The sequence below is a fragment of the Mycobacterium sp. genome (assembly GCF_049608025.1).
Classification (GTDB): domain Bacteria; phylum Actinomycetota; class Actinomycetes; order Mycobacteriales; family Mycobacteriaceae; genus Mycobacterium.
Genome location: NZ_JBMYXC010000029.1, coordinates 1 through 43,254 on the forward strand (window position 1 = coordinate 1; position 43,254 = coordinate 43,254).

A 43,254-nucleotide genomic window follows, 5' to 3' on the forward strand; every position below is an offset into this window, starting at 1 on the left:
CGTTCGCGGCCGTCGTACAACTCTTCGGCGCCAGCCTGCTGCTACCCGTGATGGTGGTCTGCGGCTTCCTGCTGGGCGGGGCCGGTCAGGTGGTGAAGCTGTGCGCCGACACCGCGATGCAGGTTGATGTCGAGGACGCGCTGCGTGGGCACGTATTCACGGTTCAGGATTCACTGTTCTGGATAACCTTCGTCGCCGCGATCGCCGGCGCCGCCGCGGTCATTCCGCCAGACGGCCATGCCCCGGCGCTCGCCGTCACAGGCTCCGGCCTCTACCTGCTGGGCTTGGCGGTTCACACAACGCTGGGGCGGCGATGAGTGTCCGCGCGGAGAGCAGATGGCACCGCGCCCGATCATCCGGATAAGGTGACCGGCATGGCTGCAGCAGCCCCGATAGTCACCGACCTGCGTGCCGAAAGCGACGACCTCGACGCGCTGGTCTGCGACCTGGAGCCCGCGCGCTGGGCGACCGAGACGCCCGCGCCGGGCTGGACGATCGCCCACCAGATCGCGCACCTGCTCTGGACCGATCGGGTCGCACTCACCGCCATCACCGATCAGCCTGGTTTCACCGAGATTCTCGGCCGCGCGGCCGAGAATCCCTCCGGTTTCGTCGACGCCGGCGCCGAGGAACTCGTCGGGCTCAGTCCCGCGGACCTGCTGGCCGACTGGCGCACCACCCGTGCGGTGTTGCACGAGGAGTTGCTGACCGTCGCCGACGGCCGCAAGCTGCCGTGGTTCGGGCCGCCGATGAGCGCGGCATCGATGGCCACCGCGCGGCTGATGGAGACGTGGGCGCACGGCCTGGATGTGGCCGATGCCCTCGGGGTGACGCGGGCCCCGACCGCGAGGCTGCGCTCGATCGCCCACATCGGCGTCCGCACCCGTGACTTCGCCTACGCGGTGAACGGGCTGACACCGCCGTCGGAACCGTTCCACGTGAAACTAACCGCGCCCGACGGGTCCGAGTGGACGTGGGGGCCCGAGGATGCCGCCCAGCAGGTCAGCGGCCCGGCCGAGCACTTCTGCATGCTCGTCACGCAGCGCCGTCCACGCTCGGAGTTGGCTGTTGTCGCGGTCGGCGAGGACGCCAACCGCTGGCTGGGTATCGCGCAGGCGTTCGCCGGGCAGCCGGGCGCCGGGCGTGACTGATACAGCTGTACGTCTATAGCTTTACGTCCAGCACTTCGGTAGCTCTCGGCGGCAGCGACCGCGCTCAAAATGCCACAGTTTGCGGCGCGTCAGCGTGCAAACACGCGCGCTCGGCGGGCCAGGCGCTCGGGCTAGATGGGGCCGGCGCTGTCGGCCCTGCCGTCGCCGTCGCTGTCGCCGAGTCGCACATCCCAGCGCCCGTCACCGTCAGTGTCCACCCATGCCACCCCGGTGCCGAAAGCCCGGTCCGCGAGCCCATCGCGGTCGATATCGGCAAGCCGCTCGGCGGGCTCGCCATCGCCGTCGAGGTCGACCGCGACCGCGGGCCCCACGGTCCGCTCGATTCCATCAAGCCCGAACCAGCGCATGCCGCCGCCCCGGTCCGCACTCACAGCCCAGGTCCCGGTTCCGTCGTCGGTGAAGTAGGTCTCCGGCCGGCCGTCCTCGTCCAGGTCGAGGACCGCGTGATCGGCTACCCCGTCGTCGTCGAGGTCGGCGAGCACGTCGTCGATCAGGCCGTCGCCGTCGACGTCGAGACCGATCGCCTCCAGCTGCCCGTCACCGTCCAGATCGCTGTCCGCATTGGCCGTCCACATGGTCGCCGAGCCGTCGGGGTCACCGATGCAGTACTCCATACCTGATCAGACGCGCGGTGGTGCGTTCTCGTTCCACCACTTGAGCAACTCCTGCACGGCATCCTCGTGGCTGAGCGGGCCACGATCCAGCCGGAGCTCCTTGAGGTGCGCCCAGGCACGGCCGACCTGCGGACCCGCCGGGATGTCCAAGATGCGCATGATCTCGTTACCGTCCAGGTCGGGGCGGACCCGGGCCAGATCCTCCTTGGCCGCGAGCGCGTCGATGCGGTGCTCCAAGTCGTCGTAGTTCGCCTGCAGCCGGGCCGCGCGGCGCTTGTTCCGGGTGGTGCAGTCGGCGCGCACCAACTTGTGCAGACGGCCCAGCAGCGGGCCGGCATCGGTGACGTAGCGCCGCACCGCCGAGTCGGTCCAACGGCCGTCTCCGTAACCGTGGAATCGCAGATGCAAGTAGACCAGCTGCGAGACATCGTCGACCATCTGCTTGGAATATCTCAGGGCACGCATCCGCTGGCGGGCCATCTTCGCGCCGACCACCTCGTGGTGATGAAAGCTGACCCCCCCGTCAGGTTCGTGCCTGCGCGTCGCCGGCTTGCCGATGTCGTGCAGCAATGCCGCCCACCGCAGCACCAGGTCCGGCGCACTGGCAACCTCCTCGAGCTCGATAGCCTGCTTGAGCACCTTCAGCGAATGCTGGTAGACGTCCTTGTGCTGGTGATGTTCGTCGATCGCCATCCGCATCGCCCCCACCTCGGGCAGCACCACCTCACCCAGACCCGCCTGAACCATGAGGTCGACGCCGGCGACGGGGTGGGCGCCCAGCAGGAGCTTGTCCAGTTCGGTTGCCACGCGTTCGGCGGTAATCCTGCCCAGCTGCGGCGCCATCTCCTCGAGTGCGCGGCGCACGCGCGGCGCCAGGGTGAAGCCGAGTTGAGAGACGAATCTGGCTGCGCGCAACATTCGCAGCGGATCGTCGCCGAAAGACACTTCCGGAGCCGCCGGCGTATCCAGCAGGCCGGCATCCAGGGCGCCCAACCCACCCAGCGGATCGAGGAACTCCGCAGGTCCTGCCGGGGAAATCCGAACCGCCATGGCGTTGACGGTGAAATCCCGTCGCACCAGATCCTCAACCAGTTCGGTGCCGAATCGGACGTCGGGATTTCGCGACACCTGGTCATAGGAATCGGCGCGGAAGGTGGTCAGCTCCAACCGTTCTGCACCCTTACCAACGCCGATCGTGCCGAACTCGATGCCGGTGTCCCACAGGGTGTCCGCCCAGCCGCGCAACAGCCGCTGCATCTGCTCGGGGCGGGCGTCCGTGGTGAAATCGAGATCGGAGCCCAGCCGGCCGAGCAGGGCGTCCCGGACGCTTCCCCCCACCAGATACAGCTGGTGTCCGTCCTCCGCGAAGAGCCCGCCGAGTGCCCGAAGTACCTCGCCGTGCCGCTCCAGCGACACTTGCGCGCCGGCCAACAGTTCGGAAACGTCGGCGCTGGGGGCGCTGTCTTGGCGGGGGTCGGACACGTCCGATGAGCATAGTGGTCACAGCCGTGTCACCGACCGGCGAGTGCGGCGAGGGCCGCTGTTCATCCCAACTACTATCGCTTGAGTGTCGGACGGCGAGCAGCCCAAACCCCGACGGCGCCGTGGTCGGCGCCGCGGCCGACGCGCGGTCGGTCCGCCTGAGGCGGCAGCCGACCAGACCGGCGGGCACCGCCGACACACGCCGTCCGGCCTGGAGAGTGCCCAGTCGACTCCGGCGCCCAAACCGCAGAAAGCGCGTCGCCGACGGCCCCCCGCCCGGCTTCGCACCGTGCATGAGACCTCCGCGGGAGGCCTGGTCATCGACGGTATCGACGGGCCCAAGGAAAGCCAGGTCGCGGCGCTGATCGGCCGTATCGACCGCCGGGGACGCATGTTGTGGTCGCTGCCGAAGGGCCATATCGAGGTGGGTGAGACCGCAGATCAGACCGCGATCCGCGAAGTCGCCGAGGAGACCGGCATCCAGGGCAGCGTGCTGGCAGCGTTGGGCAGCATCGACTATTGGTTCGTCACCGAGAGCCGGCGCGTGCACAAGACCGTGCACCATTACTTGATGCGGTTTCTGGGCGGTGAGCTCTCCGACGAGGACGTCGAGGTCACGGAGGTGGCCTGGGTACCGCTGGGCGAACTGCCGTCGCGGCTCGCCTACGCCGATGAACGGCGTCTCGCGCAGGTTGCCGACGAGTTGATCGACAAGCTGCAGTCCGACGGGCCCGGCGCCTTGCCGCCGCTGCCCCGCACAGCCCCCCGGCGGCGGGGACAGACACACTCGCACACCCGCAAGAAAAGGCCTGACACCACCGCTCAACCACAGCCCGGCCAGCGGACGAACGGTTGCGGACCGGGCCCGTGAGCGGGCCGCCCGTACGGCTGCTGGCCACCGTCACCACGTTGCTATTGGCGCTGCTGCCGCTGGCCGGTTCCGGGGTGGCAGAAGGTCGGCCGGGGATCACCCCTTTCCTGCATGTTCAGATCGACAGCGTCACCCCCGACGTCATCACCACGACCAGCGAGCCCGTGGTCACCGTTTCCGGCAAGATCAGCAACGTCGGCGATCGCGTGGTCCGCGACGTGGTGGTGCGGTTGGAGCGCGCCGCCGCAGTCTCGTCCTCGAGCGCGCTTCGCACTGACCTGGCCGGCGACGTCGCTCAGTACACGCCGGTGGCCGACTTCATTACGGTAGCCCCCGAAATTGCCCGCGGACAGGACATTCCATTCCGTCTGGCCTATCCGCTGCGCTCCGCGGACCGTCCCTCACTGGACATCGAGAGTCCCGGCGTCTACCCCGTCATGGTCAATGTGAACGGCACCCCCGACTACGGGGCACCTGCCCGGCTCGACGACTCGCGGTTCCTGCTGCCGGTGCTCGGGGTGCCCCCCGATGAGGCACCTGACGCCGGCGAAGCCAATGCGCTGAGCTCCGTCGTGCCGCCGAACATCACTCGACCGGTCGGGTTGACGATGTTCTGGCCATTGGCCGACCGACCACGACTGGCCGCCGGCGCCCCGGGGGGCACGACCCCTGTTCGGCTGATCGACGACGACCTCGCGACGTCGCTGGCCACCGGAGGACGCCTCGACATCATGCTGACCGCAGTCGACTTCGCGACCAGCCCGGAGGTCAATCCCGGCGGTGAGATCACACCTGCGCTATGTCTGGCCGTCGACCCCGACCTACTCGTCACGGTCAACGCGATGACCGGCGGCTACGTCGTCAACGACGCCGCCGACGCGGGCCCGGGTACCCCCACGCACCCAGGTACCGGGCAGCAGGCCGCCGTCGACTGGCTCAACAGGCTCAAGCTGCTCGCCCAACGGATGTGTGTGGCACCGACGACCTACGCCCAGGCCGACCTCGACGCCCTGCACCGGGTCGCCGACCCCGGACTGTCGGCCGCGGCCACCACCGGGGCCGCCAACATCGTCGACCGGATCCTGGGCATCAACTCGACCCGCGGCGCCAGCCTGGTCGGCGACGGACCGCTGACCGGACCTGCGGTGCAGTTACTGTCCCAACAGGGTCCCACCGTGGCGATCGGCGCTGCCCAGCTGTCCGGTTCCGGCGTCTCGGACGGCGGCGCACCCGAGACCGCCGACACCAGCCCCGTGCGCTACACACCCACTGTGGTCGCGGCCCCTTTCGACCCCGCGGTCGGGGCGGCGCTGGCCGGTATGGGCGCCGCCCCCGAATCACCTTCCTATCTCGACCCGTCCCTGGACATCGCACTGAAACAGGACACCGCGGTGGCTCGGCGCCAGGATGGGCTCGCCTCGATGCTGTGGCGCAGCCTCCAGCCCGACACCGTGCCGCGAACCCAGATCCTGATGCCTCCCCTGCTGTGGAATCTGTCAGCCCTGGACGCGCAGTCCGTTCTGACCGCGGTGGCTACCAGCATCCGGGCCGGACTGACGGTTCCACGTCCGCTGGCCGCGCTGATCGAGGAGGCCAACGCGGTGACCGAATCCACTGCACTGCCGTCTGGGCCGCTGGGCAACCCCCGGGGGCGGTTCGACGACGAGGTGGTCTCGGGCATAGCCGCGGTCAACGGCCGGCTCGGGGGCCTGACGGCGGCACTGACCACCGACGAACGCACCGGGCAGACCGGCGGCCAGTACACGGCACCGCTGCGCGAGGATCTACTTCGCGCACTGAGCCTTTCGGTGCCGCCCAACGCCCGCAACGGGTTGGCCCAGCAACGGCTCACCACGGTGGCACGCACCGTGGAGGACTTGTTCACGGCCGTCGCCATCGTCAACCCGGGCGGCTCATACACCTTGGCGACCGAACGCAGCCCGCTACCGCTGGCACTTCGCAACGACCTGCCGGTGCCGATCCGGGTAAGGCTGGACATCGACGCTCCCCCCGGTATGACGGTGACCGACATGGGTGAGATCGTGCTACCGCCTGGCTTCCTGCCGCTGAAGGTACCGATCGAGGTGCACTTCACCCAGCGGGTGGCAGTGGACGTCACGCTGCGCACCGCCGAGGGCCTGCCGCTGGGTGAGCCGGTTCGGTTGTCGGTGCACTCCAACGCCTACGGCAAGCTGCTCTTCTTCATCACGTTATCCGCCGGCGCAGTCCTGTTCCTGCTGGCGGGCCGGCGGCTGTGGCACCGGTTCCGCGGCCAGCCCGACCGGGCCGATCTCGACCGCCCCGACCCGATCGAGGTGGCGCTGGCATACCGCGATGACGAGGCCGGCCAAGACGCTCCCCGGCGGCGCCCGTGAGTAATCCCGACCGCGCCGAATTGTCGGACTCGGCGGTGGTATCGCGGTCGTGGGGAATGGCCGCGGCCACGCTTGTCAGCAGGCTCACCGGTTTCGCCCGGATCGTGCTCCTCGCGGCGATCCTCGGTGCCGCTCTGTCCAGCGCGTTCACCGTGGCCAACCAATTGCCCAACCTCATCGCCGCGCTGGTCCTCGAGGCGACGTTCACCGCGATCTTCGTGCCGGTCCTCGCGCGCGCCGAGCGTGACGACTCCGACGGCGGCGCCGCATTCGTCCGGCGCCTGCTCACCCTGGCCACCGCGCTGCTGCTGCTGGTAACCCTGGCCTCGACACTGGCGGCGCCGCTGCTGGTCGACCTGATGCTGGGTTCGGAACCGCTGGTGAACCGTTCGCTGACCACAGCGTTCGCCTACCTACTGCTTCCGCAGATCATCTTCTACGGACTGTCTTCGGTTTTCATGGCGATCCTGAACACCCGCAACATCTTCGGGCCCCCGGCGTGGGCGCCGGTGGTCAACAATGTCATCGCGATCCTCACCCTGGGGCTGTATGTCCTTGTGCCTGGTGAACTTTCGATCGATCCCGTCGAGATGGGCAACGCGAAGCTGCTGGTGCTCGGCATCGGCACGACCCTGGGTGTAGTGGCCCAGGCCGCAGTGTTGTTCGTCGCTATCCGTGCCCAGCGGATCAGCCTGCGCCCGCTGTGGGGTATCGACGCTCGCCTCAAGAGGTTCGGGATGATGGCACTGGCAATGGTGCTCTACGTCCTCATCAGCCAGATCGGGTTGATTGTCGGTAACCAGATCGCCAGTGCCGCAGCCGCATCCGGTCCCGCCATCTACAACTACACCTGGTTGGTGCTGCAGCTGCCGTTCGGCATCATCGGCGTCACCGTGCTGACGGTCGTGATGCCCCGCCTGTCGCGCAATGCCGCCGCCGACGACGGCCCCGCGGTGCTGGCCGACCTGTCCCTGGCGACCCGGCTGACCATGGTCACGCTGATCCCGATCGTGGCGATGATGACCATCGGTGGCCCGGCGATCGGCAGCGCGCTGTTCGCCTACGGCAACTTCGGCGACGTCGACGCCGGCTATCTCGGCATGGCGATCACCCTGTCGGCGTTCACTCTGATCCCCTATGCGCTGGTTCTGCTGCAGCTGCGGGTGTTCTACGCGCGCCAGGAGCCCTGGACGCCGATCGCGCTGATCGTCGTGATCACGGCGGTGAAGATCGCCGCCTCGCTGGCCGCGCCGCACCTCACCGACGACCCCGATCTCGTGGCCGGATACCTGGGCCTGGCCAACGGGCTGGGGTTCTTGGCCGGCGCAACCCTGGGCTACTTCCTACTGCGCGCCCGCCTCGACCCGCCGGACGGGCGGCTGATCGGCTTTGACGTGGTCCGCACCATCCTGGTGACCATCGCCGCATCGATGGTTGCGGGCCTGACCGCCCACCTCGTCGACACGCTCCTCGGGCTCGAGGATCTGACCAGCAAGTGGGGTGGCGCCGGTTCGCTGCTGAGGCTGACGGTGCTCGGCATCATCATGGCCCCGATCATCGTCGCGGTGTTGCTGGGAGCCAGGGTGCCCGACGCGCACGCAGCACTCGCCGCGGTCCGCCGGCGCTTCCTGTCTCGCCCGGCGGCAGCCGCGACACCGGCACCGCGGCCTCCCGTACGGCCACGCGGCGACAGCAACCTCCCGTACGCTGATCAACGGAATCTGTCCTCGTCTCGCCGGCTTCCGCATTCGACGACGGCGCAGCGGGGACCTTCGGCTGAGGTTGCCGACGACTCGAGGCGGAAAGGATCTGCGGTGAGCGACAAACCCGCCGGTGGCTTCCCCCCGGGCTCAGACAACGCCGGGCCTCCCCAGCCGACCCGCGTCAACCGCCCGTCAGCTGACGACTTTCAGCCCGACGTGCCAGACACTTTCGGGGCGCACGCGAAGCCGGCCTACCCCGGCACTCCGAGTCCGCCGTCGCACGCCGCGGCCCCACCGGCACGTCCGCCCGCCGATTTCGGCAGTAACCCGACCCGCGAAGACCCGACCCGCGAAGACCCGACCCGCGAGGACCCGACCCGCGAACCGCCGGCTTTCGATGCACCCCGGCAACCGCCGATCGAGGGGGCGCTCCCGGCCGAATCCGTCAAGTTGATCCCCGGGGCGATGATCGCCAACAGGCGCTACCGGCTCCTGGTTTTCCACGGCGGTCCCAACCACCTCCAGTTCTGGCAGGCACTCGACACTGCGCTCGACCGCCAGGTGGCGCTGACGTTCGTCAGCCCCGACGGCTCGCTGCCCGAGCGATACGTACAGGAGATCCTGACCCGCACCCAGCGGCTGAGCAGCCTCGACGTGCCCGGCGTGGCGCGCGTGCTCGACGTCGCCAGCACCGGATCCGGCGGCCTGGTGGTCTCCGAGTGGATCCGGGGCGGCTCGCTGGCCGAGGTCGCCGACACCACACCGTCCCCGATCGGCGGCGCCCGGGCAATCCAGTCGCTGGCGGCGGCCGCCGATGCCGCACACCGCAACGGTGTGACCCTATCCGTGGACCATCCCAGTCGGATCCGTGTCAGCATCGAGGGCGACGTGGCACTGGCGTTCCCGGCCACGATGCCCGACGCCACGCCCGAGGAGGACATTCGCGGTATCGGGGCGGCACTGTATGCGCTGCTGATCGATCGATGGCCGCTGCCCGAATCCGGTGAACGCAGTGGACTCGCGCCCGCCGAACTGGATGCGGCCGGGCAGCCCATCGAACCTCGCGCTTTCGATCGCGATATCCCGTTCCAGATCTCCGCCGCCGCATCGCACGCCGTCCAGGAGGGCGGCGGGATTCGCAGCGCACCCACCCTGCTGAACCTGCTGCAGCAGGCCACGGCGATCGCCGACCGCACAGATCATCTCGCGCCGGTAGAGGTCGCCGCACCCGACACCGGCACCGGCTCCGGCACCGGGGGCTGGCTCCGTACCGCATCCGACCCCGACGCCGAGCAACGCCGGCGCAAATTCCTGATGATCGGACTCGCGGTGGCTGCCGTGGTCGTCGTCGTGGCATTGGTTCTGCTGACGAGCGTGCTCGGCCGGATCTTCGGCGATGTCGGCGACGGTCTCGGTGGCGACGAACTCGGCCTGAATGCACCCTCTTCGTCAGAAAGCGCGGCTCCCATTCGCGACGGTTCGGTCATCGAACCCGTTCGCGCAACAGTATTCTCGCCCGGGGGCGAGGCCGACGCACCCGCGCTGGCCGGGCTCGCGATCGACGGCGACCCGACGACGGTCTGGCCCACCGACACCTACACCGACGCGAAACCCTTCCCTGCCTTCAAGAACGGGGTCGGCCTGATGCTGCAGCTGCCGAAACCCGCCGTTCTCGGCTCGGTCACGATCAACGTCAACAGCACCGGTACCGCCGTGCAGATTCGGTCCTCGCCGACATCGACGCCGTCGGCCTTGGATGACACGACTGCCCTCACCAAGCCCACGCCGCTGAAGACGGGCTCCACCATCATCGAGGTGGACGACGCGTCGCCGACATCGAACGTACTGGTGTGGATTTCCACCCTCGGATCGGTAGACGGTGAGAGCCGAGCCGACATCTCGGAGATCACCCTCAAAGCGGCGTCCTGACCTACCGCTGGCCGTACATCCTTGTGCGGCGCAGGTCGGAAGGGCCCGAGAAAATTGGTGTCCCAGGCCACCCCCGGCGCCGATTAGTGTTCGCCTGTGGGGATATTCGGGGGACCGCGGGAGCACACCGGGCGGCTACGCACCGATGCCGAGTTGCTCACCGCGCACATCAGCGGTGACCGGTATGCATTCGAGGAGCTGTTCTACCGCCACCATCGTCAGCTCTACCGGCTGGCCCTACTCACCAGCCGGGACCCCGACGACGCGGCCGATGCGCTGCAGGACGCGCTGTTGGCCGCGCACCGTGCCGCTCGCACATTTCGCAACGACTCCGCAGTCAGCAGTTGGCTATACCGCATCGTCGTCAATGCGTGCCTGGACCGGTTGCGCCGCAACAAATCCCATACCTACGAAGAGTTGGACGAACAGATGTGCCGGGCCGTCGATCCGACCCGGCGGGCGGACACCGCGATGGTGGTGCAGCGCGCCCTGATGCGCCTTCCCGTCGAGCAGCGCGCCGCGGTCGTGGCCGTCGACATGCAGGGGTATTCGGTAGCCGAGACCGCCCGCATCCTCGGGGTGGCGGAGGGCACGGTGAAAAGCAGGTGCTCGCGCGCCCGCAGCAAGCTCGCGACATCGCTGGCCTGCATCGCCGCTGGTGCCACCACCACCGAGTAAGCCCCGTCGGATAACCTCGAAACCATCTTCAGGGGCGACGACCGGGGGGCAGCGATGGGCGACGGCGCAGGCCCCCCGCCTGACTCGAGTCCCGATCCCGCTCCCATTGACCTCACCCCCGAACTGCTCGCCGACCTGCAGGCCGGGCTGCTCGATGACGCCACCGCCGCCCGGGTCCGAAGCCGTGCCCGCTCCGATCCCGAGGCAGCACGCACGCTGGCACTACTCCATTCGGTACGGCGCGAACTGGCCCAGCTGGGCCGGGGTGAGGGTGCTGATCAGGCTGCGCCTGACGTGCCGGCCAACGTCACCGCCAGGGTGAGCGCCGCGTTGCGCACCGCTCCGGATCCCGGTTCGCCGTCGGCCGGCGGCGGCCACACCGTGTCGCGGCCGCGGCTGACGCGGGCGCAGCGGGCGGGCCTGGTCATCGGAAGCTGCGCGGTGGCGACGGCGGTCGTCCTCGGTGCGCTCGTCCTGACCCACGATCCCGGGCCGGCGTTTCCGGCGGGTCCCACCGCAGCCCAGATCACCGTGAACAGGACCGCATCCTCTGATGTTCCTGCGTCTGATTTTCCGTTGTCTGATGCAGAGCTCCGCGCGGCGCTCTCTGAGCAGCAAGATCTGGGTCCCCTCGCCGACCCTCAGCGGCGCGCCTCCTGCCTGGCCGGTCTCGGCTACTCCCCCACCCTGCAGGTGCTCGGTGGCCACGCCCTCGAGATATCCGGCCAGCCGGGCGTGCTGCTGCTCGTTCCCTTCGGCACGCCGGAGCAGATCGGCGCGGTGGTGGTCAAGCCAAGCTGCAACGCCGCGGACACTGGTCTACTCGCCGAAACGGTGCTGACCGCGCCCTGAACTAGCCAGCAGCGCCCGGCGACGCGCCGGAGGTATCGACGGGAACACCTCGGCTTACTCTGTTGTTCAGGAAACTGCGGTTGTTCCAACTCTGGCCGCGCGCAGAAAGGCTCCCATGACATCACCCATCGTCCATGACGTCATCGTCGTCGGATCCGGCCCAGCCGGCTACACAGCGGCTATATACGCCGCCCGCGCCCAGCTCAAACCGTTGGTGTTCGAAGGCACCCAGTTCGGCGGCGCACTCATGACCACGACCGAGGTGGAGAACTATCCAGGCTTCCGCGAAGGCATCACCGGCCCCGAGTTGATGGATGAGATGCGCGAGCAGGCGCTGCGCTTCGGCGCCGACCTCCGCATGGAGGACGTCGACGCCGTCGACCTGGCCGGGCCGGTCAAGACCGTCACCGTCGGCGATGAGACACACCGGGCCCGCGCCGTGATTCTGGCCATGGGTGCCGCCGCCCGGCACCTGGGTGTGCCCGGGGAGGCCGCCCTGCTCGGCATGGGCGTCAGCACCTGCGCCACCTGTGACGGCTTCTTCTTCCGGGACCAGGACATCGCCGTGGTCGGTGGCGGCGACTCGGCCATGGAGGAGGCCACCTTCTTGACCCGGTTCGCCCGCAGTGTCACGCTGATCCACCGTCGCGACGAGTTCCGCGCGTCCAAGATCATGCTCGAGCGGGCCCAGACCAATGAGAAGATCCGGTTCCTGACCAACACCGACGTCACCGGCATCGACGGCGACCCCAAGGTGACCGGTATCCAGCTGCGAAACTCTGCGACCGGCGCGGAATCCACGCTGGCCGTGACGGGTGTCTTCGTCGCTATCGGCCATGACCCCCGCTCCGAGCTGGTGCGCGACCAGGTGGAGCTCGACGCCGCAGGTTACGTGAAAGTGCAGGGCCGCAGCACTTTCACCTCGATCGAGGGCGTGTTCGCCGCAGGCGATCTCGTCGACCACACCTACCGGCAGGCCATCACCGCTGCTGGAAGTGGTTGTGCCGCATCGATCGACGCGGAGCGCTGGCTCGCCGAAACCTCTCACTCTTCAACCGACGACAACGATCTGATAGGAGCACAGCAATGAGCAAGCCGGATGCCGGATCGACGGTAGCGGTCACCGATGATTCGTTCGCCGGGGATGTGCTGGCGAGCAGCACACCGGTGTTGGTGGACTTCTGGGCAACGTGGTGCGGCCCATGCAAAATGGTCGCCCCGGTGCTTGAAGAGATCGCTGCGGAAAAGGCCGGCGCATTGACCGTCGCCAAGATTGACGTCGATGCGAACCCGGCGACCGCCCGCGACTTTCAGGTGGTGTCGATCCCGACAATGATCCTGTTCAAGGATGGTGCGCCGGTCAAGCGAATCGTGGGCGCCAAGGGCAAGGCCGCGCTGCTGCGCGAACTCAGCGACCTGGTCTAGCGCTGCGCTGAAACGGCATTTCACGGTCCGGCGCCGCATTTCAACGCCCTAACGACTGGCTGGAGTTTTCCCGAATCGCGAGTTCGTCTGAGACAATGCTGGCTATGTCGAGTCTGCGCCGCGGTGATCGCGGGTGTGCGGTCGCCGAGGTCCGGGCTGCCCTATCCGCCTTGGGCTTGATCGACAATCCCGACGAGGACCTGACCACCGGTAAGCAGATTGCGGCGGACATGTTCGACGGCGAACTCGACCATGCAGTCCGGGCGTTCCAGCAGCACCGCGGCCTGCTGGTGGACGGCATCGTCGGCGAAGCGACCTACCGCGCCCTCCGGGAAGCCTCCTACCGACTCGGCGCACGCACCCTCAATCATCAGTTCGGGGCGCCGATGTACGGCGACGACGTGGCCACCCTTCAAGCCCGCCTTCAGGATCTGGGTTTCTATACCAACTTGGTCGACGGATACTTCGGTCTGCTGACCCACAATGCGCTGATGTCCTACCAACGGGAATACGGGCTGTATCCCGACGGCATCTGCGGACCGGATACGTTGCGCTCCTTGTATTTTCTTGGCTCCCGGGTGACCGGCGGATCTCCACACGCCATCCATGAGGAAGAGCTTGTCCGCAATTCCGGACCCCGCTTGTCGGGCAAGCGGATCATTATCGATCCGGGCCGCGGCGACTGCGATCGCGGTCTGATCATGGACGGTCCGACCGGTCCCCTCAGCGAAGCAGACGTCCTGTGGGACTTGGCACGTCGCCTCGAGGCCCGCATGACCGCGATCGGGATGGAGACGTTTCTCTCCCGCCCGACCAACCGCGCACCGACCGATGCCGAACGCGCCGCCACTGCCAATTCCGTTGGGGCCGACCTGATGATCAGCCTGCGCTGCGCAACGCAGGCCACCCCGTCCGCCAACGGCGTCGCCTCGTTCCATTTTGGGAATTCACACGGTTCGGTATCCACCATCGGACGCAACCTGGCCGACTTCATTCAGCGAGAAGTGGTGGCGCGTACAGGATTACAGGACAGCCGCGTACACGGCCGGACTTGGGATCTACTCAGACTCACCCGGATGCCCACCGTTCAGGTCGATATCGGCTACATCACCAATGCCGGAGACCGGGAAATGTTGGTCTCGCCGGAATCTCGCGATTCCATCGCCGAGGGCATGCTCGCCGCCATCAAGCGGCTCTATCTCCTGGGCAAGAACGACCGCCCCACCGGTACGTTCACCTTCGCCGAGTTGCTCGCCCACGAGCACTCCGTGGAACAGGCCCGCCGGGCCTAGCGCCCTAGGGGTTCGCCCCCGCCCCGACGGGCTGTTGAAGTTGGGCACTTTGGAGCAATCGCTCCAGCGCGGCCTCGACGTCAGCCTTCCATCCAAGCCCCTGCTCGAGTTCCAGCCGCAGCCGCGGAAAGTAGGTGTGCGGCGACACCACAACGAACCCGACGTCCAGAAGCAGGTCGGTGGCGAGCACGCAGCGCCCGACGGAGCAGTCACCGAGTGCCGCCATCACCGGCGCCGCGTCGGCGGGCACCCGGGCCGGATCGGACAGTTCGGCCACCTCAGGTGATCGGCCGAATGCTTCCAGCGCGCGAACACCGCGGCGGACCAAGTCGCCGACAACCGCGGCGATCAACATCCCGGGCAGCTCCGCACTCCCTGCGCCCGGCTCGACCCCGAGGGTGGTGAGCAAAACGGCATCGGGACTGACCGGCCCGGTCGGGAAACGTCCGGCCCGGGGCACCACGCGGGGCGGCGCGTAGAACGCGTACCCGAGACAGGGTTCGTCGGTCGGCTCCAGCCCTGGGTCACTGCCCTCGGTCCGGTCGCGGCACTCCTCCACCGCCAACTGTCCGCACGATCCCCACTGGAGCATGACCATCGACAGCCACGCTTCCTTCTCGAACTCCGGATCCGATAGGTGGTCGTCGGTACCTACCGTCGGCGGATCGACCTCCCAGTACACGCAACGCCGCGCATGCTTGGGAAGCTGCTCGAATGCTTCGAGCCGGAGGGGCGTGATTCGCGTGGCCACTACACTCCCGAGTTCCTACGCCGCACAAGAACGCACGGCAGCCCTACCAGAATAGAAGGAGCGGGCCGGACCGGCGGTGCTTCGTCCGCACGAGACCCCCTCGCCGCGGTCCGGTGACGAATTCGACTGGGCCACAACGAGTCTCCCCAGAAGGTCCGGCTGAGCAGTGAATTCGAGGCCGCCAGTGTCACAGTGACGTAATTCGTCGGTAGGACCGGTCACGGCGACGACGTGTTCATGAGCTCCACAATCCGCTGCAAATCGTCCACCGAGCCGAACTCCACAACGATCTTGCCTTTCCGCTTGCCCAGGCTGACGGTGACCCGGGTATCGAAGGCCGTGGACAACTGCTCGGCGACATCTTGCAGCCCGGGCATCCGGATCGGCTTGCGGCGGGGCGCAGTGGGCGGAGCGCCTCCCTCGCGATTGGCCAGAGTCACGGCCTCCTCCGTCGCGCGCACCGACAGGCCCTCGGCGACTATCCGCGCCGCGAGTTCCTCCTGGAGTTCGGCACCGCCCTCGAGCGCCAGCAGCGCCCGCGCGTGACCCGCCGACAGCACTCCGGCCGCGACCCGCCGCTGCACAGCGATAGGAAGCCGGAGCAAGCGGATCATGTTGGTGATCAGTGGCCGCGAGCGGCCGATACGGGTTGCGAGTTCCTCGTGGGTGACGTCGAACTCCTCGAGCAGCTGTTGATAAGCCGCCGCCTCTTCCAACGGGTTCAGTTGGGCGCGGTGGATGTTCTCCAAGAGCGCATCGCGCAACATGCTGTCGTCGGCGGTTTCCCGAACGATCGCGGGGATCGTTGCGACCCCGGCCTGCTGCGCGGCGCGCAGCCGCCGCTCCCCCATGACGAGTTGGTAGCGCGGGGAGTCTCCCCCCTCATCTCCGGGCGCCACTCGCACCACGATCGGCTGCATCAATCCGAACTCGCGGATGGAGTGCACGAGCTCGGCGAGTGCCTCTTCGTCAAACACCTGGCGCGGCTGCCGCGGATTCGGATCGATCTTCGACGGTGCGATCTCCTGGTACACCGCACCGACGGAACTCGCCTCCGGTGCCGCCGTCGCCGGACCTCCCAGGACCACATCGGCGGCCGCTGCGCCCATCCGAGGACCCAGGGTGGCTGGCGCGTCCGGGCCGGCGGGGCCCGTCGGAATCAGCGAGGCCAGACCGCGGCCCAGTCCGCTGCGCTTACGTGCCGCGTTGTTCATCGGTTCCCTCTTCTCTTCGCGCAGATGCGCATCGCGGATGGACTTGTCCCGTGCGGAGTCGTCCGGCACCTGCTGGTCCCGTATGCGCTCATCGGGATTGTCCCGGCACGCCTCGCTGCGCCAGTTCCCGGCTCGCATCCAAATAGCTCATCGCGCCGCGCGAGCCGGGGTCGTAGTCGATGATCGTCATCCCGTAGCCCGGAGCTTCGGAGACTTTGACGCTGCGCGGGATGACGGTTCGCAGCACTTTGTCCCCGAAATGTGCACGCACGTCCGTCGCTACTTGATCAGCCAGCTTCGTCCTCCCGTCGTACATCGTCAGAACCACGGTCGTCACATCGAGCTTGGGATTGAGATGGGCCTTGACCATTTCGATGTTGCGCAACAGCTGCCCCACCCCCTCGAGGGCGTAGTACTCGCACTGGATCGGGATGAGAACCTCGGGCGCAGCGACCAATGCGTTGATCGTCAGCAGTCCCAGAGACGGCGGGCAGTCGATGAAGACGTAGTCGAAGTCGTGGTTCTTGAGCTCGGCGAGCGCGGCCCGCAACCTTCCCTCGCGGGCTACCATGCTGACCAATTCGATCTCGGCTCCGGCAAGGTCGATGGTGGCCGGGATGCAGAAGAGGCGGTCGCTGTGCGGGCTCCGCTGCAGCGCGCTCTCGACGGACATCTCCCCGATCAGGACCTCGTAGGAAGAGGGCGTGCCCGGCCGATGCTCGATTCCCAGGGCGGTACTGGCGTTGCCCTGGGGGTCGAGATCGATCACCAGCGTGGGCGAACCTTGTAACGCCAGGGCCGCCGCGATGTTGACCGCGGTCGTGGTTTTCCCTACGCCGCCCTTCTGATTGGCGATGGTGAAAACCCGTTGATGCGCCGGCCTGGGGAGCTGTCGTTGTGTCGCCGCCTGCATCAGCCGCGCCGCGCGCTCGGCCTCGGCCCCGATCGGCGTATCGGCCTCCCACGTTTCACGTGAAACATCGGAGGCAACCGCCTGGGGTTCCCGGCCCTGGGGAACGGACATCATCTGCGCTTCCCTCCCTGGGATCGCTTCCCCCGCCGAAGCTGCTGGGACCCCTGACACCCTACGACCACCGTCACTGGCGGATCCACGAAACGGGCGCCACATTTCATCACCTTCACCTCGGTCAGGCCGAGCCTTGTCATAGCGCGGCGATGCTCGCGGATCTCGTCCTCGGCGCGCTCTCCCTTGATGGCCAGCATCCGGCCACCCGGCCCCAGCAACGGGGCGCTCCACTTCGTCAGCTTGTCCAACGAGGCCACTGCCCGAGACACCACCGCATCCGCCTCCCCCACTTCGTCGCGTACGGTTCGATCCTCGGCCCGGCCCCGGACAACCCTGCAGTCGATACCCAGTTCGTCGATCACCTCGCGAAGGAAGTCGCTGCGGCGAAGCAGCGGTTCGATGAGCGTCACGCGAACGTCCGGTCGAGCCAACGCCAACGGTATCCCCGGCAACCCGGCTCCACTGCCAATGTCGGCGATATGCTCCTCGGGGTTAAGCAACTCCGACACGGCCGCGCTATTCAGCACGTGTCGGTCCCATACCCGCTCCACTTCACGCGGGCCGAGCAGCCCGCGCTCGACGCCAGCTCCCGCCAGGATTCCTGCATACCGGTGCGCACTCTCCACCGCGCCGCCGAACACCGCAGCGGCTGCGGGCGGCGGTGGCGGTACCTCCGTGTGTTTCACGTGAAACATCCTCCGAATGTCCGCGACCGAAGCCCGCTACTCCCCCGAACTACATCGTTGTAACTCTTGGTCAGTCGGCGAGAACGACGACCCGGCGCGACGGCTCCACGCCCTCGCTCTCGCTGTGCACGCCCTGCACGCCAGCCACCGCGTCATGGACGATCTTGCGCTCGAAGGGCGTCATCGGCGACAGCTCCTCGCGCACACCGGTCTCGAGGACCCGCTGCGCGACCTCATCCCCCAGTGCCGACAGGTCGTCCCGCCGGCGCCGGCGCCACTGCGCGATGTCGAGCATGAGGCGGCTTCGCTCGCCTGTCTTTTGGTGAACTGCTAACCGGGTCAACTCCTGGAGCGCGTCGAGCACCTCTCCCTTGCGGCCGACCAACTTCGTGAGGTCTCCGCCGCCATCGATGCTCACGATGGCGCGGTCCCCCTCCACATCCAGATCGATGTCGCCGTCGAAGTCCAAGAGATCCAACAGCTCTTCGAGATAGTCGCCGGCGATCTCCCCTTCGGCGACCAACCTGTCTTCACCATCCCGACCGCCCGCGGCAGCCTCCGCGGCCGCGGCCGGACCGTCCCCGGCACCCCGGGTCTCCGGGGCATCCGCGGCGGCAGCCGGGGCGTCCGCGGCATCGTGGGCCGCGTTCTCCGTCCCGTCCACATCCTCGCTGCGCTCCGCGGTGTCGGCGGTGGCAGTTTCTGCGTTGGTCATATAGACCCCTCTCCCTCGTTCGCGGTCACCCGCTCGTCAACGTTTCCGCTTCTTCGGCCGGGCGCCGGGTTTGGGCGTGCGGTTCGCCGCCCCGTTGCGCGCCGCAGGTTTGGTGCCGCCCCGGCCACCTTTGGACGACCCCGATCCTCGGGCGGTTCCGCCCTGCCCACCTTTGGACGACCCCGACCCTTTGGCGGTTCCGCCCTGCCCACCTTTGGACGACCCCGACCCTTTGGCGGGTCCACCCTGGCTACCTCTGGACGACCCCGGCCCTTTGGCGGCGTCGTTTTTGGGTTCGGCGGGTTCAGCGGGTTCGTCGGTCTCGGCGGTCTCGGCGGTCTCGGCGCCATCCGGCGCCGAGATGACTTCCTGGGCGGTGCCTGCCGCGTCGGCACCCGCCTTCTTCTTCCGTTTCGGTTTGGCGCCGGGGGCCGGCGCATTGGCGGCGCGGCGCTCCAGGGCTTCGAGCTTCTTCTGCTCTTCTTCGTGTTCGATCTTGCCGAACACGTAGTGCTGCTGACCGAAGGTCCAGATGTTGTTCGCCAGCCAGTACATGATGATCGCCAGCGGCAGGAACGGCCCACCAACCACCACGCCGAGCGGAAACACGTAGAGCGCGAGCTTGTTCATCATCGCGGTCTGCGGACTGGCCGCCGCCTCGGGGCTCTGCCTCGCCACCGACGCCCGGCTGTTGAAGTACGTCGCGATACCGGCGGCAATCATGATCGGCACGCTGACCGCGATCAGCGCGGGCCTGCTGAACTCGCCGAACTGCGTGAACGCCTCCAGTCCGCTTTTCTGCGTCATGAACGCACCCAGCGGCGCGCCGAAGAAGTTCGCGTCGAGGAAGTTTCCTACGTCGGTGGCACTGAACACGTAATTGCCGAGCCGCCGATTCTCTTCGACCGACAAGTTGAGGTGCCCGATCCCGAACCCGCCCGTTCGGTTGAAGGATCGCAAGACGTGAAACAGGCCGATGAACACCGGGATCTGCGCCAGCATCGGGAGGCACCCCAACACCGGATTGAAGCCGTGTTCGCGCTGCAGCTTCTGCATCTCGAGCGCCATGCGCTGACGGTCCTTGCCGTACTTCTTCTGCAGCGCCTTGATCTGGGGCTGCAGTTCCTGCATCTGGCGGGTCGTGCGGATCTGCCGGACGAACGGCTTGTAGAGGATCGCGCGCAGTGTGAAGACCAGGAACACCACCGACAGCGCCCAGGCGAAGAAGTTGGCCGGGCCGAGCAGGAAGGCAAAGGCCTTGTACCAGATCCACATGATCGCCGACACCGGGTAGTAGATGATGTCGAGGCTCATCCAATTAAACACGCGTCTGACTCTCCCCTTGCTGCACCGTACTGATCCCGTCTTCGGTGACGCCGCGGGCACATTCGGCGGCTTCGCTTCGGCACTCTCCGCGGGCTGTTTCTCGGTCCGGTATCGGATCCCACCCTCCGTGATGCCACGGTCCGCATTTCAGCAGACGCACCGCGGCGAGCCACCCGCCCCGGATCGCACCGAACTCGGTGAGAGCGTCGATTGCGTACTGGCTGCAGGTGGGCGTGAACCGACAGGTCGGTGGCCGCAACGGAGAAATCGCGTGGCGGTAGAGCTGAATCATGAAGACCGCTGCCCGCGCGACGGACGACCGTGCGGTCACCTAGATACTCCGGAGCGCAACTCGATGCGCTGGAGCGCGGTCCTCAGTTCTTGCTCCAACCGCGTCGACGGCGCGTGCCGGCTACTGGGCAGCGCGCGGATCACCACCCGGTCCGCGGGGCCGAGATCCTCGAGAATGGTTCGCGCAGCGTGCCGCAGTCGGCGGGACACCTGGTGCCGTTGGACTGCGTTACCGACCGCTTTGGACACGACCAGACCTATTCGCGGGCCGGATCGGCCGGCCCTGTCAGACCGGGTGTACACAACGATGTTCGGCTGCGCGGCCCGCGTCCCTTGACTAACCGTGACAGCGAACTCGGTGGAGCTCGTCATCCGGTACTGCGCCGGAAGCACCTCGTCAGACCTTGCGCCGCATCACGCAGTCAGTGAGCGACGGCCCTTGCGGCGCCGATCCGACACGATGGCCCGCCCGGCGCGCGTACGCATCCGCAGCCGGAACCCGTGCACCCTCGCGCGACGACGATTATTGGGCTGAAACGTCCGCTTGCCCTTGGCCACGGCTGTCACTCCTTGTTGCGTCTAGCCTTCTGCGATCAAGCAGCCATGAACCCTCATGGCTGGCGTGCCGCAGTCGGCCGTTGGTAAGTCGTCCGTCTCGCATTACTAACCGGCGCGTTACCCGGCAGGTCCGGGTCGCAGCCGTATCGCCACGTGCGGGCGACTGTTCGAGGGTACTGACGGGAATTACCTAGGTCAAACCTGTCTCCGTGGCTGCGCACAAGCACTCTGGGCCCGGTGGCGACATCTCATCAACCACAACCGTCACCTTCAACTGGGACTATAGGGCGGGCCTCAGATTAAGGGCTGACCAATGTTGCCGAACTGTTGGCAGTGGGAAAGAAAACTGTTAGCTTCTGGCAGTGCTAATTCCACGTCGGGACGGCACAAGACAACAGAGCGAGGATTCCCATTCCGTCGCGAGCCCACGGAATGAACCCATACCGTGACGCGCTCCGGCCAGCGGCATCCCCGTCAGTAAACAACCAGGCGACGACCGACCCTTCTCCACAACCTGTGGATAACTTTGTGGACAGTTCGTTCCCGGTACTTTGGCCGTCTCTGGGCCGGCCGCTAGGGGGTGCGTCTCGTTGACAGCTAACCCCGATCCCCCGTTCGTCGCCATATGGAACAGTGTCGTCACCGAACTCAACGGCGATGCGGGCGCTGGCGAGGGCTCGTCATTGACTCCCCAGCAACGGGCCTGGCTCAAACTGGTGCGTCCCCTGGTCATCACCGAGGGTTTCGCTCTGCTGTCGGTGCCTACCCCGTTCGTCCAGAATGAAATCGAACGCCACCTTCGCGAACCGATCATCACCGCGTTGAGCAAGCAGCTTGGCCAGCGTGTTGAGCTAGGTGTCCGCATCGCAGATCCAGAGGACGACGCCCCGGTCGGCGGCGACACCGAGCATCACGAGTTTCGCGAGCCTGCCCCCTCCCCCGACATCGAGGACCAGGACGAGGACGAAGATGCGGCGGCCCTCGCCAGCGCCGAAGAGAGCTGGCCGGCCTATTTCAACCGCCGGCCCAACGGCTCTTCAGCAGACGACGACAACTCGATCAATCTGAACCGTCGCTATACCTTCGACACCTTCGTGATCGGTTCCTCCAACCGGTTCGCCCACGCGGCATCTCTTGCTATCGCCGAAGCTCCCGCCCGCGCCTACAACCCCCTGTTCATCTGGGGAGAATCCGGGCTGGGCAAAACCCACCTGCTCCACGCGGCCGGCAACTACGCCCAACGACTGTTTCCCGGCATGCGGGTCAAGTATGTGTCCACCGAGGAATTCACCAACGACTTCATCAACTCCCTCCGCGACGATCGCCGGGCATCCTTCAAACGCACTTATCGAGACATCGACGTCCTACTCGTCGATGACATTCAGTTCATCGAGGGCAAGGACGGCATCCAAGAGGAGTTCTTCCACACCTTCAACACCCTGCACAACGCCAACAAGCAGATCGTGATCTCCTCCGATCGTCCCCCCAAGCAACTCGCCACTCTCGAGGACCGGTTAAGAACCAGGTTCGAGTGGGGACTGATCACCGACGTACAACCGCCGGAACTGGAAACCCGAATTGCGATCCTGCGCAAAAAAGCTCAGATGGATCGGTTGGAAGTACCCGACGACGTACTCGAGCTCATCGCCAGCCGGATCGAACGCAACATCCGCGAACTGGAGGGCGCCCTCATCCGCGTCACGGCATTTGCCTCGCTGAACAAGACCATCATCGACAAATCCCTCGCCGAGATCGTGCTCCGTGATCTGATCTCGGACTCCTCCACCATGCAGATCAGTATCGCGTCGATCATGGCAGCCACCGCGGAATACTTCGAGACGAGCGTCGAGGAACTCCGCGGACCCGGCAAGACCCGCGCTCTAGCGCAATCGCGGCAAATCGCAATGTATCTTTGCCGTGAACTGACCGACCTTTCGCTCCCCAAGATCGGACAGGCGTTCGGACGCGATCACACAACGGTGATGTACGCGGAGAAGAAGATTCGCGCCGAGATGGCCCAGCGCCGTGAGATCTTCGATCACGTCAAAGAGCTCACCACCCGGATCCGGCAGCGCGCCAAGCGCTGACATATCCACCTACTCCCCCGCGATCTCCGGCCTCCCCCGAAGGTCTCCGGCACGATGCTGTCTGAATCCGCCGTTGCCGCGGACCCAATCTCAAAAAACTTTCGCCCCTGCCGTCCCAATTGTCACAGCCCCGACATGTGGACCGCCGTGTGGACAAGCTGGGATCAATCCCCCCTTCGCCCCCGATTTAGTCCACACCTGCGCCGGTATCCCCAACCACGCCGCAGTCGCCCGCCGGCTATCCACAATGCGCCAACACCCCACCATCGCCGCTGTCCAGCACAGCAACATACCTATCCACAGTCTCCACAGGTCCTATTACTACTGCTGTTACAAATCTATGAATTTCTTCTAGAAGAAGAGCGTTGGGGAAACCCGGAACTGTCATGTTCGGGCCGCCCCTTTACCCGGTGATGTCAGCCCAGCCGATTAGCTTTCAAGTTGGGGCCAGAGGCTCTACGGTGGTTCATCGGCAGCCGTTTCGGTCGGCGCAGCGGGTCCGAGCGGCGCGGTGTGCGACACCGAAAATCGCTGAGTGACGTTTTTGTCGGGGTGTGCATCGAAGGGACGCTATGAACGTGGCGGCAGCAGGTCTCACGGATTTGAAGTTTCGATTGACCCGCGAAGACTTCGCCGACGCGGTTGCCTGGGTGGCCCGCAATCTTCCGTCGAGGCCGACGGTGCCGGTGCTGGCGGGTGTGCTTCTCACCGGATCCGACGACGGGCTGACCGTCTCGGGATTCGACTACGAAGTCTCTGCCGAAGTGAAGATTCCTGCTGAGATCGCCTCTCCTGGAACCGTTTTAGTATCCGGCCGGCTGCTCTCAGATATTGTGAAGTCGTTGCCGGCCAAGCCGGTCGACGTGAGCGCCGAAGGGACCCGGGTCTCGTTGACGTGCGGTAGCGCTCGTTTTTCACTCCCGACGATGGCCGTCGAGGATTACCCCACGCTGCCGACCCTGCCCGACGAGACCGGCGTGCTGTCTTCGGACCTTTTCGCCGAAGCGATCGGGCAAGTGGCTGTCGCTGCTGGACGCGATGACACCCTGCCGATGTTGACCGGAATCAGAGTGGAGATTTCCGGCGAGAAGGTTGTTCTGGCCGCTACCGACCGCTTTCGGCTGGCTGTGCGGGAGCTGACCTGGGCGACGGCTTCGACTGGCGTGGAAGTCGAGGTGCTGGTTCCTGCCAGAACCTTGGCCGAAGCTGCGAAGGCAGGTACCGACGGCGAAGAAGTCCACCTGTCGTTGGGGTCGGGACCAACAGTGGGTAGCGAGGGCCTGCTCGGAATTCGCAGCAGAGGCAAGAGTTCCACGACCCGACTGTTGGATGCGGAGTTCCCCAAATTCCGGCAGCTACTTCCCAGCGAACACACAGCAATGGCGACGATTGCCGTTGCCGAGCTGACCGAGGCGATCAAACGCGTCGCCCTGGTCGCTGACCGGGGAGCACAGGTTCGGATGGAGTTCGGTGACGACGTGCTGCGGTTGTCCGCCGGTGCTGACGATGTGGGTCGGGCAGAAGAGGATCTGCCGGTGGAGTTCGCCGGGAGCCCATTGACGATCGCGTTCAACCCGACGTACTTGACCGATGGCCTGGGCTCCTTGCACGCCGAGAAAGTCACGTTCGGCTTCACCACACCCAGTCGGCCAGCCGTGTTGCGGCCGGCCGGCGAAGAGGACGGCGCAGCCGGCGGTGCCGGCCCGTTCCCGGCGGCTCAAACGGATTACGTTTATTTGTTGATGCCGGTACGCCTTCCCGGTTGACCCTTGGCACTGACAGGAGAAGGGACGCGCAGATGCAGCTAGGTCTCGTCGGTCTTGGCAAGATGGGTTTCAACATGCGTGCCCGTCTGCGTGAGGGAGGGCACGACGTCGTCGGGTACGACCCAAGACCCGAAGTTTCGGATGTGGCGTCTCTGGGTGAGCTCGCCAGCGCGCTGGCCTCGCCCCGCGTCGTATGGGTGATGGTGCCATCGGGCACAGTGACCGAAAAGACCATCTCCGAATTGGCAGCGGTGCTGGGATCGGGTGATTTGGTCATCGACGGAGGTAATTCCCGCTACACCGAGGACGCGCCGCACGCGAAGTTGTTGGCGGAAAAGGGAATCGGCTTCATTGATGCAGGCGTGTCCGGCGGCATCTGGGGACTGACCGAAGGCTATGGGTTGATGGTTGGCGGTAGCGATGCCGACATTGCTCGCGCGATGCCGATCTTCGACTCGTTGCGGCCGCCGGGACCTGTGGAGGATGGATTCGTACACGTCGGGCCGGTCGGTGCCGGCCATTTCGCCAAGATGGTGCACAACGGCGTGGAATACGCTCTGATGACGGCCTATGCCGAGGGATACGAGATGCTCGCGGCCGAGGATCTGGTCAACAACCCACAAGCTGTCTACCAGGCATGGACCAACGGCACGGTTGTTCGGTCCTGGCTGCAGCAATTGCTGGCCAAGGCGCTCAAGGAAGACCCGGATCTGGGTGAGATCAGCGGCTACACAGAGGATTCCGGTGAGGGGCGGTGGACGGTAGAGGAAGCGATTCGGCTGCGCGTCCCGGTGCCCAGTATCGCCGCGGCACTGTTCGCCCGGTTCCTTTCCCGCCAAGACGACTCACCGACGATGAAAGCGGTGGCCGCACTGCGCAATCAATTCGGTGGCCACGCAGTCAAGAGAGTCAGCGAATCTGGGTGACCGGGGTGCATCGGTGTACGTACGCCATCTCGCCCTGACAGACTTCCGGTCATGGGAGCGCGTCGAACTCGACCTCGAGCCCGGGCGCACAGTGTTCGTCGGCTCCAATGGGTTCGGCAAGACCAATCTCGTTGAAGCGCTGTGGTACTCGTCGACGCTAGGCTCGCATCGGGTGGCCGCCGACGCGCCTCTGATCCGCGTGGGCGCCGAGCGGGCGGTAGTCTCTACCATCGTCGTCAGCGACGGTCGCGAGCTCGCCATCGATCTCGATGTCACCTCCGGGCGAGCGAACAAGGCGCGGCTGAACCGCTCCCCGGTGAGGTCGGCGCGGGAAATCCTGGGCGTCCTGAGGGCGGTGTTGTTCGCCCCGGAGGATCTGTCTCTGGTGCGTGGCGACCCCGGTGAACGCCGGCGCTATCTGGACGAACTGGCTACGACGCGGCGGCCACGGGTCGCGGCCGTGCGAGCGGACTACGACAAGGTCGTCCGACAGCGCACCGCGTTGCTCAAAACCGCCGGTCCTGCGCGCTACCGCGGGGATCGCGGTGCACTCGAGTCCCTGGAGGTCTGGGACGGGTATCTGGCAGCCCATGGCGCCGAATTGGTGGCTGCGCGGGTGGAATTGGTGAAAGAATTAGCCCCAGAAGTGCAGAGTGCGTATCAGCTGTTGGCCCCGGAAGCACGTCCGGCGGCAATCCATTACCGCAGCCGGGTGGGAGGGATCGAGAGTGCAGCCGCCGAGGGAAATACCGACCCGGCAACTTTCGAGGCCGCGTTGCTCGAAGAGCTCGGGCGGCGACGTGAGGCCGAGCTGGAACGGGGTGTGTGTCTGGTCGGCCCCCACCGCGATGATCTGGAGTTGCGGCTCGGAGAACAGGTTGCCAAAGGATTTGCCAGCCACGGAGAATCGTGGTCTTTCGCGTTGGCATTGCGATTGGCCGCATATGAATTGTTGCGTGCGGAAGGCACGGATCCGGTGTTGTTGCTCGATGATGTTTTCGCGGAACTCGATACCGCGCGGCGGGCCGCATTGGCGCAGGTCGCGGTGTCTGCCGAGCAGGTCTTGGTGACCGCCGCAGTGCACGAGGACATCCCGGCGGGCTGGGATGTCCGCCGGATCGATATCACCATGCGCGACAGCGACAGCGGTCGTATCTCGGCGGTTCAGTCATGAACGCCCGCGACCCCGGGGAATGCGAGGACAAACCCGGCGATCCGGGTCCAGCGTTCGAACCGCCGCCCGAACTCGCCGGTCTCCAGGGGATGGACCTGGTACGGCGCACGCTCGAGGAAGCACGGGGTGCTGCGCGGGTCCAAGGTAAGAATGTCGGACGCGGGCGCAACTCCCCTGCGCCGCGCCGGGTCGCGGGCAACAGCCGGCGCAGGTGGTCCGGCCCCACTCCCGACGGCCGCGACCCCCAACTCCTCGGGGCTGCCACCAGCGACTTGGCGCGTAACCGGGGTTGGTCCGGGCGGGTCGCCGAGGGGTCGGTGTTCGGCCGTTGGCGCGCAGTCGTCGGCGAGCAGATCGCCGCGCACGCCGCACCGACCTCGCTGCACGACGGTGTGCTCACCGTGTCCGCGGAGTCAACGGCCTGGGCCACCCAGTTGCGGATGGTGCAATCGCAACTTCTCGCCAAGATCGCCGCCGCTGTCGGTGACGGAGTGGTGACCGCACTGAAAATCGTCGGCCCGGTCGGTCCGTCGTGGCGCAAAGGGCCTTACCGGGTGCGGGGCCGCGGACCGCGGGACACCTACGGATAGGGACGCTCCATTATCACGGGCTGAGAGCGGCAACAAGGATCCGTCCATAACTCTCAAGCGTCTGGACGTATAGATATTCGCGATAACCCATAGGTGAGGCAAATAGGTGCGCAGAAACGCCGCCTGTGGGTAAGTGCTGACGGTGTCTGACGGTAGACTTCAGAAGAGATCTGCGAGGGACGTCGTCCTTCGGCACACGATCCCCGGCGAAACACCAAGGAGACGCGTCTAACGTGGCTGCCCAGAAGAAGAGCGCTTCGAAACAGTATGGCGCTTCTGCCATCACCATTCTGGAGGGCTTGGAGGCTGTTCGCAAACGTCCGGGCATGTACATCGGTTCCACCGGTGAGCGTGGCCTGCACCACTTGGTCTGGGAGGTTGTCGACAACGCGATCGACGAAGCCATGGCCGGCTACGCCACCAGGGTCGATGTCACGATCCTCGGTGACGGCAGTGTCCAGGTCACCGACGACGGCCGCGGTATCCCCGTCGAGAAGCACTCCAGTGGGCCCCCCACCATCGACGTTGTCATGACTCAGCTGCACGCCGGCGGCAAGTTCGGTGGCGAGGAGAGCGGATACAGCGTCAGTGGCGGTCTGCACGGCGTCGGAGTATCGGTGGTCAACGCCTTGTCCACCCGACTCGAGGCCACGGTGCTGCGGGACGGCCACGAATGGTTCCAGTACTACGACCGGTCCGTTCCCGGAACTCTCAAACAGGGCGGTACGACCAAGAAGACCGGCACGACCATCAGGTTCTGGGCGGACCCCGACATCTTCGAGACCACCCTGTACGACTTCGAGACCGTGGCCCGGCGCCTTCAGGAGATGGCCTTCCTGAACAAGGGGCTTACCATCGACCTGACCGATGAGCGGGTTACCGCCGAAGAAGTGGTCGACGATGTCGTGAGCGACACCGCCGAGGCGCCGAAGTCAGCCGATGAAAAGGCAGCTGAAGCGTCCGCGCCGCACAGGGTAAAGCACCGCGCCTTCCACTACCCTGGCGGCTTGGTCGACTATGTCAAACACATCAATCGCACCAAACCTGTTCTCCAGCAGAGCGTTATCGATTTCGATGGCAAGGGCCCCGGTTATGAGGTCGAGATTGCCATGCAGTGGAACAACGGCTACTCCGAATCTGTGCACACCTTCGCCAACACCATCAACACGCACGAAGGCGGCACCCACGAAGAGGGCTTCCGCAGCGCACTCACCACGGTGGTGAACAAGTACGCGAAGGACAAGAAGCTCCTCAAGGACAAGGACCCCAAACTCACCGGCGACGATATTCGTGAGGGGCTGGCCGCAGTGATCTCGGTCAAGGTCAGCGACCCGCAGTTCGAGGGCCAGACCAAGACCAAACTCGGGAACACTGAGGTCAAGTCGTTCGTGCAGAAGATCTGTAACGAGCAGTTGTCGCACTGGTTCGAGGCCAACCCGGCCGAAGCCAAGACTGTTGTCAACAAGGCGGTTTCATCGGCGCAGGCCCGGCTGGCCGCCCGTAAGGCCCGAGAGTTGGTGCGCCGCAAAAGCGCGACCGATCTGGGCGGGCTGCCGGGCAAGCTTGCCGACTGTCGCTCCACCGATCCGAAAAAGTCGGAACTCTATGTAGTGGAGGGTGATTCAGCCGGCGGTTCGGCGAAGAGCGGCAGGGACTCCATGTTCCAGGCTATCCTGCCGTTGCGCGGCAAGATCATCAATGTCGAGAAGGCGCGCATCGACCGTGTCCTCAAGAACACCGAAGTCCAAGCGATCATCACCGCACTCGGCACCGGCATCAAGGACGAGTTCGACCTGTCGAAGCTCAGGTATCACAAGATCGTGCTGATGGCCGACGCCGACGTTGACGGCCAGCACATTTCGACGCTGCTCTTGACGCTGCTGTTCCGATTCATGAAGCCACTCATCGAGAATGGACACGTCTTCCTCGCCCAGCCGCCGTTGTACAAACTGAAGTGGCAGCGATCCGAACCAGAGTTCGCGTACTCCGATCGCGAACGCGACGGTCTGCTGGAAACCGGTCGGGCGGCCGGCAGGAAGATCAACGCCGACGACGGTATCCAGCGTTACAAAGGCCTGGGCGAAATGGATGCCAAGGAGTTGTGGGAGACCACCATGGATCCGACCGCCCGGGTGCTGCGGGAGATCACGTTGGACGACGCTGCCGCGGCCGATGAGCTGTTCACGATCCTGATGGGTGAAGACGTCGAAGCCCGGCGCAGTTTCATCACCCGAAACGCCAAAGATGTTCGTTTCCTGGATGTTTAGCGTATCGACCGTGAAGTTGCTCGCGCGTTCGGCGCCGACCGTGCCCACAACCTCACGTTCGGCTGGGAGCTCACAGGGATTGAGGAGAGGGAAGTCCATTGACTGACACCACGCTGCCACCGGGCGACGAAGCCGGCGACCGCATCGTCCCGGTCGACATCCAGCAGGAGATGCAGCGCAGCTACATCGATTACGCCATGAGCGTGATCGTGGGTCGTGCGCTGCCGGAAGTACGCGACGGACTCAAACCTGTGCACCGGCGCGTGCTCTACGCGATGTTCGACTCGGGCTTTCGGCCCGACCGTGGGCACGCGAAGTCAGCCCGTTCGGTCGCCGAGACGATGGGTAATTACCACCCGCACGGTGATTCGTCGATCTACGACACCCTGGTGCGCATGGCGCAGCCGTGGTCGTTGCGCTACCCACTCGTCGACGGCCAGGGGAACTTCGGTTCGCCGGGCAACGATCCGCCGGCGGCGATGAGGTACACCGAGGCTCGTCTCACTCCCCTGGCGATGGAAATGCTCCGCGAAATCGACGAGGAGACAGTCGATTTCGTACCTAACTACGACGGCCGGGTGCAGGAGCCGACAGTCCTGCCCAGCCGGTTCCCCAACCTGTTGGCCAACGGATCCGGCGGCATCGCGGTGGGCATGGCCACCAACATCCCGCCGCACAATCTGGGTGAGCTCGCCGACGCGGTGTACTGGTGTCTGGAGAATCACGAGGCTGACGAGGAAGCGACCCTCGCCGCGGTATGCGAGCGAGTCAAGGGGCCGGACTTCCCCACCCGCGGATTGATCGTTGGCTCGCAAGGGATTTCGGATGCCTACACCACGGGCCGGGGCTCCATCCGGATGCGCGGCGTCGTGGAGATCGAGGAGGATTCGCGGGGCCGCACCTCTATCGTCATCACCGAGCTCCCCTACCAGGTGAATCACGACAACTTCATCACCTCGATCGCCGAACAGGTCCGCGACGGCAAGATGGCCGGCATCTCGAATATCGAGGACCAGTCCAGCGACCGGGTGGGCCTGCGCATCGTGGTCGAGATCAAGCGCGACGCCGTCGCCAAGGTCGTGCTCAACAACCTGCACAAGCACACCCAGCTGCAGACCAGCTTCGGCGCCAACATGCTGTCGATCGTCGACGGGGTGCCGCGTACCCTGCGGCTGGACCAAATGCTGCGCTACTACGTCGCCCACCAACTCGACGTGATCATCAGGCGCACCACCTATCGGCTCCGCAAGGCCAACGAGCGGGCCCACGTCCTGCGCGGTCTGGTCAAGGCGCTCGATGCTCTCGATGAGGTCATCGCGCTGATCCGGGCTTCGGAGACCGTCGACATCGCGCGCGCCGGCCTGATCGAGCTGCTGGACATCGACGATATCCAGGCGCAGGCGATCCTCGACATGCAGTTGCGCCGGTTGGCCGCCCTGGAGCGACAGCGGATCGTCGACGACCTCGCCAAGATCGAGGCCGAGATCGCCGACCTGGAGGACATCCTGGCCAAGCCGGAGCGCCAGCGGGCCATCGTGCGCGATGAGCTCAAGGAGATCGTCGACAGGTACGGAGACGATCGGCGCACCCGGATAATCCCGGCCGACGGTGACGTCGCCGACGAAGATCTGATCGCGCGGGAAGAGGTGGTCGTGACGATCACCGAGACCGGCTACGCCAAGCGGACCAAGTCCGACCTGTATCGCAGCCAGAAGCGGGGTGGCAAAGGCGTTCAGGGTGCGGGGCTCAAGCAGGACGACATCGTCAACCACTTCTTCGTGTGCTCCACGCACGACTGGATCCTGTTCTTCACGACGCAGGGTCGGGTGTACCGGGCGAAGGCCTACGATCTTCCCGAGGCGCTGCGGACGGCGCGTGGTCAACATGTGGCCAACCTGCTGGCCTTCCAGCCCGAGGAGCGCATCGCCCAGGTCATCCAGATCAAGAGCTACGAGGACGCGCCCTATCTGGTACTGGCCACCCGTAACGGACTGGTGAAGAAGTCCAGGTTGGTCGATTTCGACTCCAACCGGTCCGGGGGCATCGTCGCGGTCAATCTGCGTGATGGCGACGAGTTGGTCGGGGCGGTGCTGTGCTCGGCCGACGAAGACCTGCTTCTGGTGTCGGCGAAGGGGCAGTCGATCCGCTTCTCGGCAACCGACGAGGCGCTGCGGCCAATGGGGCGAGCGACCTCGGGCGTGCAGGGGATGCGGTTCAACGAAGAGGACCGGCTGTTGTCACTGAACGTCGTTGTCGAGGGCACGTACCTGCTGGTGGCGACCTCGGGCGGCTATGGCAAGCGCACCGCGATCGAGGAGTACACCGCCCAGGGCCGCGGCGGCAAAGGCATCCTCACCATCCAGTACGACAGGCGGCGTGGCACTCTGGTCGGAGCGTTGATCGTCGACGACGAGACGGAGTTGTACGCCATCACCTCCGGCGGGGGCGTCATTCGCACCAGGGCCCGTCAGGTGCGCAAGGCCGGACGGCAAACCAAGGGGGTGCGCTTGATGAACCTCGCCGATGGCGACACACTGATTGCTGTTGCCCGCAACGCCGAAGAAGATGTCAACGACGATGCAGAGGGCCGTTCGTAATGCGACACCGACTGCTGCAAGCAGTAGGCACTGAGCTAAGGAGTCCCAGGTGAGCTCACCGACAGAGCCGGGACAATCCCGTGCAGGCGAGGCATCCGGTGCCGACAGCGGCTCCGCCGCTGGTCCCGGGGGTGCCGGTCCGAAAGAGGGCGCACTGGGGAACTCGGTGACGCGCAGCGGTCCGCCACCGGCGGCCGCCCCACCGGCGCGCGGTGCCGAACATGGCGACGCACCGCCCTGGCAACGCGGTCCGGCCGACCGCGCCAAGGCAAATAAGCAGTCACCCGAAGCGGCCCCGGCCGCCAAAGGTCAACCCAATGCCCCGTCGGGTCTGGACGCCCGGTTGAACCGCTTCATCGCCGGTGCACCGGCCACCTCCGATGCGCGCGAGGCAGATTCGGCGGACCCGGGCGAGCGTGCCGACCGGAGACCCCGTGCCGAAGAAAGTTCCGCGAATTACGGCAGCGAGTTGCCGAACTTGTCGGACGCGCCGCCCCGGCCGCAGCAGAAAAACAGGCCGGTGGACCGACCGGCGGTCGAACCGCCGGCTAAGGCCCCCGAGCAAGCGCCGGCTTCCGGCGCGGCCGTTCAGGTCGCGGTCCGGCCGGCCAAGGGCCCGGTGCGGGCCAGCATGCAGATCCGGCACGTCGATCCCTGGAGTGCGCTGAAGGTATCGCTGGTGCTGTCGGTGGCGATGTTCTTCGTATGGATGATCGCGGTCGCATTCCTCTACCTGGTGCTCGGCGGCATGGGTGTGTGGAGCAAGCTCAATAGCAACGTCGGTGATCTGCTGACCAGCGCCAGCGGAAGTACTGGCGGCGAACTCGTCTCCAGCGGCACCATCTTCGGCGGGGCCGCGTTGATCGGTCTGGTGAACATCGTGCTCATGACCGCCGCAGCGACCGTCGGAGTTTTCATCTACAACCTGACCACCGACCTGGTCGGTGGAGTCGAGGTGACCCTGGCCGACCGCGACTGACGTCGCAGGCCTCGGGTTTGGGTCACAGCAGGTCCGTGCGGTAATCTCGGCGCTCGGCCCCGCTGGCGGGGATTCCCACAGGGCGGTGAACGGGGCTATAGCTCAGGCGGTTAGAGCGCTTCGCTGATAACGAAGAGGTCGGAGGTTCGAGTCCTCCTAGCCCCACGGAAAGGTGCAGATCGGTGAAGATCGTGCTTCTTCTTGCTGCCGCAGTTGCCGCGGCCGCCGCACTGACCGTGTGGCGGACCCAGCACGGCGCCGAGGTGTGGCACACAGCCGCCGATCCGCCTTCCTGAACGGCACCAGGGGCCTTAGCTCAGTTGGTAGAGCGCTGCCTTTGCAAGGCAGATGTCAGGAGTTCGATTCTCCTAGGCTCCACACGTAGACAGCTCCACAAGTAAACAAGCAGGCACAGACCCGGTCGAGCCGGGGCCGTCAGGGCTTGGGGGCGACGTCGACGCTCGGCGGCAAGGGTGAGGGCTCCGGCTGTGACGAGCGCCGAACGATCACGAAAGCAGCCGCTCCACCGGCCAGCACGGCGACACCGATCCCGGCCAACAGCAGCGGCCGGTGAGCCCTGCCCGCCCGGCGGGCCTTCTCGAGAGTGTCGGGGAGCTGGGCCGCCACTTCCTGAGCCGCCGAGAGCTCTGCCACGATGGCGTCTTGGGCCGAGGCGAGATCGGCCTTCAACCGGCGGGCAACCTGTTCGCGGCGGTACCGATCGCCGACCCAGGCTGCCGAGGAGCGCACGGAGTCCAGTCCGACGCCCAGCGCCCCCCTGGTGACGTCGACCGGGCCGACTGCCGAGTACTTCAGACCTCGGCCGAGACGCTGGCTCGGGGACAATTGGTCGACGGTATTGGAGCTCATCTGCCACCTCTTTCGGTCTAACGGACCTCGCACCCCCAAGCCTGCCATCTGCGCGACCACAAGGTGCCCGGTTGGCCATCAGACCCGGCGTGGCAGACTGACTTCCCGTGACGAGTCCCATTCAGACAGCGACCGCGACCCTGCATACCAACCGTGGCGACATCAAGGTCGCCCTGTTCGGAAACCACGCCCCCAAGACGGTGTCCAACTTCGTCGGGCTGGCGCAGGGCACCAAGGACTACAGCACCGAGAACGCATCGGGTGGATCCTCGGGCCCCTTCTACGACGGAGCGGTGTTCCACCGCGTGATCGCAGGCTTCATGCTCCAGGGCGGCGACCCGACCGGAACTGGCCGCGGCGGTCCGGGCTACCAGTTCGCCGACGAGTTCCACCCCGAGCTGGCGTTCGACAAGCCCTACCTGCTGGCGATGGCCAATGCCGGCCCCGGGACCAACGGTTCGCAGTTCTTCATCACGGTCGGCAAGACGCCGCACCTGAACCGCAAGCACACGATCTTCGGCGAGGTTGTCGACGCCGAGTCTCAGAAGGTCGTCGACGCCATCGGAGCGACCGCGACCGACCGCAACGACCGTCCGGCCGAGCCGGTGGTCATCGAGTCGATCACCATCTCGTAGGGATTTGGGCGCACTTTGTCACGCCCACCGTGACGAACTGCGCCGAAATCACCCGGAGCCAGGGGCAAACCCGGCGTCAGTGAGTGCGTCGAGTACCCGCAGCGGGTCTGTGCCCAGGTCCCAGCGGCTGAGCACCAGCAGACGGCCGTCGGTGCCGTCGATCTCCAGGAGACGAACCGTGCGGCCGATCCGGCGGAACTCGGTGATCCGGATCAGCTTGATATCGGCGTGACCGAGACGTCGCGTCTGCCACCAACCCTTGAACACCAGTGCCCCGTCGGTGATTGCCAGCTTGGGACGCGCGCGCCACGACATCAGGGCGAACACCAGTAATCCGACCGCTGCGAGGCCAACCAGCACGCGCCCGGGCGGGTCTGTGACCAGCATCACAGCACCGAAACCCAGGATGACCGCAAGAACTCCGGCCGCGACGATGCCCGGCGCCGGCGGCTCCCACTGTGTTTGCTGGACTGACAATTCACCCCCTCCTGCCGTGGCGAATGCGGTTATCCACAAGTGCTATCCCCAATGGGGATGAATAACATCGATGTGATCTGGTAACGGCCAGGTTGCGAGCAGGAAAACTACAGGCGGCCAAAACGAGCTCCTCTGGGGGCAGATCGGGGTCACCGCCACCGCATCGTGAGCAACAAACCGCTGATCATGAAGGCGAAGGCGATGGCGTAGTTCCACACGTTGAGATCGGCCATCCACTGCAGGAAGCTCGGCACGTCGGGTCCGCTTCCCGCCAACTGGAACACGATCAACCAGGCGAGGCCGACCAACATCAGGCCGATGAACAGCACGACGAACCAGGTGCCCGACTGTACTGCTTTCACCTTGACCGGAGTCCGGCTCACCGGGTTGATGGTGAAGTCGTTCTTCTTGCGGACCTTGGACTTGGGCATGCGTACCTTCAGACGATCGGCGTCGCCAGTGCGACGATGGGTAAAGCTGCGACGATGGGTAAAGCAAAGCCTAACGCAGCCCTCTGGGACAACTCACCAGGAGACGGAACCGATGAAAGGTCGCACCGGGCCCCGGCGGCCGCGCGCTGCGTGGCGCTTCGGCGTTCCGGTCGTGTGTGTGGCCGCCGGACTGTTGCTGGGAGCCACGCACAGCGTCTCTGGCGGCGAAGAGATCCGCCGCAGCGACGCGCCCCGACTCGCTGACCTGGTTCGTGAGGCCCAGCAGTCCGTCGACCGATTGACCGCTCAGCGCGACCTCGCAGTCAGCAAGATCGACAACCACCACGGCGGCTCTCCAAGTGCCGATGCGGCGCTGGCCGCCATCACCCGCCGCGCAGATGCGCTGGCCGGGCAGGCCGGCCTGACCCCGATAACGGGCCCGGGCCTGGTGGTGACTCTGAACGACGCTCAGCGCGACGCCCAAGGCCGGTTTCCCCGCGACGCCTTCGCCGACGACCTCGTTGTGCACCAGCAGGACATCGAGGCGGTGCTCAACGCCCTGTGGAGTGCGGGGGCCGAAGGAATCCAAATGCAGGACCAGCGCATCATCGAGACCTCGGCACCACGCTGTGTGGGAAATACCCTGCTGCTCAACGGCCGCACCTACAGCCCGCCCTACGTCATCTCCGCGATCGGTGACGCTGCGAAGATGCAGGAGGCCTTGTCGGCCGATCCGATGGTGACGCTCTATAAACGGTATGTGGCACGGTTCGGCCTGGGTTATGCAGAGGAGCCGGGCGAGGTCGAGCTCGTTGGCCATCAGCAGGCCGTCCGGATGCAGTACGCGCGCCCCATCGGGCCACTTGGCTACTAGCAGACGGGCGGGGCGACTCGGGTGCGATGGCGAACCCCAGCGTCGGCGAGTGTGCCGGATTCACCGGCGGTAGCCTGTTGCGATGCAGGTCTTGGTCCTCGACAACTACGACAGTTTCGTGTTCAACCTGGTCCAGTATCTCGGTCAACTCGGCGTGGAAGCGACGGTGTGGCGCAACGACGACGAACGGTTGGCCACCCCCGCCGACCTCGCCCGCGTGGCCGAAGAGTTTGACGGGGTGCTGCTCAGCCCGGGCCCGGGCACTCCCGAGCGTGCCGGGGCCTGCATTCCGATGGTCGACGCATGCGCGGCCGCCCGGACCCCGCTGCTGGGGGTGTGTCTGGGTCATCAGGCGATCGGAGTGGCGTTCGGGGGCACCGTCGATCGGGCGCCCGAGCTGCTGCACGGCAAGACCAGCACCGTCCACCACTCGAACACCGGTGTGCTGAAAGGTCTTCCAGACCCGTTTGTCGCCACCCGGTACCACTCCTTGACGATCCTTCCCGAGACGGTTCCCGCTGAACTGGAGGTGATCGCCCGCACCGACCGGGGCTGGAGTGGCCACGGGAAGGGCAACCGGGGCGATGCCACGAACGGCGGCGACGAGGGCGTCATCATGGGGGTGCGCCACCGCGACCTGCCGATCCACGGCGTGCAGTTCCACCCCGAATCGATCCTGACCGAGGGCGGGCACCGGATGCTGGCCAACTGGTTGGCCTACTGCGGCACCGCGCCCGCCGAGGGGCTGGTTCGCCGCCTGGAGGACGAGGTCGCCGGCGCGGTGCAGGCCGCTACGCGGCGAAGTTCAGCGTGACCCGACCGCCGAAGTTCACCGCCGAACCCGACGACGGGCTCTGACGTACCACGGCGTTGGTGCGCTGACCGCTGTCTCGCACATCGCCGCCCTTGTCCAAGATGCCGGTCCAGCCCAACGCCCGCAGCCGTGGCTCGGCGTCGGTCCAGAACATTCCGGTCAGATCCGGCATCACGAACTGGTTGCCACGGGACACCCGGATCTGGATCACCGCGTCCTGTGGAACGGTCTGGGCGGCGCCAGGATCGGTGCCGAGCACCTGTCCTTCTGTTCTCGTGCTGTCGGTTTGGACGGTCACGACATTCTCGAACCCGGATGCAGAGAGGATCTGTTGGCAGACCGCGACGGTCTGGCCGAGACAATCGGGCACCGCGGCTGTTTCTGGGCCGGTCCCCACGACGAGGGTGATCTCGTTGGTGATCGCCGAGGTCTGGTTGGCCGGCGGCACCGTGGAGATCACCCGGTCCTTCTGCTCGGGCAGCGACGCTGACGTGGTCTGCCGAAAGCGGCCGAAGCCCGCAGTCGTGAGCTTTCGCACCGCGTCGGCATAGCTCAGGTTGGAGACGTCGGGCACCTCGCGTTGCTCGGGCCCGGTGGAGATGTTGAGGGTGATCTCATCGCCGGCCGCCACCGAGGTGTCGGCGACCGGATCGGTATCGATGACGTGATCGGGCGGAACCTTGGAGTCGGGGTTCCGCTCCAAGGTGGTTTTGAATCCGAGGTTCTGCAGCGCGGCGATCGCGTCGTCCGAAACCTGGCCACTGACGTCGGGCACCGCCACACTGCGGGTGGTTCCACCGAACGTGTTGATGGAGATGGTGACCACCACGGTCACCACCGCCAGGATCGCCACCGCCGCCAACCATCGCGCGACCGAACCGCGGCGCCGGCGTTCTTCGTAGCGTGCCGGGTAGGGCCCCAGCGGCTCGATGCGATCGGTGCGGTTGTCGGACGGGGCTGCCGACAGCATCGACGTCCGCTCGGCGTCGGTGAAGATTTTCGGGGCGTCCGGCGTCTCGCCGCTATGCACTCTGACCAGGTCGGACCGCATCTCGGCGGCCGTCTGGTACCGGTTGTCCGGATTCTTGGCCAGCGCCTTGAGCACGACTGCGTCGAGTTCGGGGGAGATGCCGCTATTTCGGGTCGACGGCGGGGCAGGGTCCTCCCGGACGTGCTGGTAGGCCACGGCGACGGGGGTGTCACCGACGAAAGGCGGCTCACCGGTGAGTATTTCGTAGAGCACACAGCCCAGTGAGTACACATCGGAGCGGGCATCGACCTTCGCGCCGCGGGCCTGTTCGGGGGATAGGTACTGCGCAGTGCCGATGACGGCAGCGGTTTGAGTGACCGGATTGCTGGCGTCTGCCAGCGCTCGAGCGATGCCGAAGTCCATCACCTTCACCGCGCCGGTATTGCTGATCATGATGTTGGCGGGTTTGACGTCGCGATGGATGATGCCGTGCTGGTGGCTGAAGTTGAGGGCCTGGCAGGCGTCGGCGATGACTTCGATGGCGCGTTGCGTCGGCATCGGTCCTTCACCGTGGACGATGTCGCGAAGAGTGACGCCGTCGACGTATTCCATCACGATGTAGGGGAGTGGCCCGTTGGCCGTTTGCGCCTCGCCGGTGTCGTACACCGCGACGATCGCGGGATGGTTGAGGGCCGCTGCGTTCTGCGCTTCTCGGCGGAACCGCAGATAGAAGCTCGGGTCGCGGGCCAGGTCGGCACGCAGCACCTTGATCGCGACGTCCCGATGCAGTCGCAGGTCGCGGGCCAGGTGGACTTCGGACATTCCGCCGAAGCCCAGGATTTCGCCGACTTCGTAGCGGTCGGAAAGGTGCTGGGGGGTCGTCATGGCGCCCTCTGTTCTGAGGCCGAGGCATGCACGGTCACCGCGGGATATGTCGCGATGTCGAGGCTCTTCGGTATCCCACGGCGGTCCGATCCATCGGCACCTGCAGGCGCAGGTGCGGCGCCGGGAGTCTCCGGCGCCCCGGGAGCCGGGGTCTGGGATGTCGGCGTTTCTGTGACGGTGGTCGGCACCGGCGCGCGATCCTTGCGGTCCTGGGCGTTGAGCACGATCAGGATCGCGATGACGATGGCCAGGGCGCCGAGCACCCCGGCGGCCCACAACAGCGCGCGCTGACCCGACGAGAAGGCGCTGCGCGCCGGTGGCGAGCGGTGGTGACTTCCGGTGGTGCGAGGTCGTGCCGCCGGGGCCGGGGCGCGCCCGGGAACTTCGGCGGCTCGGGCCGCGACGGTCGCACCCACCGCGGCAGGTGCGGCGCGGCCCAGTCGCGGAGTGGCGTTGGGTCTGGGCGGCCGGCGGCCAGAACGCACCGCGGCGACCGCGTCAGCGAAGGTTCCGCCCGACTTGTAGCGCAGGCCGGGGTTCTTGACGAGCGTGACCTCGATCAGTTCCCGGACGTTGGGCGGCAGATCGGCGGGCAGCGGGGGAGGGTTCTCCTTGATGTGTTTCATCGCCACGGTCAGCGCGCCCTCGCCGGTGAAAGGTCGCTTTCCCGACAGCGACTCATAGCCGACCACGCCGAGTGAGTACACGTCGCTGGCGGCGGTTGCGTCATGGCCCAAGGCCTGCTCGGGTGCGATGTACTGCGCGGTCCCCATCACCATGCCGGTCTGGGTCACGGGCGCGGCGTCGACGGCCTTGGCGATGCCGAAGTCGGTCAGCTTTACTTGGCCGGTGGGGGTGATCAAGATGTTGCCGGGCTTTACGTCGCGGTGCACCAGTCCTGCGGTGTGGGCGACCTGCAGCGCCCGGCCGGTCTGCTCGAGCATGTCGAGCGCGTGCCGCAGAGAGAGCCGCCCAGTCCGCTTGATCACGGAATTCAGCGGCTCACCGTTGACCAATTCCATCACCAGGTAGGCGGTTCGGCCCTCGCCGTCGAGGTCTGTTTCGCCGTAGTCGTACACACCGGCGATGCCCGGGTGGTTGAGCATCGCGACGGTGCGTGCCTCCGCGCGGAACCGCTCGATGAATTCGGCGTCGGTCGAGTACTCGGCTTTGAGGACTTTGACGGCCACGCGTCGTCCCAGCCGGGAGTCCAGGCCCTCCCAGACCTGACCCATGCCGCCGGTGGCGATCAACCGTTGGAGCCGGTAGCGCCCGGACAGGGTCACCCCGACGCGGGCACTCATTTCCGGCCGCCGGATCGCGGATCTATTTCTCGCCTCCGGTTCGCGCGACTCATGAGGCTCCCCGCAGGGCCGCGGCGATGGTGGCGCGTCCGATCGGAGCCGCCACCGCACCACCGGTCGCCGAAAGACGGTCCCCGCCGTTCTCGACCAGCACCGCGACCGCGACCTTGGGTGCCTGTGCGGGCGCGAAGGCGATGTACCAGGCATGCGGCGGCGTGTTGCGGGGGTCGGTGCCGTGTTCCGCTGTGCCGGTCTTGGATGCGATCTGCACGCCAGCGAGGGCTCCCTCCTGCTGAGTCACCTGCTCGGCGGCGACCATCAAATCCGTCAGTGTATCCGCGACCTCTTCCGTCACTGCCCGGCGCTCGCCGGGGGATGCGGCAGTGGGGATGTTGGCGAGGTCGGGCCCCTGCAGGCTGTCGATCAGGTGGGGCTGCACAGTGACCCCCTTGTTCGCGACGGTCGCGGCGATCACCGCATTCTCCAGCGGCGTCAGCGCCACGTCCTTCTGCCCGATGCTCGACATCCCCAGCGCCGCGTCGTCGGAGATCGGACCAATGGTGGATTCAGCGACCTGCAGCGGTATCGGCGCGGGGACCACATCCACGCCGAACGCTTTTGCGGTGGAGCGAAGCTCGCCGGCGCCGGTATGGATACCGAGCTGGACGAAGGCGGTGTTGCAGGAATGGGCGAATGCGTATCGCAGGGTGGTGGTCGGGTCGGTGCCGCAGGGCTCTCCGCCGTAGTTCTCCAGCATTGCGGTGCTGTTGGGCAAGGTGATCTGGGGCTGCGCGGTCAGCTCGGAGTCGGGGGTCTCCCCGGCCTGCAGTGCGGCTGCGGTGGTGAGGACCTTGAACGTCGATCCGGGCGGGTAAGTCTGCGAGATCGCCCGGTTCAGCAGTGGTGAATCGGGATCGTCGCGCAGGGCCCGCCAAGCGGTCGACTGCTCGGCGACGTCGTGGGTGGCCAACAGATTGGGGTCATAGGAGGGCGCCGACACCATCGCCAGAACCTTGCCGGTCGAGGGTTCCAGAGCGACCACCGCGCCCCGGCACGGCCCGTCACAACCCTCCTGCAGCGCATCCCAGGCAGCCTGCTGCACCGGCGGATTGATCGTGGTGGCGACATTGCCGCCGCGAGGATCTCGGCCGGTGAAGAAGTCAGCCAGCCGGCGACCGAACAAACGCTGGTCGGACCCGTTGAGGATGCTGTCCTCGGCGCGCTCCAGCCCGGTGCTCGAGTAACTGAGCGAATAGAAGCCGGTGACCGGTGCATAGGTCATCGGGTTGGGGTAGACCCGCAGGAAGCGGAACCGGCCCGGCGTCGACACCGAGTAGGCCAGCAGTTGGCCGCCCGCGGAGATCTGGCCCCGCTGGCGCGAGTACTCGTCGAGCAGTACCCGCTGGTTGCGCGGATCTGCGCGCAGGCCGTCGGCGGTGAAGACCTGAGTCCGGGTGGCGTTGGCGAGCAGCAGCACGATCAGGGCCATGATCATGACGGAGATGCGGCGCAGCGAGGTGTTCATATTTTCGCGATCACCTCAGTGCCGGCTGATGCGATGGGCGCGATGGGCAGTGGCCCGGTGCCGATCGGCCGGCGGGCGGCGTGTGAGATGCGGACCAGGATCGCCAGCAGCACGTAGTTGGCCACCAGCGACGAGCCGCCGTAGGACATCCAGGGAGTAGTCAGACCGGTCAGCGGGATCAGCTTGGTGACGCCGCCCACCACGATGAACAGCTGGATGGCCAGGGTTGTGGCAAGTCCGGCAGCGAGCAGCTTGCCGAAGCTGTCGCGCACTGCGATCGCGGTGCGCAGGCCGCGGATGATGATGATGGTGTAGATCATGAGCACGGCGGCCAAACCCACCAGCCCGAGTTCCTCGCCGATGGCGGCGATGATGAAGTCGGTGGAGGCCGCGGGCACGGTGCCGGGCTGTCCGTTGCCCAGCCCGGTTCCGAAGATGCCTCCGGTAGCGAAACTGAACAGCGACTGCATCATCTGGTATCCCGCGCCGTCGGGGTCGGCGAACGGGTCGCGCCAGGCCTGGACCCGGTCCCGAACGTGGTCGAAAAGGAAGTACGCCGCAACGCTTCCCACGGCGAACAAGGCCAAGCCGAGCACCACCCAGCTGAACCGTTCAGTAGCGATATAGACCATGACCAGGAACGACGCGTAGAGGAGCAGCGAAGTGCCGAGGTCCTTCTCGAAGACCATCACCGCGATCGAGGCGATCCATGCCGCCAGTAGCGGAGCCAGGTCGCGGGGCCGGGGTAGGTCCATGCCCAGGACGTGGGTGCCGGCACTGGTGAACAGGCTGCGCTTGGATACCAGCACGGCGGCGAAGAAGATCAGCAGAAGGATCTTCGAGAACTCCGCGGGCTGAATCGAGAAGCCGGGGAACTGAATCCAGATCTTGGAGCCGTTCTGCTCGGACAGTGACCGTGGCAGGATCGCCGGGATCGCCAGCAGGATGAGTCCGGTCAATCCGCACAGGTAGCCGTACCGGGCCAGCATGCGGTGATCGCGCAGGAAGATGACGACGGCGGAGAATCCGAGGACGCCGACCAGAGTCCACAGCATCTGTTGATTCGCCGTACCGCCAAGCCCCTGGGACGTCGTCTCGCCCTCGGCGAGGTCGAGTCGGTGA

38 protein-coding genes, 2 tRNA genes and 1 pseudogene are annotated in these 43,254 nt (G+C 66.2%); 23 read left to right on the plus strand and 18 right to left on the minus strand.

Going from position 1 to position 43,254, the window contains the following annotated elements; genetic code table 11:
- Together ACPGXI_RS11185 and ACPGXI_RS11190 are read left to right on the plus strand one after the other, a co-directional pair.
- A pseudogene (locus tag ACPGXI_RS11185) lies at positions 1-317 on the plus strand (MFS transporter); the annotation flags it as partial.
- A gap of 57 nt (positions 318-374) precedes the next feature.
- Positions 375-1,151: a TIGR03084 family metal-binding protein gene (locus ACPGXI_RS11190; RefSeq protein WP_526652801.1), complete on the plus strand. Its 777-nt coding sequence runs from the start codon at positions 375-377 to the stop codon at positions 1,149-1,151.
- Positions 1,152-1,282: 131 nt separating this feature from the next.
- Here ACPGXI_RS11190 and ACPGXI_RS11195 read toward each other — a convergent pair whose 3' ends face one another.
- Both ACPGXI_RS11195 and ACPGXI_RS11200 read right to left on the minus strand, forming a co-directional pair.
- Positions 1,283-1,786 carry a pullulanase gene (locus ACPGXI_RS11195; RefSeq protein WP_526652803.1) on the minus strand — a complete coding sequence of 168 codons (504 nt, stop codon included), beginning with the start codon at positions 1,784-1,786 and terminating at the stop codon, positions 1,283-1,285.
- Between the two features lie 6 nt (positions 1,787-1,792).
- The gene (locus ACPGXI_RS11200; RefSeq protein WP_526652805.1) at positions 1,793-3,268 is read right to left on the minus strand and encodes a CCA tRNA nucleotidyltransferase; all 1,476 of its coding nucleotides are present in this window, start codon (positions 3,266-3,268) and stop codon (positions 1,793-1,795) included.
- A gap of 85 nt (positions 3,269-3,353) precedes the next feature.
- Here ACPGXI_RS11200 and ACPGXI_RS11205 point away from each other — a divergent pair, with 85 nt between their 5' ends.
- From ACPGXI_RS11205 to ACPGXI_RS11240, 8 genes are all read left to right on the plus strand, one after another.
- A complete protein-coding gene (locus ACPGXI_RS11205; RefSeq protein ID WP_526652807.1) occupies positions 3,354-4,139 on the plus strand; it encodes an NUDIX hydrolase in 786 nt (261 codons plus the stop codon).
- A complete protein-coding gene (locus ACPGXI_RS11210; RefSeq protein WP_526652809.1) occupies positions 4,136-6,514 on the plus strand; it encodes a DUF6049 family protein in 2,379 nt (792 codons plus the stop codon). The genes ACPGXI_RS11205 and ACPGXI_RS11210 overlap by 4 nt, the downstream gene beginning before the upstream one ends.
- A 56-nt stretch (positions 6,515-6,570) precedes the next feature.
- Positions 6,571-10,146 (plus strand): murein biosynthesis integral membrane protein MurJ, encoded by a 3,576-nt coding sequence (murJ, locus tag ACPGXI_RS11215; RefSeq protein ID WP_526652867.1) that lies wholly within the window; start codon positions 6,571-6,573, stop codon positions 10,144-10,146.
- 96 nt (positions 10,147-10,242) lie between these two features.
- Positions 10,243-10,824 (plus strand): RNA polymerase sigma factor SigM, encoded by a 582-nt coding sequence (gene sigM / locus ACPGXI_RS11220; protein WP_526652811.1) that lies wholly within the window; start codon positions 10,243-10,245, stop codon positions 10,822-10,824.
- A 54-nt stretch (positions 10,825-10,878) separates the two neighbouring features.
- Positions 10,879-11,676: an RsmA family anti-sigma factor gene (locus tag ACPGXI_RS11225; protein WP_526652813.1), complete on the plus strand. Its 798-nt coding sequence runs from the start codon at positions 10,879-10,881 to the stop codon at positions 11,674-11,676.
- Positions 11,677-11,791: 115 nt separating this feature from the next.
- Entirely contained in the window at positions 11,792-12,766 is a 975-nt protein-coding gene (gene trxB / locus ACPGXI_RS11230; protein ID WP_526652815.1) for a thioredoxin-disulfide reductase, read from the plus strand.
- Complete coding sequence (gene trxA, locus ACPGXI_RS11235) at positions 12,763-13,101, plus strand: thioredoxin (protein ID WP_526652817.1); 339 nt, start codon at positions 12,763-12,765, stop codon at positions 13,099-13,101. The genes trxB and trxA overlap by 4 nt, the downstream gene beginning before the upstream one ends.
- A 104-nt stretch (positions 13,102-13,205) precedes the next feature.
- Complete coding sequence (locus ACPGXI_RS11240; protein ID WP_526652819.1) at positions 13,206-14,393, plus strand: N-acetylmuramoyl-L-alanine amidase; 1,188 nt, start codon at positions 13,206-13,208, stop codon at positions 14,391-14,393.
- Between the two features lie 4 nt (positions 14,394-14,397).
- Here the strand turns inward: ACPGXI_RS11240 and ACPGXI_RS11245 are convergent, their stop codons facing one another.
- From ACPGXI_RS11245 to rpmH, 9 genes are all read right to left on the minus strand, one after another.
- The gene (locus tag ACPGXI_RS11245; RefSeq protein WP_526652821.1) at positions 14,398-15,144 is read right to left on the minus strand and encodes an acetyltransferase; all 747 of its coding nucleotides are present in this window, start codon (positions 15,142-15,144) and stop codon (positions 14,398-14,400) included.
- Between the two features lie 218 nt (positions 15,145-15,362).
- Positions 15,363-16,358 carry a ParB/RepB/Spo0J family partition protein gene (locus ACPGXI_RS11250; RefSeq protein ID WP_526652869.1) on the minus strand — a complete coding sequence of 332 codons (996 nt, stop codon included), beginning with the start codon at positions 16,356-16,358 and terminating at the stop codon, positions 15,363-15,365.
- A gap of 88 nt (positions 16,359-16,446) precedes the next feature.
- On the minus strand, positions 16,447-17,385 hold the full coding sequence (locus tag ACPGXI_RS11255; protein WP_526652823.1) for a ParA family protein: 939 nt from the start codon (positions 17,383-17,385) through the stop codon (positions 16,447-16,449).
- Positions 17,382-18,071 carry a 16S rRNA (guanine(527)-N(7))-methyltransferase RsmG gene (gene rsmG, locus ACPGXI_RS11260; protein WP_526652825.1) on the minus strand — a complete coding sequence of 230 codons (690 nt, stop codon included), beginning with the start codon at positions 18,069-18,071 and terminating at the stop codon, positions 17,382-17,384. The genes ACPGXI_RS11255 and rsmG overlap by 4 nt, the downstream gene beginning before the upstream one ends.
- Before the next feature lie 70 nt (positions 18,072-18,141).
- The gene (locus ACPGXI_RS11265) at positions 18,142-18,786 is read right to left on the minus strand and encodes a Jag family protein (RefSeq protein WP_526652827.1); all 645 of its coding nucleotides are present in this window, start codon (positions 18,784-18,786) and stop codon (positions 18,142-18,144) included.
- Between the two features lie 36 nt (positions 18,787-18,822).
- Positions 18,823-20,100, minus strand: a complete 1,278-nt coding sequence (gene yidC / locus ACPGXI_RS11270) for a membrane protein insertase YidC (RefSeq protein WP_526652871.1) — start codon at positions 20,098-20,100, stop codon at positions 18,823-18,825.
- Positions 20,101-20,104: 4 nt separating this feature from the next.
- A complete protein-coding gene (gene yidD, locus ACPGXI_RS11275; RefSeq protein WP_526652873.1) occupies positions 20,105-20,404 on the minus strand; it encodes a membrane protein insertion efficiency factor YidD in 300 nt (99 codons plus the stop codon).
- A gap of 35 nt (positions 20,405-20,439) precedes the next feature.
- Complete coding sequence (rnpA, locus tag ACPGXI_RS11280; RefSeq protein ID WP_526652829.1) at positions 20,440-20,796, minus strand: ribonuclease P protein component; 357 nt, start codon at positions 20,794-20,796, stop codon at positions 20,440-20,442.
- A gap of 21 nt (positions 20,797-20,817) precedes the next feature.
- Positions 20,818-20,961: a 50S ribosomal protein L34 gene (rpmH, locus tag ACPGXI_RS11285; RefSeq protein ID WP_014818477.1), complete on the minus strand. Its 144-nt coding sequence runs from the start codon at positions 20,959-20,961 to the stop codon at positions 20,818-20,820.
- A 590-nt stretch (positions 20,962-21,551) separates the two neighbouring features.
- On the opposite strand from rpmH, the gene dnaA reads away from it, so the two are divergent.
- The 10 genes from dnaA to ACPGXI_RS11335 all read left to right on the plus strand — a co-directional run bounded on the left by dnaA (position 21,552) and on the right by ACPGXI_RS11335 (position 33,725).
- On the plus strand, positions 21,552-23,048 hold the full coding sequence (dnaA, locus tag ACPGXI_RS11290) for a chromosomal replication initiator protein DnaA (RefSeq protein WP_526652831.1): 1,497 nt from the start codon (positions 21,552-21,554) through the stop codon (positions 23,046-23,048).
- Between the two features lie 572 nt (positions 23,049-23,620).
- Entirely contained in the window at positions 23,621-24,814 is a 1,194-nt protein-coding gene (gene dnaN, locus ACPGXI_RS11295) for a DNA polymerase III subunit beta (protein ID WP_526652833.1), read from the plus strand.
- Positions 24,815-24,846: 32 nt separating this feature from the next.
- Positions 24,847-25,740: a phosphogluconate dehydrogenase (NAD(+)-dependent, decarboxylating) gene (gnd, locus tag ACPGXI_RS11300; RefSeq protein ID WP_526652835.1), complete on the plus strand. Its 894-nt coding sequence runs from the start codon at positions 24,847-24,849 to the stop codon at positions 25,738-25,740.
- A gap of 13 nt (positions 25,741-25,753) precedes the next feature.
- Positions 25,754-26,914, plus strand: coding sequence for a DNA replication/repair protein RecF (gene recF, locus ACPGXI_RS11305; RefSeq protein ID WP_526652837.1), 1,161 nt, complete (start codon positions 25,754-25,756; stop codon positions 26,912-26,914).
- Positions 26,911-27,504 carry a DUF721 family protein gene (locus ACPGXI_RS11310; RefSeq protein ID WP_526652839.1) on the plus strand — a complete coding sequence of 198 codons (594 nt, stop codon included), beginning with the start codon at positions 26,911-26,913 and terminating at the stop codon, positions 27,502-27,504. Before recF ends, ACPGXI_RS11310 begins: the two co-directional genes overlap by 4 nt.
- 233 nt (positions 27,505-27,737) lie before the next feature.
- On the plus strand, positions 27,738-29,771 hold the full coding sequence (gene gyrB, locus ACPGXI_RS11315; protein WP_526652841.1) for a DNA topoisomerase (ATP-hydrolyzing) subunit B: 2,034 nt from the start codon (positions 27,738-27,740) through the stop codon (positions 29,769-29,771).
- 98 nt (positions 29,772-29,869) lie between these two features.
- A complete protein-coding gene (gyrA, locus tag ACPGXI_RS11320) occupies positions 29,870-32,368 on the plus strand; it encodes a DNA gyrase subunit A (RefSeq protein ID WP_526652843.1) in 2,499 nt (832 codons plus the stop codon).
- 49 nt (positions 32,369-32,417) lie between these two features.
- Entirely contained in the window at positions 32,418-33,347 is a 930-nt protein-coding gene (locus ACPGXI_RS11325) for a DUF3566 domain-containing protein (protein ID WP_526652845.1), read from the plus strand.
- 91 nt (positions 33,348-33,438) lie between these two features.
- Positions 33,439-33,512, plus strand: a tRNA-Ile gene (locus ACPGXI_RS11330).
- 140 nt (positions 33,513-33,652) lie between these two features.
- Positions 33,653-33,725: transfer RNA gene (locus ACPGXI_RS11335), tRNA-Ala, on the plus strand.
- 57 nt (positions 33,726-33,782) lie between these two features.
- Here ACPGXI_RS11335 and cwsA read toward each other — a convergent pair.
- Positions 33,783-34,217 carry a cell wall synthesis protein CwsA gene (gene cwsA, locus ACPGXI_RS11340; RefSeq protein WP_526652847.1) on the minus strand — a complete coding sequence of 145 codons (435 nt, stop codon included), beginning with the start codon at positions 34,215-34,217 and terminating at the stop codon, positions 33,783-33,785.
- A gap of 107 nt (positions 34,218-34,324) precedes the next feature.
- Here cwsA and ACPGXI_RS11345 point away from each other — a divergent pair, with 107 nt between their 5' ends.
- Entirely contained in the window at positions 34,325-34,852 is a 528-nt protein-coding gene (locus tag ACPGXI_RS11345; RefSeq protein ID WP_526652849.1) for a peptidylprolyl isomerase, read from the plus strand.
- A gap of 48 nt (positions 34,853-34,900) precedes the next feature.
- On the opposite strand, the gene ACPGXI_RS11350 is transcribed toward ACPGXI_RS11345, so the two are convergent.
- Both ACPGXI_RS11350 and crgA read right to left on the minus strand, forming a co-directional pair.
- Positions 34,901-35,329 carry a PH domain-containing protein gene (locus ACPGXI_RS11350; RefSeq protein ID WP_526652851.1) on the minus strand — a complete coding sequence of 143 codons (429 nt, stop codon included), beginning with the start codon at positions 35,327-35,329 and terminating at the stop codon, positions 34,901-34,903.
- A gap of 149 nt (positions 35,330-35,478) precedes the next feature.
- The gene (crgA, locus tag ACPGXI_RS11355; RefSeq protein ID WP_526652853.1) at positions 35,479-35,760 is read right to left on the minus strand and encodes a cell division protein CrgA; all 282 of its coding nucleotides are present in this window, start codon (positions 35,758-35,760) and stop codon (positions 35,479-35,481) included.
- A 112-nt stretch (positions 35,761-35,872) separates the two neighbouring features.
- Between crgA and ACPGXI_RS11360 the strand changes: the two genes are divergently transcribed.
- Both ACPGXI_RS11360 and ACPGXI_RS11365 read left to right on the plus strand, forming a co-directional pair.
- Entirely contained in the window at positions 35,873-36,634 is a 762-nt protein-coding gene (locus tag ACPGXI_RS11360) for a DUF881 domain-containing protein (protein WP_526652855.1), read from the plus strand.
- 82 nt (positions 36,635-36,716) lie between these two features.
- Positions 36,717-37,448: an aminodeoxychorismate/anthranilate synthase component II gene (locus tag ACPGXI_RS11365; protein WP_526652857.1), complete on the plus strand. Its 732-nt coding sequence runs from the start codon at positions 36,717-36,719 to the stop codon at positions 37,446-37,448.
- Here ACPGXI_RS11365 and pknB read toward each other — a convergent pair.
- The 4 genes from pknB to rodA all read right to left on the minus strand — a co-directional run.
- On the minus strand, positions 37,426-39,303 hold the full coding sequence (gene pknB, locus ACPGXI_RS11370; protein ID WP_526652859.1) for a Stk1 family PASTA domain-containing Ser/Thr kinase: 1,878 nt from the start codon (positions 39,301-39,303) through the stop codon (positions 37,426-37,428). The genes ACPGXI_RS11365 and pknB overlap by 23 nt on opposite strands.
- Complete coding sequence (locus ACPGXI_RS11375) at positions 39,300-40,607, minus strand: protein kinase domain-containing protein (protein WP_526652861.1); 1,308 nt, start codon at positions 40,605-40,607, stop codon at positions 39,300-39,302. The genes pknB and ACPGXI_RS11375 overlap by 4 nt, the downstream gene beginning before the upstream one ends.
- A gap of 49 nt (positions 40,608-40,656) precedes the next feature.
- Positions 40,657-42,132, minus strand: coding sequence for a D,D-transpeptidase PbpA (gene pbpA / locus ACPGXI_RS11380; RefSeq protein ID WP_526652863.1), 1,476 nt, complete (start codon positions 42,130-42,132; stop codon positions 40,657-40,659).
- Positions 42,129-43,254, minus strand: a 1,126-nt coding sequence (gene rodA, locus ACPGXI_RS11385) for a peptidoglycan glycosyltransferase RodA (RefSeq protein WP_526652865.1), incomplete at its 5' end; no start/stop codon positions are given. The genes rodA and pbpA, both read right to left, overlap by 4 nt.

Bases quoted from the DNA above. Each gene is read 5' to 3' on its own strand.
- ACPGXI_RS11310 (WP_526652839.1), top strand. From the start codon at position 26,911: ATGAACGCCCGCGACCCCGGGGAATGCGAGGACAAACCCGGCGATCCG.
- crgA (WP_526652853.1), bottom strand. From the start codon at position 35,760: ATGCCCAAGTCCAAGGTCCGCAAGAAGAACGACTTCACCATCAACCCG.
- ACPGXI_RS11375 (WP_526652861.1), bottom strand. From the start codon at position 40,607: ATGAGTGCCCGCGTCGGGGTGACCCTGTCCGGGCGCTACCGGCTCCAA.
- ACPGXI_RS11240 (WP_526652819.1), top strand. From the start codon at position 13,206: ATGTCGAGTCTGCGCCGCGGTGATCGCGGGTGTGCGGTCGCCGAGGTC.
- gnd (WP_526652835.1), top strand. From the start codon at position 24,847: ATGCAGCTAGGTCTCGTCGGTCTTGGCAAGATGGGTTTCAACATGCGT.
- ACPGXI_RS11195 (WP_526652803.1), bottom strand. From the start codon at position 1,786: ATGGAGTACTGCATCGGTGACCCCGACGGCTCGGCGACCATGTGGACG.
- dnaN (WP_526652833.1), top strand. From the start codon at position 23,621: ATGAACGTGGCGGCAGCAGGTCTCACGGATTTGAAGTTTCGATTGACC.
- cwsA (WP_526652847.1), bottom strand. From the start codon at position 34,217: ATGAGCTCCAATACCGTCGACCAATTGTCCCCGAGCCAGCGTCTCGGC.
- ACPGXI_RS11265 (WP_526652827.1), bottom strand. From the start codon at position 18,786: ATGACCAACGCAGAAACTGCCACCGCCGACACCGCGGAGCGCAGCGAG.
- ACPGXI_RS11360 (WP_526652855.1), top strand. From the start codon at position 35,873: ATGAAAGGTCGCACCGGGCCCCGGCGGCCGCGCGCTGCGTGGCGCTTC.
- pknB (WP_526652859.1), bottom strand. From the start codon at position 39,303: ATGACGACCCCCCAGCACCTTTCCGACCGCTACGAAGTCGGCGAAATC.
- ACPGXI_RS11255 (WP_526652823.1), bottom strand. From the start codon at position 17,385: ATGATGTCCGTTCCCCAGGGCCGGGAACCCCAGGCGGTTGCCTCCGAT.
- trxB (WP_526652815.1), top strand. From the start codon at position 11,792: ATGACATCACCCATCGTCCATGACGTCATCGTCGTCGGATCCGGCCCA.
- ACPGXI_RS11250 (WP_526652869.1), bottom strand. From the start codon at position 16,358: ATGAACAACGCGGCACGTAAGCGCAGCGGACTGGGCCGCGGTCTGGCC.
- yidD (WP_526652873.1), bottom strand. From the start codon at position 20,404: ATGATTCAGCTCTACCGCCACGCGATTTCTCCGTTGCGGCCACCGACC.
- murJ (WP_526652867.1), top strand. From the start codon at position 6,571: ATGGCCGCGGCCACGCTTGTCAGCAGGCTCACCGGTTTCGCCCGGATC.
- yidC (WP_526652871.1), bottom strand. From the start codon at position 20,100: ATGAGCCTCGACATCATCTACTACCCGGTGTCGGCGATCATGTGGATC.
- ACPGXI_RS11365 (WP_526652857.1), top strand. From the start codon at position 36,717: ATGCAGGTCTTGGTCCTCGACAACTACGACAGTTTCGTGTTCAACCTG.
- ACPGXI_RS11190 (WP_526652801.1), top strand. From the start codon at position 375: ATGGCTGCAGCAGCCCCGATAGTCACCGACCTGCGTGCCGAAAGCGAC.
- pbpA (WP_526652863.1), bottom strand. From the start codon at position 42,132: ATGAACACCTCGCTGCGCCGCATCTCCGTCATGATCATGGCCCTGATC.
- trxA (WP_526652817.1), top strand. From the start codon at position 12,763: ATGAGCAAGCCGGATGCCGGATCGACGGTAGCGGTCACCGATGATTCG.
- ACPGXI_RS11225 (WP_526652813.1), top strand. From the start codon at position 10,879: ATGGGCGACGGCGCAGGCCCCCCGCCTGACTCGAGTCCCGATCCCGCT.